This window comes from Zhaonella formicivorans (genome assembly GCF_004353525.1).
GTDB lineage: Bacteria > Bacillota > DUOV01 > DUOV01 > Zhaonellaceae > Zhaonella > Zhaonella formicivorans.
Genome location: NZ_CP085524.1, coordinates 1,668,090 through 1,725,760, shown reverse-complemented (window position 1 = coordinate 1,725,760; position 57,671 = coordinate 1,668,090). Strand labels below are relative to the sequence as shown.

The window sequence follows — 57,671 nt, the reverse complement described above, 5'->3', positions numbered from 1 at the left end:
TGGGAATTGATGCGTATCGTACGGGTACCCGGCAAGCTGATTTTTTGGTCAAAGCCTTAAATAGACAAAAACCTGCCAAAATTATGATTTTAAAAGGCATGGGAAATTCTGCTGAAGAAGAAGTGACCAAAGGAAACGTAGACGGCTTGCAAGCTGTCACAGGGTTTGAGCCCATTATCCAGGAAGTGCTGCCGGGCGAAAGCGCTGCTGCTGTAGTGGCGAGATCACCTGCTTTAAACCAAATCAAAGGATTGATCACTCATAAATCCGCCTGGACCGAAGAAATTGTTACCCTCTTGCAGGACATGGAACTGGATAAGAAGATTGTTACGGTGGGTCTCGGCGCCGGAAAAAACAACGCCAGGGCTATTGAAAATGGAACACATGAAGCTGAAGTTGATATAAATCCCGAACTGCTAGGCAAATTTGCATATACCGGGGCTAAGGAGCTGGCGCAGCAAGGCCAATGGCAGTTTGAAAAGCGGGTTACCAGCGGCGCCTATGACATACCTGTAAAATACACTCCGGCTAATGTAATCAATAAAGACAATATTTATATTTTACAAACGCGTTATAAAGATTTAAATAAACCACAACAGTCACAAGGAGAAAAAGGTCCTGCCGGTGAAGGGCAGGAAGGGCAAAATAAGTCCTCTTCCGGATCGGGCGGCTCCGGTGGTTCCGGCGGGGGAGAGAAACAACAAGGCCAGGAAAAGAAAAAATCGGTTGTGAAGATCCAGACCAAAGAAGGTAAGACAATGGAAATCGAGGTGGAAGGAGAAGTTCAAAAGGTAGAAATTCAAGGGAAGCAAGGGGGGCAGTCAGCCCAGGGTGAAACGGGCGGCGGTGCCCAGGGTGGAGGCGGACAGGCGGGAGGAAGTCAATAAAAATAGCCCTCCAATGTGAGAGGGCTATTTTAAGATGTCAAAAAGTTGTGGTTCCAAAATGAAGTTCTCGTAAAGGGTTTTCTCTTTATTCAAGTTCACCGGCTGGGGCAGGTTTGGCGCTGCCATGATTTTCAATCCTACGGAATTATGGTAGTTTTGGTTTTTCACAAAATCTCCCCGGCCATTATCTGTTTCCACGTAATAATAAGCAGCCCCTTTTTTCGCAGCAAAGGGCTCATAGAGCGATTTAAAAGTGCTTTCGATTAGGTTTGCCATCACTAAGGGCATTTCACCGGGGTTGATGGTGACGTGACCGTAGCCGGAGGGGATAAAAACCTTATCACCTTTTTTGGCTTCAACGGCCATAATCTCTTCCACTTCGCCGCTGCGGGAATTTTTCTGTAAAACGTAAAGTGCCTCGCCGTGCAGGACTTCGTAATATTCGGGGTATGTCTCCGAGCTGTTTGGTTTTGCGGGATGAAAATGGCCAATTGTTTTGTTGTACTCCCGGTCGATTTTTCCCGGCAGGATGACCGTCAAATCGTGACGGATTCCGTTATCAGCAAAAAGCTGAGCGTCCCCTTCATAATGAACGCCCCGGTACATATAGTACAAAGGCTTATCGCCGGGTTCCGCTGTTTTTTTCATAAAGACATTGCGGGCATCTTCTAACAAACGTATTTCGGGCTCTGGATGAACTACATGATCGGCAAATTTCAACAAACCGCTTGGTTCTAGTTCAAAATCCTTGCCTGCTAACATCCATGAACCTCCTTTATAAATTTTAGGAAATCAAATATATTTCAAACCCAGAAAATAGACCAGCTTCCCGCAGGGAAGCTGGCTAAGGGCTTAAATTTGAACCATGGGTTGATTGCAACAACTGCCGGAAGCAGCTTGGCTCCTACCGCAGGATTTACAGACAAAGCTGCCTTTGCTGACCATGGAGCGACCGCAGCAAAAGTCCGGCAGTTTTGCAGTTTTTCCGCAGTCGGGGCAAATATAAGCCAACGCCTTCACCTCCCCAAACTTAACATTCGCTCCGGGATGTCAGGTATTATTAGTATTTATATACTTGCCAAAAATACCTGGTTTAAACCGGCTGGGGAGGAAAATATTTAATTTTAATTTTACTTTACTTATTTTATTGTACTGGAATGGTTTAATTCCCGTCAAGTTCATCCCCGTCCAATTTTTCCTGCCTTTTTTACATGTACCGCGCAGCAGCCCACATCGTTTCATTTTCAGAACAATGTTAACAAAGCCGGATATAACGTTAAAATTATTGCATTATCTTAATAAATAAATTTATGGAACAGCAGGAATTTATCGCCCCATGTGTAATATTTTTATAATAGTAGGCTAAACGAAAAAAACATTTAGTATATACTAATTTGTGCAGCCGAGTGCAAAGCTGGCTGGATTTCGTTGTAGAAAGACTTATAAAAGCAGGTCCATGGAAAGGAGGGATATGTTGGCGGTAAAAAGGTCATTTGGTTTTAACTAAGTGAAAAATTTAGCTAGGAGGTGCAATTTTGTTTTGCAAAAAGAAGGGTTGTTGAAATTTGCAGTAGCGCTGTTTTGTGTATTGGTATTGTCTCTGTTTTTTTACCCTGAAGATGCCCGGGCCGCTTGTGGCGCTTCACTGTCATCATGTAAAAGCTGTCATGAAGTAAAGGGTGCAAATTCCGTAGCAAATTCGGGCGATTGGCATATCAACCACGCCTTTGGCGACTTTTGTGAATTTTGCCATGGCGGAGTTGTCAGCTCTATGGATAAGACCAAGGCCCACCAGGGACTTAAAGAGCCTTTTGCTGATATCCAGGGTAGCTGTGGCAGCTGTCATGTAACCGACCTTGAGGAAAAAGCTAAGGTCTATGGCGCCACTTTGACTGCCGCTAGCAGTGGGGGAGGTGCCTCAGGTGGAGGTAATAGCGGCCAGGCGGCCAAACTGGAGCTGGTTCCCGCTGAAAAAGTGCCGGAAAAAGACTTGATAGATTATGAAAGAGAACTGCTAAAGTTCCAGGGGCTGGAAAGGAATAAAGGCAATATCATCCTTATCATTTTAAACGCTGGTATTTTGCTTGTGCTGCTGTATCTCGTCTGGAAATATGACCTGCAGCGGATTGTCTTTGCTTCCAGGGAGTTGACAGCTGCCAGAGAAGAAGCCGGGGGGACAATTGGCTTTACCAAGTTAGGTCTCTCTTATGATGAGCTTGATGTCATCGACAGCATCCTGGCCCGGCCAGGAGGAGAGCGGATTTTATCCAAGTTGGTTGCAAGTCCTGACAAGGGGGATGAAAAACAGTGAACTGGTTAATTGAGCAGCTGAAAAAACCCAGGTGGTCGCCTTACAGCGCCGGAGTTTTGCTGGGACTGGTCTATGTGTTGGGGCTTTTATTTGCTGACCAATTGCTTGGCGCCTCCGGCTCGTTCGAGAATTTGGCAGGTTTAATCGCGGGGGCTTTCAGCAGCAAAGTTGCTGAAAGCATGTATTTTAAATATATCATGCCGGCTGCAATTACTTGGCAAGTGATCCTGATGATAGGCGTATTTTTGGGAGCCATGGTGGCAGCCGCTTCTTCAGGGCAACTTAAGTGGAAATCCATACCGGACCACTGGAAAGAAAATCATGGCAGCAGCGTATGGAAACGTTGGGTATTAGCTTTTCTGGGAGGTATTATCCTGGAATACGGGGCTGGGATTGCAGGCGGATGTACCAGCGGTTTGGCCATTGCCGGTTCCTTGCAGCTGGCGCCGGCCGGATTCCTCTTTATAGCCGGGTTGTTTGCTTCAGGAATTCTGACTAGCTTAATCATGTTCCGCGGGAGGTGGCGTTGATGGAAGGCATCCTTTGGGCGCTGATCTTAGGTTTTGGGTTTGGCTGGGCCCTGCAAAAAGGCGGTTTAACCCAGTATGCAACTATTAGCAATGTGTTCCGGTTTAAAGATCTGACTGTTTTGAAATTCATGATGACCGGTTTATGCGTAGGCATGGTAGGAGTTTACGGCCTGAACTGGCTGGGTGTGCTGGAAATGACCAAAGTAAATGAAACTTATTTGGCAGGAAACCTGATCGGCGGTATTATCTTCGGTGTAGGTATGGCTGTTGCCGGCTTCTGACCGGGTACCTGTGTCGCCGGTGGCGGCAGCGGACAGATTGACTACCTTGTTCCCGGTTTGCTGGGTTTCCTGACGGGGGCCTTGATTTTCGGACTTACCTACGAACAAGTATTTATACCTATTAATAAACTGGCTAATTGGGGCAGTGTAACTTTTGGCGATGTCTTAAATGTGAATTCCGGGCTTCTAGTGTCGTTGTGGGTCCTGATGTGCCTGACTTTTTTCTATGTCCTGGAAAAGAACAACTTATAAGGGGGTGCACCAGTGGCCAAGGATAAGCATATTGCTGATTTACCTTCCATAGGAGAGTCTTTTTTCTGGAGAAAAGAGTTCAGCCGCAGGCAGTTTCTGATCGGCAGCGGCGCTGTTTTCTCCTGGGCCATGCTGCAAAAAATGAGTTTTGCCGGGGGAAAGGCGGAAGAAACGACAGCAACAGCAGCTAAAAAAGGAGTGAATAAGGTCCCCAGCGTGTGTGAAATGTGCGTGTGGCGCTGTGGGATAATTGCTACCGTGGAAGACGGCATGGTGAAAAAACTGGAAGGAAACCCGGAAAATATCAATTCCCGCGGCAAACTTTGTCCCCGCGGCAACGCGGGAATTAAGCTGTTATATGACCCCGACCGGTTGAAATTTCCCATGATCCGGGTTGGGGAGCGGGGGAGCGGAAAGTTTCGCCGGGTATCCTGGAAGGAAGCATTGGACTTTACCGCCGAGCAGATGCAGCGCATTAAAGAGCAGTACGGGCCTGAGGCCATGATTATGAGTTCCACCCATAATTTAACTCAGCCGTATTTTGAAAATTTGCTGAAGGCTTACGGGACGCCTAACTACGGTACACAACGCAGCCTCTGTTTCAATGCCATGACTATAGCTTTTCTGTTTACTTACGGCGTAGCTCAACCGGTAGTGGACTATGAAAACTGCAAATATATTATTTACGCCGGGCGGAACCTGGCTGAAGCTATTTCCAACTCCGAAACCCAGCGCATGATGGATTTTGCCGCCAGGGGAGGAAAGATTGTGATGCTGGACCCCAGGTTTACAATTACCGCCTCCAAAGCAGCGGAATGGCTGCCCATCCGGCCCGGAACCGATTTGGCTTTCTTTCTGGCCATGGGCCATGTCATCATCAAGGAGAAACTGTATAATCAGGAGTTTATTCAACAACATACAGTCGGGTTTGAGGAATTTGCCAAAGCTGTTGAACCTTATTCACCGGAATGGGCTGCCCAGAGGTGTGACATCCCGGCAGAAACCATCAGGAGGATAGCCAGGGAATTTGCGGCGGCAGCTCCGGCAGCAGTAGTACACCCAAACTGGCGGACTTCAAACTTCGTCAATTCTTTCCAGACTGAACGCACCGTTGCCATTCTCAATGCCCTGGTGGGCAACTGGGCTGCGCCGGGAGGGCTTCAGCCTGTGCCGGAAGAAGGCAGCGCTTTGGGTTCCCTTCCACAGCCGCCTTACCCCACAGTTACCGCGCCGAGGCTGGACGGAGTGCCCTGGAAGCATCCCCTTGTCCCATTGAAATACGGTGTCATTCAGGATATCAGGGACGCGCTGCTTACGGGTGAGCCATATCAAGGCAAAGGCTGGCTGGTCTACCGGCAAAACCCCCTGATGTCCATTCCGGAGAGGAGAAAGACATTGACAGCTTTGAAAAACCTGGATTTCCTGGCTGTCATCGATGTGATTCCCAACGACACCGCTTATTATGCTGATGTTATTTTGCCTGAGTCCACTTACCTGGAGCGGTGGGACCCGCTGTCTGTGGCGGGCAACAGGGTATTTTTGCGCCGTCCAGCGGTGGAGCCTTTATATGATACCAAGAGCGGGCTGATGATCCTGAAAGAATTAGGCGAACGGCTGGGCCTCGGGGACTATTTCCCATATCAGGACGAGCGGGATGTCATCAAAGCACAGTTGGCGCCTGTAGGGATTAGTTTTGAAGAACTGCTGGAAAAGGGCTGGGCTGAATTGCAGGAGGAGCACCACGATCCTTATTACTTACAGACGGCCAGCAACAAAATCGAGATCAGTTCTTCGACTTTGGCGAACTCCGGAGAAAATCCGGTCCCTGCTTGGCAGGAGCCCCCTGCGCCACCTGTGGGGAAATTCTACTTGCTAAGCGGCAAGGTAGCCCAGCATACTCAGTTCAGCACCCAAAACAATCTCTGGCTGTCGCTATTAACTCCCGACAACCCGGTATGGATTAATGCGGAAGCAGCTAAGCAGCTGGGGATTAAAGACGGGCAGCCTGTGATCGTTGAAAGCCCTGTGGGCAAGGTGATAAATAAGGCATATGTGACTGAAGGTATCAGGCCGGACTGCGTATTTATGGCGGCAGGTTTCGGGCACCTCAGCAAGGCTTTGAAGACCACTTATGGCAAAGGGGCCAGCAACTCAAGTTTGCATGAAACTCACACCGACCCTGTTACCGGGTGTCAGGCGCTGAGTGAAACTTTCGTTACAGTCAGGCCTTACCTTGGGGGTGAGAGCGCATGAGCAAGCGGTACGGTTTTGTAATGCTGGTCTACAGATGTATTGACTGCAAAGCCTGCCAAGTGGGCTGCTGGGCGGAAAATGAAGTTCCTCTCGGCAAAAGCAGAAACTGGATAACCAAGGACGGGCCCAAGGGCAAATTCCCGGATCTGATAACCGACTTCCTGCCTGGCAACTGTATGCACTGCGGTAACGCGCCCTGCGTCAATGTGTGCCCTACCGGGGCTTCTTATCAGACTGAGGAGGGAATAGTGCTGGTCAACAAGAAAAAATGCATTGGCTGCAAATACTGTATGGTGGCTTGTCCCTACAACGCCCGTTACTATCACCCCGAAGAAAAGACGGCGGATAAATGTACCATGTGTGTGCACCGGCTGAAAGAAGGACTGCAGCCCGCCTGCGTCAGCACCTGTGTGGGCGGAGCAAGGGTGTTCGGTGACTTAAATGACCCGGACAGCCAAGTTTCCAGGCTGCTTAGGAAGCACCGGGCAGTGGTACAGCTGCCCCAAGCCAATACGCAGCCAAATGTCTACTATGTTTATGACAGTCCTGTAGACAAAGGGGGCATTGCGCCATGAGCATTAATCTGGTGTCTGACAAAAGGTTAGATAATATAGGCGCTGTAGAAAAATTCAGGGCATTAATGGTACTGGCAGGCTGGTTAATCCCTGCACTGCTCACCGCTATTGGACTTGCAGGGGCGGTTGACCTCCTTGTCCGGGGGGAAGAGGCCTTTGGAACAACCGATGCGGTCCCCTGGGGGATCTTAATCGCCGGCTACGTGCTCCTGGCTGTAACCTGCAGCGGCCTTTGCCTGGTATCTTCGCTGGGACACGTCTTTGGAATTGAGAGATTTGAAATTATCGGGCAGCGGGCCATTTATCTGGCGGTAGTGGTGCTAATTTCTGCTTTTGCGGTGCTGGCAGTTGAGCTTGGCCACCCCTTCAGGCTGATATATGTGCTGCTTTCGCCTAATTTCCACTCGGGAATTTGGTGGATGGGCACTATTTACGGGATCTACCTTGTGGGCTTAATGCTGGAATTGTACTTTATGCTCAGGCATAAAGAACATCCAGCCAGGCTTATGGGAACTATCACATTCATTTTAGCCATTGCTGCCACTACCAACCTTGGTTCAGTTTTCGGCTTTGTCAATGCCAAGCCTTTCTGGTACGGTCCCTACTGGCCGGTCTACATTATTGTTACGGCCATTATGTCCGGTACTGCAGTCCTTATTATCCTTGCATGGTTTTTACAACGTCGAATTGCAAGTAAGCGTCAGCAAGGTTTTTGCCAAAACGGGAGCATGTTCAAGCACAGGCTGAAGAAGCTATCGGGCACCTTAAGCATTCTTTTGGCTGCAGAAGTCGGGACTGTTTTAGTGCTGACTTTCTGGAAAGTTGTTACCTCCCTGTACGGAGGGGTGCCCGGTCAACAGCAGGCGGCAATGGCGCTTTTGACAGGACCCTTGGCCCCCACATATTGGGTCTTTGAGGTGGGAATTGGACTGCTGCTTCCTTTAGCGCTCCTTTTAATCAGCAGGGGGAAAGGGGAAAAATTCAACCTGGCGGCAGCTCTTTCCGTCATCTTGGGCATGGTATTTATGCGTCTGCATATGGTAAGTTCCGGTCAGATCTTATATATAGACAAAACTACAGGAATGGCAAGCTACGCAGCCTATATACCAAGCCTGGGCGAAACTGCGGTTATTGTTGGTGCTGTGGGTTTTATCCTCCTTGCTTATAAAATTGGCGAACGCTATCTGCCTTTTAAACCCTAAAATTGCGAGTGAAAGTAATGGACAACAAGTTTTCGCGCAGAAAATTTATTTCGCTATGTTTTTCAATATTAGGTTTCTTCCTTTTTAAAGATGCACTGTCCTTTCTGACCAGCAAGACAGGCGATGAACAGGAAGGCATGATCTCTTTCGGCAGGCCTGAAGACTACCCTGCACCCGGTGTGTACAAGGGAAATGGCGCTTGGCTGGTGCGCGATGCGAGGGGATTCTTTGCCCTAAATAGCAGGTGCAGTCACCTGGGATGCTCAGTTGTGGAATGGGACGAGGGTAGGGGCATCTTCATTTGCCCGTGTCATAACAGCAAATACGGCCTTGACGGCAGCGTACTGGAAGGACCTGCTGCAGCCCCCCTGAAACCGGTACAGGTTACAGTCGATGGCAAAGGCAATATTGTGGTAGATTTAAAGCAGCAAGTGCCCAAGGACAGCCGTTTGGCGGTTTGAAACTTTCGGAAAGGAAGGCAAAATGAAAACAGACAAGCATAAAACCCGCAAAAGAGGATTCTTTAGTTTTCTAGCCCACCTCCATCCCCGCAAGATTAAAGCGGGGACAATCGGCTTCAGTCCGACTTTTTGCCTGGGAGGACTGTCTGCTTTCATGTTCCTGGTCTTGGTTGCCAGCGGAACTTTACTATTGTTTTATTATACGCCCGGCGAAGCAGCTCTCCAGTATGGTTCCATAATTACCATCGACCAGGTAATTGCTTATGGCTGGTTAATCAGGGGCATCCATAAATGGGCGGGACAGCTGATGGTTGTATTGGTTTTTGGCCATATGCTCCGTGTCTTTATGCACGGAGCATACCGTCCTCCCCGGGAAGGCAACTGGGTTATTGGCGTAGCCCTCTTAATCCTCACGGTGCTTCTTGACTTCACGGGGTATCTCCTCCTGGGAGATCAAACGGCTGTCTTAGCCCAAAATGTCGTTGGCGGAATTTTAAACCGGTTTCCCCTGGCAGGAGATATGCTTAATGCCATTGTTTTCGGTGGTGAACCCGGCGGCAGTACGGCCGGGATCAGGATTTATATTTGGCACTGCATAGTTTTGCCGGCAGTGTTGCTCCTGCTCATGCTCTGGCATTTTTACCGCGTCCGCAAAGACGGGGGCGTGAGTCAGGGGACGGTTCTCTGACTCATTTTTCCCTTTATTACTTAGGTCCAATTGTTGGCAGGTACCATTTTTAATGTGGAGGATCAGCTCGTGGAAAACTTACAAAAATCCGGTGAAGCTGCTGTTCGGCACGAACCTAACGCGCCCCGTAAAGAGCTGATATCAAGAGAAATTATAGCCGCCCTAATTTCCTTTGATCTCATTCTGGGCATGGCGGTGCTGCTCAAAACCGGTTTAGGACCGGCAGCAGGCCTTGGGGCACAAGGGCAGATTATCCATGCTCCCTGGATTTTTTCCGGCATCCAGTTGCTGCTGTTTTATCTGCCTGTACCTGTGGCGGGGATATTTCTCCCTGCGCTTTTTGTCGCTTTCTTATTTTGGGTGCCTTATCTGGAAAGACGTTTTAAGCCTGTGACTGTAAAACTGTTTTTTTATATGTTAATGCTCGGTGCTGTACTCTTTACTCTTGTAGGCAATTATTTATAAATTTTGCATTGTTGTCGCCGGAGGATTGACATCATGGATAACAAAAAGCTGATTATTGTTGTGGCCGGATTTGTGGTCGCCTTCTTGCTTTTGGTGGCGGCGGAATTAAAGGAAGCCGGTCAAGAGTGGAAACAGTATTCCGCAGAGCCTGTAAATTTGACTCTTCCTACAGGCAAAGTTGAACGCTGCCTGACCTGCCATCAGGGTATTGAAGAGATTAGCCCGTCCCACCCCATAGAAGCCGTAGGCTGTGTGTCCTGCCATGGCGGAAACGGGCTTGCTCTTGATAAAGATACGGCCCATACCGGCCTTTACGGTAAAAGAAACCCTTCGGAACTGCAGTATGTGCAAGTGACGTGCGGCGGGGAAAATAACCAGTGTCATACCGGCAGGGGTACGGATTATAAAAGCCCGGCAGACACTGTTCCGCTCCTTCTCATGGCCACCAAAGCAGGGGAGATAACGGAGGTAGGTAAAACGTTGGGTTGGTTTCAAGATAAGATGAGCCGTTTTGCTGTTCAGGCGGTAACTGAAAGCCCGGAAAAGCTGCCTCCCGATTTGGTGGAAGAGAGAGGGCTGGGCGGTCAGACTCCGGCGCTGAAACAGTTTTCAGCAGATAAGACAAAGGCCAATAGTATTAAGTTTGCCGGGAGTTGCTTGAGCAGCTGCCACTTGAATACCACCCAAGGAGATTCCTCGGCGAGCAGAGTAAATAGGCCACCGGAAGAACAAAAATATTTGGGCGGTTGTGCAGCCTGCCATGTCCAATATCAACCCGGCAGTACTTATCAGGGCGGAGATCCGACTATTGACAAAGCAGAACCGGGGCATGCTCCCAAGCATCAGCTGACTACTGCCATAGCCTACTACCAGTGCAACGCCTGCCACAACCAGGGTGTGCATTCCATTGCCAAAATGGAGTTTTACCCCAGGGATGATGTGCCGCCCAGCGCTGTAACCAGCCCTGTTGCGGACAGGTACCAGGTGTATTATATTGCCCAGGAGCGTTATGCCAAATGTGAGGTCGAACTGGACTGTATCGACTGCCATACTCGCAATGAGGTTATGGGCGACGGCCATCTGTACGGCAGCAAAAGTAAGGCCCAGGTTATCCGCTGTTACAACTGCCACGGCACAACCCAGGAGCCTCCCAAATGGTCCCGCATAACCTCAGGGGATGACCCTGCTATTTGGGCCTCCGGTTATTTCCACAAAGACTTTCCTGAACTAAAAGTCGGGGATATCGTGGCCTTGACTCTCAGGGGAGAGCCCATGCTGAACGTCCGCCTGGAAAACGGTAGGGCAGTGTTATACAGCAAAATCGACGGCCGCAAAGTACCCATACCCCTGGTTCAAGGCAGCGCCTGCCAGCAAAAGCCAGACGAGCAGAAAGGGGAAGATTGTCACACGTGCCATAGTGTGGCGAAGTGAAGAAAGCATAGCCCGCAGGCTAGTTTGAAATGATGATATTTTTATAGAGTATGACGAGAAGGAAAATACCGTTAAGATGATCTCCAGCGATAAAGAAGCTTCCGTGTTCGTTGATAATTATTTAAGCAGCGTTGGTCAAACAATTCAATCGCTCAAAATAAGGGCAAATGTTGGACTAAGAAATAAGCTTATACTGGAACTAAAGGCACGATCAAACCTTTCAATCAGGCAAATTGCAGAGCTACTAGGAATAGATAGAAATATTGTTCAGAGAGTAAAATGAGTCAGAGAACCGTCCCCTGACTCATTGAAAATTTTCCCTTGATTTTTCTTTTTGTTAGAGTTATCATTTGAAGTAGAAAAATAAAGCAAAGATGTAAATAGGTGCCTTCTTATTGAAGGATAATAGGGAATCGGGTGCAAGTCCCGAACGGTCCCGCCACTGTAACCGTGGAGTACCTTGCAAGAACCACTGTTCCTCATTTCAGCAGCTGAATAAGGGGGATGGGAAGGAGCAAGGAAAGCTATGATGCGGAAGTCAGGAAACCTGCCTGTTTACTGCGCGTTCTCTCGCAGGAAGAGATCGTAGCCTGAGGATGATGGTAAAGTCCTTGGCCATAACTTATTATGGCTAAGGACTTTTTAGTTTACCTATGCTCTGACTTTAAACATGACGGTTATGCCAATGTTCTTACTTAGGTTATTTTAAAAATCATATCTAAGCCGTTAACAGGTGCCCTATAACTAGGGATAATAGGGAAGACCGAAACAGGATCTAAAGAAGTGATTCTGGAAACGGCGCGGTCCCGCCACTGTAGTCGGGGAGTTTCCTCAAAGTTAGCCACTGGGCAGTTCCCGGGAAGGCAGAGAGAAACAGTGACCCGTGAGCCAGGAGACCTGCCTGTTAGCAATATGTTTGTGGATGATGGTAAAGTCCTCAACCTTTTGGTTGAGGACTTTTTTTATAAATAAAACAGGAGGGAGAAAACAATGTCATTGTTAAGAAGTGCCTTAGAGGGTGTTGTAACCCCGGAAATGGAAAAGGCAGCAGAGCAGGAGGGAGTCAGACCGGAATTTATCAGACAGGGGGTTGCTGAGGGGAAAATCGTTCTACTCTGCAATTCTAACCATCATAATGTTGTACCGGTAGCCATTGGTGAGGGCTTACGGACCAAGGTCAGCGCAAGCGTGGGCTTATACGGCAAAAATGCCAGAATTAGCGAGGAAGTAACCAAAATAAGGGCCGCCGTCGAGGCAGGCACTGATGCCATCATGGACTTAAGTGTCAGCGGCCCTATTGATGCCATGCGTAGAGAGGCACTGGCTGTTACCTCTAAACCGTTGGGAACACTTCCCTTGTATCAAGCGCTGGCAGAGGCAAGCGAAAAATACGGTTCATCTCTAAAGATGCAAGAGGAAGAACTTTTTGAAGTTATTGAACGGCAGGCCGCTGACGGGGTTGACTTTTTGGCGCTGCACTGCGGCACTACCATGGATGTCATAGAACGGGCCAAGAGAGAAGGCAGAGTCGACCCGCTGGTTAGTTACGGTGGATCGCACCTGATCGGGTGGATGGTACATAACCAAAAGGAAAATCCCCTCTATGAAAATTTTGATCGAGTTCTTGAGATTGCCGCCAAATATGATGTAACCCTTAGTTTCGCAGATGGCATGCGACCGGGTTGCCTTGCCGATTCTTTAGACGGCGCCCAAGTACACGAGCTGGTGATTTTGGGAGAACTGGTACAGCGGGCGAGAGCAGCAGGTGTTCAGGTAATGGTGAAAGGTCCTGGCCATGTTCCCCTTGATCAGCTCAAGGCCACAATAACACTGCAAAAGAGCCTATGTAAAGGAGCTCCGTATTTTGTATTCGGCCCCTTAGTCACCGATACTGCTGCCGGTTACGACCATATTAGCGCTGCCATCGGAGGTGCAATAAGTTCATGGGCAGGAGCGGAGTTTATCTGTTACGTGACACCTGCCGAACACATTGGCCTACCGGATTTAGAACAGGTACGGCAAGGTGTAATTGCCGCTCGGATTGCGGCCCATTGTGGAGACCTGGCGAAAGGATTGCCGCAAGCGGTAAAATGGGACCTGGAAATGTCAGTGGCCAGGAAAAATCTTGACTGGGAAAAACAGATTGCCCTGGCTATTGATCCTGCTACAACTAGGAGAGTGTGGAAAGAGAGAAGCGGTGATTTTTCATCCAAATGTTCAATGTGTGGGCCATACTGTGCTATGGAAATAGTTTCCAAGTACCTGGGTAATAAAAAACACGCTTGTTAACTTGTTAAAAGGAAGGGGATAATCATGACTCAAGTTTTAGCTGCCCGTGCCGGGAAAATCACTGAGGAGATGGAAATAGTAGCTGCCCAGGAGAATGTGGATGTGGAATTGATCAGGCAGGGAGTTGCCGAAGGGACCATTGTTATTCCAAAGAACAAAAACCGGAATCGTTCTAAGCTTTGCGGTATCGGAAAAGGTTTGGACATTAAAGTCAATGCTTTAATTGGCACTTCCAGTGACCGTGATCAAATGGAGATGGAGGCCAGAAAGTTAAAAATTGCGGAAGAGGCAGGATGTCACTCCTTCATGGATTTAAGTACAGGAGGAGATATTGACGGCATGAGAAAGCAAACGCTGTCTTTGGCATCGGTTGCGGTGGGTAGTGTACCTCTTTACCAGGCCGGTGTGGAAGCCATTCAGAAAAAAGGCAGCATCGTGGCGATGACACCTGATGATCTGTTTGAAACTATCGAAAAGCAGGCGGCCGATGGCCTTGATTTTATGGCTATTCACAGCGCTTTGAATTTTGAAGTGCTGAATGCGCTGCAAAAGACGGGCCGAGTTACCGATATCGTCAGCCGGGGCGGTTCTTTTATGACAGGCTGGATGCTGCATAACCAGAAAGAGAACCCACTCTATGAACAATTTGACCGTTTACTGGCCATTATGAAGGAATATGATGTGGTCCTGAGCGTAGGCGATGCTATTCGTCCCGGTTCCACTGCCGACTCCCTGGATGAGCCGCAGCTTAAAGGGTTAATGGTTGCAGGTCAACTGGTAAAAAGGGCGTTGGAAGCAGGAGTGCAGGTTATGGTGGAAGGTCCCGGCCATGTCCCGTTAAATCATATTGAGGCTACCATGCTGTTGCAAAAACGGTTATGTCACAACGTACCTTACTACATTTTGGGCTTTTTAGCCACCGACGTAGCGCCGGGTTATGACCACATTACCGCCGCCATTGGCGGAGCTTATGCCGGCATGTGCGGTGCCGACTTTTTGTGTTATCTAACGCCCGCGGAACATTTAGGACTGCCAACTGAAGAGGATGTTAGAACAGGTGTTATAGCGGCAAGGATTGCCGCCCATGCTGCCAATATTGCCCGGCGCAGAAAAAATGCCTGGAATAGGGATTTGGAAATGGCCAAAGCCCGGGTTGCCCTCGATCTGGACAGGCAGGTTGAGCTTGCTCTCTATCCCGATAAATTGCTGGCAAGCAGGGAAACCGACAATGGTCACCAGTGTGCCGTTTGCGGGGAGACTTGCGCTGCTCAAGTTGCCGCTGAATATTTTGGCATTGCTTAAAACAGGAGTTGCGAGACTTTGGAATTTTTATTAGCATTACAATTTTTAACTAGGGTACCTGTGACTATTGGTCAAAATGTGGAGGAAAGGAATCTGGGCCGGGCCATGGCATACTTTCCAGCTATTGGCTTACTCCTGGGAATTTTTCTGGCAGCAGCCCATGCCATCTTTTCCCTGGTGTTTGCATCTTCAGCAGCCGATTTAGGCACCATCATACTTTTGACCATGGTGACCGGCAATATGCACCTGGACGGCTTAATGGATACTGCCGATGGCTTTTTTAGCGGCAAACCACGGGAAGCTGTCTTGGAAATTATGAAGGACAGCCGCGTGGGTGCCCATGGAGTAACTGCCGGTTGCCTGGTACTGTTATCCAAATTGGTGCTTCTAGGACAAATACCTCAGGAGTTTAAAGGTTTCGCACTGGTCTTGTTCCCGGTTTTAGGGCGTTGGGCCCAAGTTTATGCAGCTGCTTTTTACCCTTATGTCAGGACGGGCCCTGGGAAAACTTCTTTTACTAAGTACGTGGGGAAACGGGAAATAGTTTTGGCTTCGGCAGTTACCCTGGGTATAATTATATTTCTGCTGAGGTTCAGGGGCGTTTTTCTGGCAGGTGCGGCTTTCGCGGGTACAGTCCTGTTTGGATCGTATGTATGTAAAAGGATTGGCGGTATTACCGGAGACACTCTGGGTGCCATGAACGAATGGGTCGAAGTGTTGAGCCTGATTACATTGCAATTCTTATTCTGAAATTTCCGGGAGGCGGTTACATGTGGCGTGGATTTATAGACGATAAACCCCGTGAAGAATGCGGAGTATTCGGCATCTATGCCCCCGGTCAGGATGTGGCTCAACTTACCTATTACGGGCTTTATGCGTTGCAACACCGGGGGCAGGAGAGCGCCGGCATCGCGGTATCAGACGGTGCTGAAATTCAACTCCACAAAAACATGGGCTTAGTTGCGGAGGTTTTTAATGAAACTAACCTGGGGCTGTTAAAGGGCAATCTGGCGATTGGCCACGTACGCTACTCTACTACAGGTGCTAGTTCACTGGCAAATGCGCAGCCTATGGTTTCCCGGTCATCCCATGGCAGCTTTTGCCTGGCCCACAACGGGAACCTGACCAATGTAGCTGAGCTGCGACAAACCTTGGGGAGAAGCGGAGCCATTTTTCGTTCAACCAGTGACAGCGAGCTCATTTTAAACTTCATTACCTGTTTTAGACAGAATTCACTCCCGGAAACAATAAAGCAATGTATGGGCTATCTCAAAGGGGCCTACTCTCTGGTAGTGATGACTAAAAATCAGCTAATCGGTGTAAGGGACCCCAGAGGAATACGGCCTCTCTGTTTAGGCAAGCTGGGTAAGGGCTATGTACTGGCTTCCGAATCCTGTGCTTTGGATGCTATCGGTGCCCGGCTGGTCAGGGATATCAAGCCCGGCGAGATAGTGGTCATAGACGAATCCGGTTTGAAGTCCGTTCAGGTTCCACCTGCCCGGCACCGCAGCCTGTGTATTTTTGAATATATCTACCTGGCCCGTCAGGACAGCATAATTGACGGTGAAACTGTAAACATGGTGCGCCAGGCCTTCGGCAGGCAGTTAGCCCGGGAGTGCCGTGTAGACGCTGACATGGTTATACCCGTTCCGGATTCCGGAAGAGTTGCTGCATTAGGCTATTCAGAAACAGCGGGACTTCCTTTTAAAGAAGGGTTGACGAAAAACCGTTATGTAGGAAGGACGTTTATTCAGCCCGTTCAGAACTTGCGGGAGCTGGGGGTGAGGCTCAAATTCAACCCTATCAAGGATATTTTTAAAGGGCAGCGGGTGGTAATGGTAGACGATTCCATCGTGCGCGGTACCACCTGCCGCCAAATTGTCAAGATGCTGCGTGAAGCAGGGGCCCGGGAAGTACATTTCATGGTTGCTTCTCCCCCTGTACTTTACCCTTGTTATTACGGTATAGATACTGCCTCACCGGGTCAGCTATTGGCAGCCCGGTGCAGTCAAGAAGAAATACAAAAATATCTGGGTGTAGATAGCCTCTATTATTTGAGCCTCAGAGGTTTATTGGCCGCCTTCAAGGCTCCTGCTCAAGAATTTTGTACAGCCTGTTTCGACGGCCAATATCCTATTGCAGTCTCAGCATTCACAGCCCTGGATAATCAACAGGGACCCGATGTATGTATCATGCCGGAGTTCGGGATTATTTAAAACATTGAAAGGAGTGGAAAAATGGGATTGACACTGGAAACAGTAACAAAAGGCATTGAACCGGTAAGTCAGGAATGGCGGATGAAAGCGGGCAACTATTTAAAAAACCTGGCAATTCCCCAGGGAAGCCTGGGGGAACTGCTGAAGTTGGCAGAACAGCTGGCGGCTATTAAGGAGACTTTAAAGCCTTCGGTTAAAAAGAAAATAGTAGTTACCATGGCCGGAGATCACGGGGTAGTTGAAGAGGGTGTCAGTGCATTTCCCCAGGAAGTTACCCGCCAGATGGTAGCCAATTTTGTTGCCGGGGGAGCGGCCATCAATGTACTTTCAGAGGTGGTCGGTGCCCGGGTGGTAGTCGTGGATATGGGAGTTGCCGCTGATTTAAGCGAATTGGTTGAGAAGGGGCATATCCTTTCATATAAAATAGATTATGGAACGAAAAATATGACAAAAGGCCCTGCCATGACCAGGGAACAGGCACAAGAAGCAATTGAAGCGGGGATAGAAATTGCCGGCAAGCTGGTGGAAGAAGAAGGAGTGGAGCTCTTTGCCACCGGGGATATGGGCATTGGAAATACCACCCCCAGCAGTGCCATTCTGGCTGCAATGACTGGTTTCTCCGTCCGTGAAGTCACCGGAAGGGGAACAGGCATAGATGACGAAGGCTTGGAAAATAAGATACGGGTTATTCAAAAGGCGCTGGAGGTCAACAAGCCCGATGCAAAGGATGCCCTGGATGTGCTGGCTAAGGTAGGAGGGTTTGAAATCGGTGGAATTGCCGGACTTATTCTGGGAGCAGCTTACCATAAGGTACCTGTAGTGGTAGACGGATTCATCTCAACTGCCGGAGCGCTGATTGCCAAAGGTTTGGCACCTGACTCTGTAGATTATATGATTGCTTCTCACAAATCGGTAGAAGGTGGACATCAATTCATGTGGGAGGTACTGGGCTTGAGGCCTCTCCTTGACTTGAATTTCCGCTTGGGAGAGGGGACGGGAGCGGCTGTGGCGATGCATATTGTGGAATCTGCTGTCCAGGTGATCAATAAAATGCTTACTTTCGAGGATGCCGGGGTATCCAGGAATGTTTAAATATGACCCCCAACAGGCGGGTCCCCAATACTTGGAGGACCTGGCTACCGGCTACTGGTTTTCGGAGGCGCTCTTTACAGCAGTTGAAATGGAGATTTTTACACTTCTTGAACCTGCCGGAAAGAAAATTGACGAGATCGCCAGGGAAGTAAAATGTGATCTTCAGGCGCTGAAACGTTACTTACATACGCTTTGTGCCTTGGGGCTCTTGACCTGTCATGATGATTTTTTTAGCAACACAAAAATCTCTGCCGATTATCTGGTCAAGGGGAGAGCAGACTACCAGGGGGATTCCATTCTTTGGCGCAAATACCTGACTTCATACTGGCGGGACCTGAAGGCCTGCCTTAAAGCCGGTGGAAGGGTGAATTTTGCTCCGGTTGAGGAAAATGCCGAAAGTTTAGCAGCTCGTATTCGAAAGTATATTAATGCAATGGACTGTGTGGCACACACCAAGGTGAAGGAAATTACCCCCATCTTTTCCGGCCTTGCGCTGGAAGGAAATGTTCTGGATGTAGGGGCAGGTTCCGGCGCTATTGCAGCAGGGTTTTTAGAAAATTTCCCCGGGATGAGAGCCACCCTGATGGATATTCCCGAAGTTCTGGATTATACCCGGCAGCTGGTGCAGAAACGGGGATTTGGGGATAGGGTATCCTATTGTCCGGCTAATATCTTGGAATCATGGCCTGTTAGCAAGGGAGAGTTTGATCTAATAATACTTTCCAATATTGTCCATGCCTATTCGGAGATAGAGGCCTCCCATATTTTAAAAAACGCTATACAAAGTCTTAAGCCGGAAGGTTTTTTGCTTGTCCATGATTTCTTTGTGGAACATTTTCCGGAAAAAGCTGCCCTTTATGATCTGAATATGTTGATCAATACCTACAATGGCAAAATTTTTGCGAAGGAGTGGCTGAGGAAACAAATCAATAGTTTTAACCTTTATGTTTCTGAGCTTATTCCTTTGGAGACGGATACGGCTGTACTTATAGCTGCCAAAAATGCCGAGAGATTGGAGAACCTTGCTCTGGATTGTAAATCCCGACTGGTTTCCAGGATTAAAGCTCTTGGATTTCAAAGGGTATTACCTATTCCCGTTGAGCAAATTCATGTTGCTGATTGGACCGTTTTGCGCTGCCGCTTCGGGTGTGCATACTTCGGGAAGCCCCACTGTCCGCCCAACAGTCCTTCGCCTGAAAAAACAAGAAAAATGCTGCAGGATTATAACCAAGCGCTGCTCTTGGAAGGGGAACCTCCCACCAGGAGTTTTCAAAATCGTGTGTTGCAGGCGGAAAAAGAAGCTTTTAAGGCAGGTTTTTATAAAGCTTTTGCTTATTGGGCAGGTCCCTGTGCCCTCTGCGATTCCTGTTCCCCGGAAGGAGTTTGCCGCAGGACCAGGGAAGGCAGACCTTCCCTGGAGGGGGCAGGTATTGATGTATTTGCAACGGTCAGGCGTGCGGGCATAAACTTGCGGACATTGGCCAGTAAGGGTGATTATATTAAATATTTTGGCCTGCTGCTATTGGAGTGATTATGATGCGTGTTCTGTTAGTGCAAGCGCTTTCAATGGACGAAGCATCTTCCGAGAGGGTATATCCTATCGGAATTGTCTCTCTGGCCACCCATATCCAGGGTAGAGGCTACGAGGTAGAGCTTTTGGACATGAATCTTAACGCGGATCCCTTTGGAGCACTGAAGGAGAAGCTTTTAAGTTTCCGGCCGGAGGTAGTGGGCATATCCCTGCGCAATATTGACCCTCTGGCCAACAAGACCAGTTCTCTTATTCCGCCATTTTTTGTTGCGGTGCGAATGATTGCTAAACTTTTACCCCAAACCCGGATTATTGCAGGAGGTACTGGTTTTTCCCTGTTCCCGGAGCGGCTAATGCTTGCTCTGCCGGAAATCGACTATGGAATTGTGGGGGAGGCCGAAATATCTTTCCCGGCCCTCCTCTCCTCACTGGATAATCCCCCTGCTTTAAAAGGTCTTTGCCTGCGGGACGGTGATAGGGTAAAAGTTATGCCGCCCTCCCAAGAATTTGACCTGAGTACCAATTACCTCCCTCCTGCCAGAAATTTGCTGGACCCATCCTCTTACCTGGGGATTAACAGCTATGTTGCTGCAATAGGGATTGAGACAAAACGGGGATGTCCTTTTCAGTGTTCCTATTGTGTCTATCCCAACCTCCAGGGAAAGAGGTTGCGCTGCCGTCAACCCGCGGGGGTTGTGGACGAGATGGAGTTTTTACATAAGGAGTATGGTATTGAGAGATTTCACTTTAATGACCCGGTAGTGAACATTCCTGACGGATATCTGGAAGATATTTGCCAGGAAATACTGCGCAGGAGGTTAAAAGTGAAGTGGGGTGGCTTTTTCCGCGAAGACCACTTAAATGAAGATAACGTAACGCTCTTCGCAAAGGCAGGCTGCGAGTGTTTCTCTTTCTCTCCCGACGGTCTCTGTCAGGAATCCCTGGACATACTGGGTAAAAATCTTACGGAAGAGGATATTTTAAAAGCTGCAAGAATTGCTGCCAAGAGCGATGTAATCAGTATCTACCATTTTATGGTCAATGTGCCCGGTGAGAACGAAAAGACCATCGAGAAAGGAATCAGGCTCCTGGAACGGATTTATGACCTGCACAGCAGGAAGAGAAACCTGGGAACAGTTATCCTGAACAATATCCGGATTTTGCCTGGTACACCTATAGAAGCTATTGCCAGGGAAAAAGGGGTAATAAGTGCGGAGACTGACCTGTTGTATCCGACCTATTATAATCCAAAACCGTTTGAGACTTTGAGATACCATTTGGAAACTTTGCATCTGTGCAAAAACGTGTTTATGTGGCAGGGGGTGAAGTAAATGCAGGTGCTTTTGCTGGAGCATCCGCGGAGCATAAGCGCTGAAAGGTGTAACGACATAGCTAATGCTCCCCTTTCAGCATGCCTGTTGACCGGTTATGCTGCAGGTATGCTGAAGAGTAAAGGACACCAAGTGGAAATTGTAGAAGGCTATTTGGAAAAGCTTTCCTACGAAGAAATTCTGGAACGGGTCAGGGCACTGCAGCCTGATATTCTGGGAGTTCACCTGGTCTATCACTGGAAGCACGACCTTAAACTTTACAGTTTTCTGGAAAAGGTTAAAAATGAAGGACTTGCTTCCTATATAATAAGCTATGGTTTTTACCCTACCTTCGCCTATGAAGAAATCTTAGAATCATGCCCGGCAATTGATGCCGTTATCCTGGGAGAGCCGGAACTGACTTTTGCTGAACTGGTCCAAGCTCTTTGCTGCCAGGTTTCCATAGAGCATGTTACGGGAATTGCATACAGGGAGGGGCAGGGCAGAATAGTCTTTAGCCGGAGGGAACTTATTGAAGATCTGGACAGCCTTCCTTTTCCTGTCCGAACAAAAGCTTCACTGGGTATTGGCGAGGTAAATATTCTGGGCAGCCGGGGCTGCTACGGAGCATGTACCTTTTGCTATATAAATGCGTTTTATGGCCGGGGTTCCAAATGGCGGGCGCGCAGTCCGGAGAATATTGTGGCGGAGATAGATGAGATTATGGCAGAGCATAAGATGAGGTATTTTTACTTTACCGATCCCAACTTTTTTGGTCCCGGCCAAAGGGGACAGGAGAGGGCAAAAAGATTAGCTGCGCTCCTAAAATCGCGCAACATTCGCTTTGGCATCGAGGCCAGGGTGAATGATATCCACGATGAAACTATCGCTGCACTCGCTGATGCAGGACTTAGCCATATCCTGCTCGGCCTCGAGAGCGGAAAGGACGAATCCCTTAAGCGTCTTAATAAAATGACTACAGTGGCGCAGAATGAAATGGCTTTAAAGGTCCTGCGTAAATATAGCATAGAACCCAATATAGGGTTTATTATGTTTGAACCGGACTCTACCTTGGAGGATATTCGGATAAACTTTGAGTTTCTTAAAAGAAACAACCTGCTAAAAAATCTTGAGACCACAGCTAATGTGCTCTACCACCATCAGATCATCCTGCAGGGGACCGGCGCTTATCAAAGGCTGCAAAAAGAGGGACGTTTGCAAATCTCGCCCTATTCAAGCTATGAGGCAAGTACCTCTTATTCCAATCCGCAGGTGGCAGTTTTTGCCTCTATCATGAGGGAGATTACCAACTTTATTTTCTCCCGTATGGAGCAAATTTGGAGCGGTAAGGTGGCAGAACCGGCAGATGCTCCCCAAAAATATGCAGAGATGAACCGGCTGCTGGTGGATTGGTTTGAATACATTTTAGGTACACTGGAAGTTGTGAAGGACTTTCCGGAAAAAGATGCTTTTTTGGTTGAAGCTAAAAAAAGAACAGCTGAAGTGCTAAATTTTTAAGTCATAAAGTAAAGAACAACCGGGGCCCTTTAGTTAGGGCCCCGGTTGCTATTCAGGGTATTCTGACTCAAAGCTTTATTTTAAGCTGTTTAATCTTTCTTTTGCCGCTTTGAGCAAATCCATGGCTAACTCATAGTTGTGTGCGCCGGTGCTGCCGTCTTGCAGCACGATATCATAGTTGAATTTAGCTTCTTTGTAAGCCTGGTTATCTTTAAAGGAAGCTTTTGCTTCGATTAGAGCCCCAACTGCCTCAAGCTCGGCTTTAACGTCAGACTGCCACTTATCCAAGCGGGCTTGGATATATTCCGGTTTAGCTCCCGGATGGCAACCCATACAGGAATCATTGGGCATGCCGTATTCTTGGGCCACTTTAGGTGTTACTATATGCATGTTATGGCTTGGGTCGGGTCCTGTAGTTTTGGGCATATGGCAATCAATACAGTTGACGCCGGCTTCTGCCATAACGCTTGGCTTCAGCTCTACTCCGACACCGATGAGCCCCTCATTTAATTCTTTTTGCGGGTGATGGACTGCAGAGCCTACAGTGGCGCCTTCCGCGTTATGGCAGCTGCCGCACAACTCTTCCTTGGCAGTTCTGAATTGGGTCGGGTTATGGGAGTCATGGCAAGCCTGACAGGACAGGCCCTCTTGTGCTGTTTGCAAAGTAGGCTTATTGCCTTCTTTTGCGGTGATATAATCAGCCGAGTGACATCCCAAGCATTCATCGGTGGCATGGTCGTTAGTTTTTAAGTCTTCCAACGCTTTGCTATGATCTGTAGCCAGCCACTCCGGATATTGAACATGGTGGGAGTTCCTGGCATGGCCTGTTGGCCAGAAGGATTTTACATCATCCAGGCTTACATGGGTATAAAATTCTGCCAGGTCCATACCTGCTTCATAGTTGCCTTTTTCTTCACTATATGGGTAGCCATAAGTTTTACCATCCGGCCTTTTAGCTGCTGAAGCACCTCTTGTATGGCACTGGCCGCAGTTAGCCGCATTTGAACTTACAATGATATTGTCTTTAGTCGGGTTGGAAGCATGTTCTTTTCCGGGGCCATGGCAGTTTTCACAAGCGATTCCCAGTTCGAAGAATCCTTTGGGAGTATCCGGCTTGCCTGCAGTGGGCACCTGGATGTTGGTCACATGGCAACCGGCACAGGTGGATAACCACGGAGTGCCTTCACCCCAAGCCTCTACCTCGGTTTCCCATTCTTTATCTTTCATATTCCAAGTAGACCACATTACCGGATAGTCATCAGCCGGAACGCCAAATGTTCCCCTCTTGCCGACTAATTCCTGTCCGTGTAATAACCCGTCTTCTTGGGTGTTTAAGGCATATTGAATGTCATTTTTGCCAAAACCGATGGCTTTGGGGTAGTTACCTTCAAAGTTGCCTTTCAGGGCAGAAGGATCTTTAGAAACATCTTTGGCGAAGTTGCCGTGATTGTTATTCCATTCTTTGTAAGCATCGGGGTGGCAGGTGCCACAAGTTTCTGATCCCACGTAATTGTTGGAGATTAACGCCTCCTGAGGAGTGGGGATGGGTTTATACACCTTTATGCTGTTGTTGGCAAAGTCCACCTTAAGTCCTAATTTTTCAGCAATAAAGCGCAACGGTGCGTAGGATACGCCGGCAGTTTCACGGGCTGCGGCCTCAAGCTTTATTTCTTGCCCGTTGACAACCGCTGTATCTTTGCCTACTGTCAGAACAATGGTAGTAGATGCTGACTTAATGGTAATAGTTTTCTTTGTTCCATCCCAGACAGGAGAAACTTTAGCTATTTCTGAGATCTTGGCCACAGGAACCAGGGTAGTTCCGTTAACCATCAAAACTTTTTCAGCTTTGTCGTTAATTTTTAAAGTGGCTGTTTTGGCGGCTGGCAGTTGGGCAGCAGCAGGCTTAGTAGCTGAGGGTTTTGCAGGAGCACTGCTTTTTGCCGGTGTGCTGCTTTTTGCCGGCGCCGCAGGTTGCGCTGGTTTGGCTGCTTGCACAGAATCTTTAGTTGGTGCAACTCCTGCCTTATGACAGCCGGAAGCAAAACAGTTGCCACCAAAGCTGGCTTTTGCATCAGCTTCGTATACATTTACCAACGCTAAGGCACAGACAGCGGCAAATAATAAACATGCTGTCAAGATTATGGATTTTCTTGTCATTGTTTTTTCCTCCTTTTTGGTATTGAGATGCTTGCCTTTTATCTTCATATTTTTTACACCTCCTTTCGGTTTAAAATAGCAAGCAAAGCTGTCATAAATCAGGTTAATTTGGATAAACATTGTGATATTTGTCACAAATCCTGATAAAAAATATAGCCTTATAGCCTACACACTTCTTCGCTATCATCTAAAAATTTCCTTCTGGCAGTATAAAAATTTTGCAATAATTTTCTATACCGGGAGAAAGAGCAGAGCATAAACTCATAGCGTTTGGGGGAGACCGCAAAAGTGCTTTTCAGGTCTTAGATCCTAAATTCTGAATCCCTTGCAGAATACATATACATAATACTGGACTTTATACTGGGCTTTGCGGCAAGCAACTGCCTTTGGGAGGGATGGCCGATGGATATACTCAAACGTTTGGAGGAGTATAGACGCCAGGAAAAGGAACTGGCTTGGGAAGGTACCTTTTTAGATTATTTACAGCTGGTGGAAGAGAATCCCAAGATAGCCCGGCTTTCCCACGCCAGGATTTACGATATGATTAAAGCGGCCGGTATCTGTGAGGAGAATGGGGTTAAAAAATATAATTTTTTTGCCGGTGAACTTTTTGGCTTGGATAAAACCCTGGAAACCCTGGTGGAGGAATATTTTCATTCTGCAGCCAGGCGTTTGGATGTGCGCAAAAGGATTTTGCTTTTAATGGGCCCGGTGAGCGGGGGAAAGTCCACCATTGTGTCTTTATTGAAGAGGGGTCTGGAGGCATACTCCAGGACAGCAGAAGGTGCAATTTACGCCATCAAAGATTGCCCCATGCATGAGGAACCGCTGCACCTTATCCCGAAAGCGCTGCGGCCTGAATTGGAAAAAGAACTGGGGGTTTATATAGAAGGAAACCTTTGTCCTTCTTGTCAGCTGATGCTGCAGGAAAGGTATGGCGGGCGGATTGAGGAGGTGATGGTGGAACGGGTTATCATTTCCGAAGAAAAACGGGTGGGAATAGGCACTTTCAGTCCGTCGGACCCCAAGTCCCAGGATATATCGGAACTGACAGGCAGCATCGATTTTGCCACCATCGGCGAATACGGCTCTGAATCTGACCCCAGGGCTTACCGTTTTGACGGGGAGTTGAACAAAGCTAACCGCGGTATTATGGAATTCCAGGAAATGCTAAAGTGCGATGAGAAATTTCTCTATCATTTATTGAGCCTGTCTCAGGAAGGCAATTTCAAGGCAGGCCGTTTTGCCCTGATTTCCGCTGATGAGGTAGTGGTGGCCCATACCAACGAAAGTGAATTTCGCTCCTTTATAGCTAACCCGAAAAATGAAGCATTGCGCTCGCGGATTATGGTTGTGCCTGTGCCATACAACTTGCAGGTGAGCGCCGAAGTTAAAATCTATGAAAAGTTAATCAAGCAAAGTGAGCTGGATACGCATCTTGCACCCTATAGTTTATGGGTTGCGGGCGTTTTTTCTGTCTTATCGAGGCTTAAAGAGTCTAAAAAGCAGGGCATGGATTTGGTTAAGAAAATGAAACTCTATAATGGGGAACACGTGGAAGGTTTTACGGATAAAGATGTGGTTGAACTGCAGCAGGAAGTGTTGGGTGAAGGCATGAGCGGCATTGACCCCAGGTTTATCATGAACAGAATTTCCAGTGTCCTCATCAGCAAGGGAAAAAAATGTATTAACGCCCTGGATATTTTGCGGGGCATCAGGGAAGGTTTGGAAAAGCATCCTGCCCTTAATAAAGAAGAGAAGAATACATTGTTCAATTTGCTGTCTGTAGCTAAGAAAGAATATGATGAGGTACTCAAAAAGGAGATGCAAAAAGCCTTGCTCACGTCCTATGAAAAAGCAGCGCAAAACCTTTTCGACAGTTATTTAGACAATGTTGAGGCTTACTGCAACGGAGTAAAAGTGGTTGACCCGGTAAGCGGGGAAGAATACGGACCTGATGAAAACCTGCTCCGAAGTATTGAGGAGCAGATTGGCGTCAGCGAAAATGCTAAAAAAAGCTTTCGGGAGGAAATTTTAATCAGGCTTTCCACACTGGCAAGGCAGGGTAAGAAATTCGGCTATGATTCCCACGGGAAACTCAAAGAGGCTGTAGAAAAGAAACTGTTTGCCGATTTAAAAAATACCATCAGGTTTAATTTATTAAGCCAGAACCCTGATGCACAGCAGTTGAGCAGGATAGAGGACGTATTGGACCGGCTGGTGAAAAATTATGGTTACTGTAAAGTGTGTGCCTTTGAGGCCTTGAAGTATGCCGGCAGCCTGCTAGCCAAGTAAAACAGGGTGTAAATTACCCGGATGGGGTGAGACAATTGCCGGAATTTTTTGTTTCCCGCCAGGACTGGTCCCTCTGCCGCCAGGCTTATCTGGACCAAAAGAGACATCTGGAAAGAATCAAGGAAGTGATTAGAAAAAACTTACCCGAAATTATCAGTGAAGAAAACATAATCATGGCGGAGGGCAACAAGATCATCAAAGTTCCGGTCAGGTCCCTGGAAGAATATCGCATTCGCTTCAGCCTGGAAAAGAATAAGCATGTGGGCCAGGGGAAAGGACAAACGCAAGAGGGGGATGTGTTGGGCAGCAGTTTAGGTACGAAAGAAGGCAAAGGGGCCGGTGACGAGCCGGGTGATGATTACTATGAAGCGGAAGTGACTCTGGATGAACTGGAAGAAATGATTTTCGAGGATTTGCATTTGCCCAACCTGAAGGAAACAAAAAAGCAGCTTTTACTTGCCGAGTCGAGCCAATATAAAGATGTGCGCAAAACAGGGCTCATGGCTAACGTAGATAAGAAAAGAACCGTGCTGCAGTGTTTGAAGCGGCGCTCTTTAAGGGGTGACAAGGAGCACAATAAAATCACTCCCGAGGATGTGATGTTTAAAACCTGGGACGCAGATGTAAAAGAGCAGACCAGCGCCGTAGTGTTAGCAATGATGGATACTTCCGGCTCCATGGGTGTGTTTGAAAAATACATAGCCCGCAGCTTTTTTTTCTGGATGGTGCGTTTCTTGCGCACCAAGTATGAAAATGTGCAGATTATATTTTTGGCTCACCACACCAGAGCAAAAGAAGTGAGTGAGGAGGAATTTTTCACCAAGGGAGAGAGCGGCGGCACCAGGTGTTCTTCGGTTTACCAGCTGGCACTGGAAATTATCAATGAACGTTTTAACCCCAGGGAATATAATTTGTACCCTTTTCATTTCTCTGACGGCGACAATTTGCCTTCGGATAATGAGAAATGCCTGGAACTGATTCAAAAGATCCTGCCTCTCTGCAATCTCTTTGGCTATGGAGAAATTATCAATCCTTATTATCGCACCAGCACCTTGATGGCGGCGCTGAAGAAGATCGATGACCCAAATTTTGTAACAGTTACCATCAAGGATAAAAATGAGGTGTACCCGGCATTGTGTAAATTCCTGCGGCCATAACCACGAAAAAATATAAAAAAATAAAACGGGAACATAACGGTCTACCTTGCACTACTGCAGATGGCTTATTACCAAGCTATGATCTTGCGACCATAACCAAGCAGTTCACCACCTGCAATAATGGTTCGTTCGACCGTACAGGATACCTGTACAGCCGTATGCAACCTCTCGGCTGCATACGACCGTTAATTAGTTAAAACCTGCGGCACCCTGTACGATCTTCGCTCGACCCTATACGATAGGTTGGGACCCTACTGCAATCATAACAGTTTTAAGATACGACTGCAGCAGAGCCTTTCCCTACCGTATAGAATCTGCCCTCCGACTGCATACAGGCCCTGCGACCTGTATGCAATCTTTGGCAGACCCATATACGACCCGGACCGGATCATACATGGATCTTGGCTCAACCGTTATGTTCCTGTTTATATTGTAACCTGAAATCAACAGTATATTCCCAAAAATATTGGTATATTATTCCATTATTATTAAAACAATATTAGAATGTTTTGCCGTCTTTCGTTATTGACATGGGAACTGATATAATTTACGTACAGAGTTGCTTAAATAAGTTTAAGCGACCTCTAAGCTTGAAAAAAGCAGTATGGGGAGAAATCAGCTTTCTGACGGCGACAACTTGCCTTCGGATAATGATAAATGCCTGGAACTGGTTCAAAAGATCTTGCCCCTCTGCAATCTTTTTTGCTATGGAGAAATTGTCAATCCCTATTATCGCACCAAAACCTTGATGGCGGCTCTGAAGAAAAACAGTGATTCTAATTGTGTTACAGTTACAATCAAGAATAAGCATGAGGTCTATCCTGCGTTGCGCAAATTTCTGCTGCCGAAAAATTTGCTGTAGACAGCCTGCAGTGGTAAAAAAGCGCAAATTACAATGTTAAATATCGATAAACGCCCATTTTTTTGTTAAGATTTAAACAATAAAATTTTCGATTGCCCTTTCAGCAGTTTACCTGATCAGTTTAAGAATTTTCGAATCAATATCCAGCAAAAAGCCGGAGGTGTCTGTTGTGAGAAAAGTTTTCCGTAACCTTTGCCCGCGTAATTGTTTTTGTACCTGCAGTATTTTAAGTTACGTGGAAAACGGAAAACTGGTGCGGGTCAGTGGCGACCCCGCCCACGGATTTACCCGGGGGAATCTTTGTGCAAAGGGTTATGCTTACGTGGAAAGGGTCTATAGCTCACAGCGGGTCCTTCATCCGTTACGGCAGTTTCCCAGGGGCTCCGGGAACTGGCGCCGGATCAGCTGGGACGAGGCCATGGAAGTCATTGCCTGTAAAATATTGGAATTAAAGGGCCGCTACAATAGTTTTTTCCCGATTTGTTTATGTAAACAGTACGGAAACATGGGGCTGCTGCATTATGCCGCAAATGCCCTATTTGACGGGCTGGGTGCTATTACAGTGACAGAGGGCAACTCCTGCTGGTCTGCTGGGTTGGATGCTTACCTGTACAGTACAGGTGCAATGGAGAAATCCGATCCCGAGGATATGGCAAACAGCAAAGTTATTATTCTTTGGGGGGTCAATCCTGCCTGGACCGCAGTGCATCAAATGTATTTTATCGACCAGGCCAGAACTAGGGGCGCGCAGGTTGTTGTGATCGATCCTATTTTTACGGCAACCGCCGCGCAGGCTGATATTTATCTTCAGCCTAAGGCTGGCAGTGACGGGGCCTTAGCCCTGGGGATTGCCAAGTGCATTGTAGAACATGGGTGGCACGATCAGAAATTCCTGGCGCAGCATGTTCATGGCTATGAACCATTTTTTGATTATTTGGCAAGTATCGGCTATGATTGGATTGAACAAGAAACCGCATTGCCCCGAGAGGCCGTTTGGGCAGTGTCCGAATTGTATGCTCTCGGTTCACCGTCCGTCATTTGGACCGGATTGGGGTTACAACGCCACACTAACGGAGGGCAGAATGTCAGGGCCATAGCGACATTGGCGGCACTGACCGGAAATTTGGGCAAATCCGGAGCGGGCCTGTACTTTCCTTCCATGGCACCCTGGGAATTGTTTTCTTTTTATACCAGGGATTATATTACCTCCAGAAATCCTGTTTTTCACAGGAAAATCAATGTCAATGTCCTGGGAAAAGAGCTGAAAAAAACTGATAATCCGCCTGTAAAAATGCTCTGGCTGGCTCAGAGAGACCTGTTTCAAGATGCTGACACCGGAAGTTTAATAGAAGCTCTGGAACAATTAGATTTAATAGTGCAAGTGGACCATTTTTTGAACCGGAGTTCCCGCTATGTAGATATCTTTTTGCCGACCACCACTCAGTTTGAAGAATGGGATGTGGTGCCAAGCTATTGGCATCACTGGATAGGTATCAATGAACCTGCCATCCCTCCCCTTGGAGAGTGCAAATCAGACCTGCAAGTGGCTTGGGAATTGTCCCGCAAACTTAACGAATTATCACCCGGCATTTGTAGTTTCCCCACTGACGGCAATGAAGAGGAGTGGGTTGCCGGGGAGTTCAACCAGGAGCTATACTCCCGTCTGGGGATTGAGGACTACAGAGAATTATTGCAAGGCCCCCGCAAACTTAAATGGCCTCAGGTAGCTTGGGAGGGGATGAAGTTTAAAACCCCGTCGGAAAAATTTGAAATAGCTTCTGCAACAGCTGCTGGTGAAGGACTGCCATTATTGCCTGTTTACACTGAACCGGCTGCTTTTCCGAAAGCATTTCCGTTCAGGTTGATTACACCCCACAGTCAGTCTGGCAACAACTCCCAGTTTCTAAATTTACCATGGCTTACCTGGGGAATAGGGGAGCCCTGTCTATGGATCAATTCGCTTACAGCACAAAGGTTTGGCTTAAACAACGGTGACCTTGTGAGGGTTTATAACCAGCAGGGCGAAATATTGCTCCCGGTTAAGCTAACTAAAACGATTAGCGAAGATACGTTAGTGTGTTTTCAAGGTTGGTATGGCGGCGGTGGACATGATTTGGGCGACTTGGTAAACGGCACTTACACGGACATGGGAAGCAAAGGGACAGGACGTCCGGCTATTGCTATCCATGATACATTTGTTAACCTTTGTCCCGTTTAAAGGAGGCGCGAGATGCGGCAAGTAGGCTTTCTGGTGGATGTTAGCAGGTGTCTGGGTTGCAGGGCGTGCGAGGTGGCGTGCAAAAATTACTTTGGACTGGGGGAAACACAACGGTATCGCCGGGTGGAAGCGGTGGAGTGGCAGAATAAAGATGGAATAGGTTTGTTTTATCTTTCCCTCGCTTGTAATCACTGCGAAAGTCCCGAGTGTTTTCGGGTTTGTCCTAATCGTACCTACAAGAAGCGGCGGGACGGAATCGTGGTCCATGATGCCGGACGCTGTGATGGATGTTGTTTATGTGTTAAGGCTTGTCCCTATGGCGCTCCACAATATGACGCCGCGACGGGAAAGGTGGATAAATGTGACCTTTGCGTGAGTCGCCTCGAAGGAGGACTAAGGCCGGTCTGTGAAGATGCCTGCAACAATGGCGCCTTAAAAGTGGCCTTCCTTGACCGGATTGATGAGGAAGGATGGGTGAAGTCGGTGCCTTCGTTGCCGAATATTAAATTAACGCGCCCGTCGGTACAGTTTAAACCTCCTGTAATCCGAAAGCAGTGGTTAAGGCGGACCGAATTGTAGCATCTTACAGCTGGATAAACTGCTGTTTGTTGAAATCTACGAAGGGAGGTGCCAATCGTGGAATCAAGTAAGTTGCAAACCATGCTGCTGGAGGCCATAGCCTGTGGCGGGGGAGTGCCTTCCTTAGCCAAAAAAATGGTAGATTTCTTAGGCAATCAAGTGATCGTTACCGATCCATTTTTCAGGATAGTTGCATATCAGGCAAAGCCAGGAGAAGATTTTTGCTGGGGTGACTTTTTACCTGTATCCACGCCGCGTCGTGAATTTCAGGGAGGAGAGTCCAAAATTGAACGGGGAATGCTGGTAACTCCGGAGGGTAAAGCGGTCCCTTACGCCTCATTACCTCTGATGCAGTCAGAACTGGAGGGGTATATTTTTCTTCTGCTCACGGAGACCCGCTACTCAAATGCAATTGCCCAGGCACTGGAACAAAGCGCGCTTATCTTCTTAGTGGCCTTGAAGCAGGAAAGGGAAATCAAGCGAATCCAACTGAAATTTAGAGATGAGTTTATTCACGATTTGTTATACAATAACTTTGAAAACAGGGAAAGCTTGATCTACCGCGGCAAAACTTTTGGCTTGGACTTTTCCCGCCCTCACGCTTTGGCAGTGGTAGGGCTTGATGATGAGGAGTCCTGGGATGCGGAAAAAAATATTGAGCAGATAAAATCCATGTTGCATTCTGCTCTAAAAATGCACTGGGATAACCCTGTGGTGGCCCGGCGAGGAATGTACCTGATAGTTTTGTTGCCTATCGGGAAAAAAGTGACTTTTCCGGAACTGAAGCGAGAGATTGATTCTTTGTTCCGCAAAGCCAAAAAATATATTTACAACAAACTGGAAATATCTTTTTCTGTCGGTGTAGGACACTTATATACCGCGGCAGATGAGCTGTTCCGCAGCTACCAGGAGGCCAAGACAGCCCTGGAACTGGGAAGATTTTTCGATAAGGCAGATGAGCTGACCTATTTTGATGAATTGGGGATTCTTAGTTTAATTTACAAAATGGGGGAACAGGAACTGAAAGAGTTCTGTTACAGTATACTGGGCCCCATTTTGGATTACGACAGAAAACATGAGGGGCAATTTTTGGAGACCTTAAAAACTTATTTCCGGTGCAATGCCGATATCAATGCTACTGCGGAAAAACTGTTTGTCCATGTGAATACTTTGCGTTACAGGTTAAAAAAAGCAGAGGAATTCTTGGGAATTGACCTGAACAATCTGGAAGTACAGCTGAATCTGTTTACTGCATTGAGGATTTTTAGCCAAAAAGGTTGGGGTTAACTGTTCGGTACTTTTGTATAAAACAACAAAGTACCGATTTTTTATTTTATAAAGTGCTACAAAGGCCAATTTTCATGGATAACGAATTGAATAACCAATTAAATTATTAAGCATGGCTAGCGTGAAAGAGGAGGTGAAATTAGTCACAAGCAACGTTAACAATGTCAACAATTAAGTGATTTTACAAGTGAGGAGGTCAGACGATGCAAAATGAAAAGAAAAGTAAAGGCTTTACTATTTCCCGCCGCAATTTTCTAAAGGGCACTGCTGCGGTTGGCGCGGCAGGGCTTATAGGGATTTCGGCAAACAACAGCCTGAAATGGCTGCAACCCGCCCAGGCAAAACCGGAGGTCAAAGAAAATATAGTTAGAAGCATCTGTTCACCTAATTGCTGGCAGACATGCAACCACCTGGTCACAGTTCGTGCCGGCAAGGTGGTGAAATCCGCCCCGGCACCGATGCCGGAGCAGGACTATAATCGCATCTGCCTGCGGGGGCTGACTCATCTCCAACGCCTCCATCACCCGGAAAGAATTAAATATCCCATGAAAAGAGCGGGAGAACGGGGTGAAGGGAAATGGGAGAAGATCAGTTGGGAAGAAGCTTTTAGCACTATCGCCGAAAAATTTTCTCAGCTTCAAGAAAAATACGGCAAGCAATCGATAGCTGTTGTGGGGCAATCAGGGAACTACGGGGTATTAAACGGCGGATACGGGGGACAGTACCGCTTTTCCGGCGTTTTAGAGGCGGTTCATGCTTCGGGTAGTGTTGACAGTTCTATACCCGCCGGATTTGCTCCAACCATTGGAACGGGAATCTTTGACGCCTTTTCCAATGAGAGTTCAGACTGGGTCAACGCCAGGACTATTATTTTATGGGGCAGTTCCTGCGCCGAATCCCAAATTAACGAGTGGCACTTTATCCAGGAAGCAAAAGAAAAGGGAGCGCGGTTAATCGTGATCGATCCCATTTTTACGGCTACCGCGCAGAAGGCGGACATCTGGGTGAACCTGCGTCCCGCCAGTGACACGGCTTTTGCCTTGGGCCTGTTGCGGGAAATCATGGTGCAAGGGCTGGTGGACAAAGATTTTGTATTGCACCGTACATGTGCGCCGTTTCTGGTAAGGAGCGACAACAAACAGTTTGCCAGGGCAGGGAAAAAACCCCTGGTTTGGGATTCATTTTCACAAAGTGCCAAAGCCCATGATTCCCTTGGAATTTCCCCTGCACTGGAAGGGACATACCAAGTGGACGGTGTGGTTTGCACCACTGCCTATTCGTTGTTGTGGGAAAAGGTCAAGGATTATACCCCTGACAAAGTGGCAGAACTAACCGAGGTCCCGGCCAGCATGGTTGTGGAAGTTGCGCATCTGTTGGCCGCCAATAAGCCGGGCGGGATTAAGTATGGTTTTGGCGCGGACCGCTATCACCATGCCAACCTGTTAGGCCAGTCTATGGCTACATTGCTGGCCTTGACAGGCAATATAGGTAAGTCCGGCAATATAGTGGGGATGTCTTTTTACGGTTTTGATCCCATGGTGTATAACACTAGCTGGTTGTTCCCTGCAGGAACCTTTCCCGCGGTGCTGCCACTGATCCAATTGCAGGAAACTATTATCAAACAGGACCCCTACCCGGTTAAAGCCATTTACATTACCTGTTCCAATCTCCTGGTGCAGACCACCGATCGCAACAAGTGGTTAAAAGAAGTATGGCCAAAGCTGGAATTCGTGGTTGCCGTAGATCAGTTTATGAATAATACTATGGACTATGCTGATATTGTCCTGCCTGCGGCCCACTATTACGAAACCGAAGAACCTGTACTTGCCGGAGATATACCTTACGTACTCTACAGGCACAGGGCCGTGGAGCCTTTGTTGGAAGCAAAGCCGGACTGGGAAATCTACCAGGGCATAGCCGGGAAAATGGGATTGGGCAAGTACTTCCCGGAAGGGCTGCAGGCCAGCAAGGAGTGGTTTGATATGCCAATTCTGAAGCAGCAAGGGATCACTTTTGATAAGATCCGCCAGGAACAGGCGGTGCGCTTTCTGCCGAAGCCATATATTCCCTGGCAGGACGGCAAATTCAAAACGGAGAGCGGCAAAGTCGAATTTTATCTGGAAAAAATGGCTCCCCAGGGAGAAGAATTACCGACCTTTAAATGGCCCCTAGAGGCCGGGCCGGATAGTAAGCTGGCAGAAAAGTATCCTTTTGTCCTGTTGACCAGACATGAGAAATTCAGAATCCATTCCCAGTATGAAAATCAACCGTGGTTGAGAGAGCTAAACCCGGAACCTGTTGCCGACCTCAATCCCAAAGATGCTGTTGCAAATGGTATTGCTGACGGGGACATGGTAGAGGTTTACAACGACAGGGGCCACGTAGTTTTGAAATGTCGTTATAATGAATCCATTCGTCCTGGAGTAGTCCATATCCAACAGGGCTGGTGGCGCTACCCCGCAGGACACCATCAGGAATTAACTCACTCGCAGTATAAGGACGGTATTTTCAATTATTCGTTTTTCGATGTACGTGTAGGTTTACGGAAGTTTACTGGGGGTGAATTAAGTTGACCAAGAAATATTGTATGGTCATAGATTTAAAAAGATGTATCGGTTGCCACACCTGTGAAATTGCCTGCAAATTGGAGAATGATGTGCCGATGGGCATGTATTGGAACAGAATCCTTACCGAAGGTGGAAAATATATGGATACTCCCAAGGGGGAATATCCTAATGTACAAAGGGGGTACCTCCCGCTAGCCTGTCAGCACTGTGAGAATGCACCCTGCGTCAAAGTGTGCCCGGTCGCGGCGACCTATAAGTCCGAAGACGGAAGGGTGTTGATTGACTATGAACGCTGCATTGGATGCCGTTACTGTATGGCGGCTTGCCCTTACAGCGTCCGGGTCTTTAACTGGCAAGAACCCGTCCGCATCCCTGATTTTGACTATGGTTCGGCGGATACTCCGAAACGCAGGCGTGGGGTTGTGGAAAAATGTTCTTTCTGCGAACAGCGGGTGAATAAAGGGGAACAGCCTTTTTGCGTGGAGGTTTGTCCAGCACGCGCCAGGCATTTCGGCGATCTGAACGATTCGACCAGCGAGGTTGCGCAGCTCGTGCGCACCAGAAAAGGCGAGCAGTTATTGGAAAATAAAGGAACAAAACCGCAGGTATATTATGTGCGCTAGAAAGGAGGCAGATTTGCCGTGCTGAACAAAAGATATGTGAACACCTGGACGATAATTCTGACGATGCTCACCCTGGTTGGCCTTGGAGCGTGGGTTTATCAGCTTGCCAACGGGTTAAGCGCTACCGGGATGCGCAATATTGTTTCCTGGGGACTTTATATCACGCTTTTTATGTTTTTTGTAGGGCTCTCGGCTGGAGGGCTGATTGTCTCTTCTTCGGCGACAGTCTTTGACCTCAAACAGTTCAAACCGGTGGCTAAACCCGCAGTGTTGCTTTCCAGCACCTGTATTATTGTGGCGACCCTGTTGATCCTTGTGGACCTCGGGCGTCCCGAGCGGTTTTTGAACCTGTTTTTTCATCCCCAATTCAATTCGCCGCTTATTTGGGACGTGATCGTAATTGGCATTTATTTAGTAACTTCTCTGGTATATCTTTATAGCATGACTAGAGCAGAGCCCAGCCCAGGAAACCTCAGGGTGTTGTCAGCTATCGCTTTGCCTGTCGCTATTTTGGTGCACTCGGTTACTGCCTGGATCTTTGGGCTGCAGATTGCAAGGCCCACTTGGCACAGCGCCTTGATGGCCCCTATCTTTGTAGCTTCAGCCCTGGATTCCGGACTGGCCCTACTGCTGATCGTACTGATAGGACTGAATAAGTTCACTTCATTCAAGGTGGAAAAGAAACTGCTCTCCACCCTGGGCGGGTTATTGGCGGTATTCATCGCTGTAGACGTTTACTTTGTTTTCTCAGAGATCTTGACGGGTCTGTATCCTGGCGAGGAACACCTAATGGGGTATTTGCAGCTGATACTCTCCGGGAATCTGGCGCCTTTCTTCTGGGGTGAAATTATCCTGGGGGCAGTCGTCCCTTTCTTGATCCTGGTTTGGCCCAAGAACAGGTTGAAGAGCAGCCTGATGGTACTGGCTTCAGCTCTCGTGGTGGTTGGCGTTTTATTTAAACGCGTTTGGCTGCTGTTCTCCTCGTTCCTATTGCCCTTGATCGGATTTGCTCCTGGGGTAACCCTCGGATCATATCAGATCCCGGAGACATTTGGTCAAGCGGCGACACCTGGCATCTGGGCCACCGTGGGGAGCTATGCGCCGACCTGGGTGGAATTAGCTATTGTGATGGGTATTTGTGCTTTCGGCGCGCTCATCTTTACTGTGGGGACCTATTTTTTCTTGACACCGGCGCAGACTGCAGAAACTTTGCCCGCGCGGGGAGGTACGGTCAATGCAACCTAAACTGACCGATACGGTTTTGAACGGGTTGAAGGAAATGGCTCTTAACCGTAGGGCTACGTATTCCGTGTTGTCAAGAATGTGGGATGAACCGGACCGGGAGCTGCTGGAGGATTTCTTCGGTGCCGGTGGTGCCTTGACACAATTACAGTTTAGCCTTGACAGGATGAATCCGCGTTTAACCGAATTCCAAGAAGGATTACGGCTTATGTCCGGCTTTCTCGACCTGGTGTTAATGGAGTTAAATGAGGAGAGGGAAAAGTCCTTGACAGATTGGCGGGTGGAGTATGCCCGCTTGTTTATCGGGCCCGGCTGGTTCCCTTGTCCACCCTATGAGTCTGCTTACCGGGAAAAACAGGAAGATGGGAGTTTCGGCAATTTGATGGGGGAAAGTACGCTAGAGGTGCGGAAACTATATCAAAAAGCAGGATTAGATGTCGGCACAAAACAGTTGCCAGACTATCATTGTGTAGAACTGGAGTTTATGAGTTACCTCATCGGTCAGGAGGCAGAACAGTATCTCGCAAAAGATAGGGAAGGAGCCAGGAACTGGCAGGATTTACAGGAGATGTTCTTAAAAGAGCATATTGAATTATGGCTGCCTGAATTTTGTAAAGATGTAGAGCGGGAGACCAACCTGAGCTACTATAAAGGGTTGTCAAAAATAACGGCGGCATATATTAATCTGGAAGCTGATCGTATTAATGGACTAAAAAAACTGCTTTAGCCATTTCGGCGGAAGATAGTTCTTTTTTTGCCACATGAGCAATAGTACAGCAATTCTTTACCGTCTTTTGTTTCCGGCACGGAAACTGATATAATTTGTGTAGAGAGTTCCAGGGAAAATACAAAAACTCTGGAACGAACTGCGGAGCTTGAAAAAAGCAGTAGGGGAGAAATCGACATGTGGCAGTCTTTATTTCAGAAAACTTTGCATAAATTTTCCTTACAGGTGGAACAGGCCTATTGCCTGCGGGAGCGTTACAAGCATCATGATTGCCGGCTCTGCAGCGATGCCTGCCCGGCTAAGGCGCTTAAAACAGAAGCTCACTCTCTTCAGTGGGACAAGTCCAAGTGTACGGAGTGCGGGCTGTGCTGCTATCTTTGTCCGACCCAGGTTTTTCGCCTGGAAGCGGAACAACTGCAGAAGGTTGAACAGGCGCTGCTTGGCAAGGAAACAGCTTGTTTCAGCTGCCAAAAGCAGGCTGCCCCGGAGAGCGATGTGATAGTCCCCTGCCTGGAGGCCCTTTCACCGGAAATTTTAATGCCGGCATTTTTGCGGAATATACCGGTGCAAATCTATTGGCAGCCTGAGTGTTGTCAGTCCTGCAATTTCTCATTCCATCAGGAAAAATTGCGCGGCTGGGTTGCCCAGTGGAACTGTTTTAGCGGGAACAGGTTTCAAGTGGAGATTATTCACCGCCCTGAGCTGAAAAAAAACAAGCCCAGAGATTTTTCGCGCAGGGATTTTTTTGCTTTTACCAAAAAGCAATTAACTGTAAAAGTCCGCTCCCTGCTTTCCGATTCAGACTCAAGCAGTGAAATTTCCTTACAAAACAAAGTGCCCCTTTCCCCGAAAAGGGTCTATCTCAAAAATTTGCTGCAAAAAAATCCTGAATTGCGCGCGCAAAATTTATCCCCACAGTTGGCTCGCTTGCTGCGTTTATGTACAATAAATGTCAAAGAGGACTGCAACTTCTGCGACAGGTGCACCGCCCTTTGCCCCACGGGTGCATTGCGAATTGCTGCTGCGGAAAGTTCTTTGCAACTCTTTTTCGAACCCGTAAAGTGTATTGACTGTGGAATCTGCACCGCTGTTTGTCCCCACCTTGAACGTGAGGAGTTGCAGACTCTTGAGCAATGGGATTGCACCTCATTGCTCAAGGAAAGTAAGCTCTTGCCCTGCCCCGCATGCGGTGAACCGGTGCCTGAAGGTGCTGCTTTGTGCCAAAAATGCCAAGCGCAACAAGAACAGGAAAAACTGTTTACGAGCTTGAATAACGACTTGTGGCTGTAGGGAGGTTAACCACTATCTCGGACTGGGGTGAGGATGTGTTAAACTGCAGTGCTATCATTCTTTCCGGGGGCCGCAGTTCCCGTATGAAAAAAAACAAGGCTTTTCTAACTGTGGAAAATTTAACTTTAATTGAAACCCTGGTGCAGAAAATGCACCAGGTGTTTCCGGAAGTGATCATTGTCACCAATGACCCTGAGGCTTACGCTTTTCTGGAAGCCAGTGTTGTCACGGATCTAATTCCCCGCAACGGGCCCTTGTCAGGCATCCATGCCGGGCTGAAAGCCGCAAGCTTTGACTATAGCTTTATCGTTGCCTGCGACATGCCTTTCGTAGACTTAAAGCTGGCCCGATTTTTGGTAGGGCTGGCTCAAGGGCACGATGTGGTTGTCCCCAAGGTGGGACAGCACTACGAGCCCCTTTATGCAGTTTACGGTAAAAGCTGCATTCCTTATATCGAAAAATGTCTGGAACAGCAAATTTACAAGATTATAGAATTCTACCCGGAAGTTAATGTCCGTGTGGTGGACGAACTAACCTTGGCCCGGTATGCCGATTTAAAGAAAGTGTTTCTAAATGTCAATACCCCAGAGGACCTGGAAGCTGCCAAAAGAATGGTATAACTGACGGCACCCATTAGCCGAAATATCTAGGGAGGTTTTTTTATGCAATGCAATGTATCGCTCGGTGAAGCTCAGGAAATCCTGCTTTCCCGCATTTCGCCTCTTGTGGCGGAGGAGGTTTGTCTGCTAGAGGCTATAGGGCGGGTCTTGGCCCAGGATGTATATGCCCGGGACAACATTCCTCCGTTTGCCCGTTCACCTCTTGACGGTTTTGCCCTTCGGGCCGAAGATACCTTCCAAGCTTCCCGGCTCAAACCTGCAAACCTGAAAGTTATTGCCGAGGTCCCTGCAGGTTTCGTTTTGCCCGCTCCCCTTGCACCGGGTACGGCAGTGAAGATTATGACCGGGGCCCCCATACCTGACGGCGCCAATGCGGTGGTGAAAAAAGAGGATACGGATGAAGGCGGGGAATATGTCCGGATCTACCAGCCCATTGCTCCGGACAGCAATATTGCCCGGGCCGGAGAGGATGTCCGGGCCGGGGAAAGGGTGTTGACAAGAGGCATGGTCCTGCACTCCGGAGCGGTAGGCATGCTGGCTGCCCTTGGGGTTTCCCGCGTGCCGGTCTCCAGGAAGCCTCGGGTGGCTGTACTTTGTACCGGCGAAGAATTGATGGATGTGGAAAAGAGTCTCCTCCCGGGGAAAATCTATAACAGCAACCTGTACAGCCTTAGCGCTTCCATAATTGCTGCCGGCGGCGAGCCGGTGCTCTTGGGAACAGTGCCCGACAGGCTGGAAAAAATTGCTGCAGGGTTAAGGAGTGGGCTTGAGGAGGCCGATCTGGTCATTTCTACAGGAGGTGCCTCAGTTGGTGACTACGACTTGATGTACGCTGCTTTTTGCAGTATGGAAGCGGAAGTGTTATTCAGGCGAATTGCCATTAAGCCCGGTACACCGGCGCTGGCCGCACAAAAAAACGGGAAGCTGCTTGTGGGTTTGTCCGGTAATCCAGCAGCCGCCTCCATTACTTTTGAGCTTTTGGTACGACCGCTGATCTTAAAGCTTCAGGGCAGGGAAAAATGGCAGCGTCCCCAAGTGACAGGCATTATGGTTGACGATTTCAGCAAGGGGGGAGGCCCCAGGCGGTTTTTAAGGGCAGCAGCGTCCTACGAGGAAGGTCTCTATAAGGTGCGGCTGGCCGGCAAGCAAACGCCAGGGGTATTGAAGTCTATTGTGTACTGCAATGCACTGGTGGATGTGCCTGCCGACAGTCCGCCTTTAAAGGCCGGCCAAGAGGTTCAAGTTATTTTGCTGACGGATGAGGTGAATTGATTTGATTCCCATTATCTCTGTAGTAGGAAAATCGGATGTGGGTAAAACCACTCTCTTGGAAAAACTGCTGCCTGAACTGAAACGGCGCGGTTACCGGGTGGCTACCATTAAACATGACGCCCATAATTTTGAGATTGACCACCCGGGTAAGGATACATGGCGCCATGCTCAGGCCGGGTCTGATGTAGTTGTAATTTCCTCGGCCAGCAAATTTGCCATTATTACCAAAACAGAAGGGGAGAAATCGCTGGATGAGCTGGCGGAAATGCTGCCGGGCGTTGACATTATCTTGACCGAGGGCTACAAAAGAGCCGACAAAGCAAAAATCGAGGTGTTTCGTTCCGGCAGCGGCAAGCAGGGCCTGCTCTGCACACCGGAAGAACTGCTGGCTATTGCCAGCGATGTGCCCTTTGACCTGGAGGTACCCTGTTATGATTTGAATGACGCAGTGGGAATTGTGGACCTGATTGAGGAGAAATATCTTAAAAAAGGCGCATAAGTCTATGCCACAATTATTAGGCAAGTTGAAGCGGCGGTCTGGGTAAGACCGCTTCTTTTTTCTGCCTCCCTTTTACAGGAAATGGACAAAAGCTGTCGAATATCTTATTTAGTAATCGGAGTGTTTGTCATTATCAGAATGTGAAAATATACACAAGTTGGTGGAAGCCTGTGTTTAAACAGAACCTGAACTACCGCTTCATGTTTGCTACTACTGTTGCTATTGTGCTGATCATGACGGTAAATTTTACCTGGGATTATTATGAACAAAAACGACAGTCTTATCAAGAATTGCGGGAAAAGGCACAGGTAATTACAAAACAGCTCTTGGCCACCAGGGAATTTATTGCGCAAAAGCAAGACCGGATCAACTTTGATTCCCAAGGGCACTTTGAATTTAAAGGCTTGAATCCGGCGGCTGTGGGACGAGGTTTGGGGGATATTTTTGCCTCGTGGACCGAATATGGCATTAAACAAACCAGATTAGAGGTGCGAAACCCCAAAAATGCCCCGGATGAATACGAAAAACAGGCCTTATATAAATTTCAGGCGGACCCTGCGCTGCAAGAGGTATGGGGTGAGGATACCCTGAACGGCAGAAAGGTATTCCGCTATATCGTCCCGCTCAGAGTTAACGAATCATGCCTGCCCTGCCACGGGGAACCGGCAGGTAGTACCGATATCGCCGGCTATCCCAAAGAAGGTTATAAATACGGAGGGCTGGCGGGGGCCATCAGCATTACCGTGCCGATGGACATTTTTATTTCCAACCTCCGCTCCGATATGCTCAGGCATTTTGGCTTTATTTTTGTGTTATTGGGAGTTACCCTGGCTGCCATTTATGTTTTACTGAACCGTTTGGTGGCCAGCCCTTTAAGTCAGCTTAAAAAGGCTGCGGCAGAAATGGGCTCCGGCAACCTTAATGTGGACCTTACAAACGTTAAAGCAGTAGGCGAAATAAAAGAACTGGCCATGCAGTTTCAGGATATGGCCCTCCAGTTGAGCAATCTCTACGGCAACATGGAGCAACAGGTGGAAACAAGAACAAGAGAGCTGCAGCTGGCAAACGAAGTTTTAAAAGCAAAACAGCAGGAATTGGAGAAAGCCAACCTGCAACTGGCCCAGGCCAATGAGCATAAGTCCCGCTTTTTGGCCACAATGAGTCATGAACTGCGTACCCCCCTGACCTCAATCATCGCTTTTACCGAGCTTTTATTGGAAAATATGGATCCGGAAGACGGACTATCCCGCCAAAACCTGCAGGAGATCAAGGTCAACGGTGAAAACTTGCTGAACCTCATCAACAACCTGCTGGACCTGGCCAAAATCGAGGCGGGGCGTTATCAACTCAACCTGGAAACTGTAGATATGGTGGACGTGATCGGCTCTGTGGAAAGGGTCATTGCCCCGCTGGCCATGAAAAAGGGTATAGATTTTAAAACGAGATTTATGGAAGAAATTCCTTTATTGAAAGCCGATCCGGAAAAAATACACCGGGTAGTGGAAAACCTGGCCGGCAACGCGGTCAAGTTTACGCCCCAGGGCGGCAAGGTAGAAATTAAAGTTGATTTCGACCGGGAAACCCAAACCGTTTTGGTTGAAGTAAACGATACAGGCATAGGCATTAAGGAAGAAGATCAAGAGCGCATTTTTGAACGTTTTGTTCAGGTGGACAATTCAAATTCCCGGCGCTACCGGGGAACGGGGTTGGGTCTCGCCCTGGCTAAAGAATTGGTGGAAATGCATGGGGGCTGGATCAGAGTCAGCAGCCGACCGGAAGAGGGAAGCGCTTTTACGGTAGGCCTCCCTGTGGCTGCCAGCCTTGAGGAGGGTAAAGATGGTTGAACCAATACGGATTTTACTGGTGGATGATGAGGAAAGCATCCGGAGGGTGGTGGAGCAGGCCCTAAGCAAAGAAGGGTTTCAAGTATTATGCGCCGCTGACGGAGAAGAAGGCTGGGCAATATTTCAAAAGGAGCAGCCGGAACTGGTGATTTTAGATGTGATGCTGCCCGAAAAAGATGGCTTTGAATTATGCCGCTTAATTCGCGACGATTTTAGTACCCCCATCATCTTCTTATCGGCCAAAAGCGATATCGTAGATAAGAGTGTGGGTTTTAACCTGGGCGCCGACGACTACCTTACCAAACCTTTTAGTCCGGTAGAGTTGACTTTACGGGTTAAGGCCCTGATCCGGCGCAGCAGAAAGCCGGAAAAACCTGGGTCCTCCAGGGAATGTTCCTTCCGCAGCAAAGATTTAATTATCGACTGTAAAACCAGGGAAGTTATTGTGCGGGGGGTTAAAGTTGACCTGACTGCCAAAGAATTCGATCTGCTTTGTTTTCTTGCCAATCACCCCGGCCAGGTATTCACCAGGGAACAGTTGTTTAAAAACCTGTGGGATGAAGATTATGTGGCAGATCCCGGGACTATTACCGTTTTTATCCGTAAAATCAGGGCCAAGATTGAGGAAGATCCGGCCAAACCCCGCTATCTTCGTACAGTATGGGGTGTAGGCTATAAGTTTATGCAGGATTAGAGACAGGGCGCTGTTAATAAATTGTTAAGAAAATAAATAGATCCGTTAAGAATTTAATAAAAGGTGATTAAGAAATGCTTGCTACTATAGTAACAAGCATTTTTTTTATGGAAAACGGGCTTGCATGAATCTTTACCAAATTTAAATGCCTATTTGCCGGGTATGGCGACTATTGAATTAACTGAGACGGCCAGGCAACAAATTAAAGGCTTTTAGCCACTGACACAAGTACTCGTGTGCACTAATTCAATTACTTCTGATATTAGGTTAGGCAAGGGTTTAACAAGAACAAGTTGAAAGGGGGGAAGCCATGAAGACCGGCACTGTAGAAAAAATGGAGCCCCGGTTTAAAAGGCCGCTTTTGCTCGCGGTTTTGGCCGGCCTGTTTTTGGTGGCGTTGATTGGTGTCGACAGTGTGCACAGCATTACCAAAGATGCAAGTTTTTGCGTTTCATGTCACGTAATGCAGCCCGCCTATGGCACCTGGAGCCATTCTTCCCACCGGGAAATAGTGGATTGCAACGGCTGCCATACGGACCAGCGCAATTACTTGACAAAGACTTATTCCAAAGTAACTTCCGGTGTCAAACACTTAGTCAACAACACTTTCGGGGATATTCCGCCCCGGATCCGCATCGCCACTGCAGATGAAGCAATAGTCCAACAAAACTGCATTCGGTGCCATGGGGAGGTAACCAGGAACGTGCGGATGGACCCCACACGCAGCTGTTCCGATTGTCACCGCTATACACCGCACAGCAACTTCAGATAGTAGAAAGGAAGTGTTATATTAAATGAAAAAATATAAGTTACTGCTGGGTTTGGCTGCCCTGCTGCTGGTGCTGGTGGCAGCGGGCTGCGGCGCTAACAATGAACAGGCTGTCTCTTTCCGCGCCGATATCCCCGAGGGGACACTGTCGGCGGAGGAATTCGGTAAATACTATCCAAAACAGTTCGACAGCTATAAAAAGAACAGCGAGATGTCCAACCAAGGGACGAAGTACGGAGGTTCCGAGGAATACGACAAACTGACCCAGTGGCCTTTTTTGAAGGAACTGTTTGCCGGTTACGGTTTTTCCAAAGAATACAATGAGGACAGGGGCCACGTCTATACTCTGACCGATGTCAAAAAGATTAAGCGGATCAACGAAAAGAGCATTGCTTCCTGTTGGACTTGTAAAAGCGCCAACGTCCCCGGACTGGTTAAGGAGATGGGAGACAGCTATTACGCAACCAATTTCCATGAGTTAACGTCCAAGATGCAAGAACCTATTACCTGTGCCAACTGCCATGATCCTAAGACCATGAACCTGGTTATCACCCAGCCGCCCTTGCGGAATACCCTTACCAGGCTCGGCAAGGACCCGGATAAGCTCAGCCACCAGGAAATGCGCACATATGTCTGCGCCCAGTGCCATGTGGAATATTACTTTGCCGGGGACAAAAAAGTGGTGACTTTCCCCTGGGATAAAGGTTTTACGCCGGATGATATTCTCGCCTATTACGAAGAACAGAACTTTGTAGACTGGGAGCACCCGAAAGCGGGGACGGGAGAGATTAAAGTACAGCACCCCGAGTTTGAGACATTCCAGGGCAGCGTGCACCAGGCCGCAGGGCTCGCCTGTGCTGACTGCCATATGCCTTATAAAATGGAAGGCGGTGAGAAGATCTCTTCCCACTGGTGGACCAGCCCCTTGAAGCATATTGAGGAAAGCTGCATGACTTGTCACCGGGAAGATCCGGAGTGGCTTAAGCAGCGCGTTTTCTATACTCAGGATAAGACAGCCAATATGATGGCTAAAGTAGGCAACATTAACGTGGAAGCAATTCATGCCATCGAGGCAGCCGCCAAGGCTGGCGCGAACCCTGCTGCGCTGGAAGAGGCCAGGAAATTGCAGCGCAAAGCACAGTTTTACATTGACTGGGTCGGCGCTGAAAACTCCATGGGCTTCCATAATCCCCAATTGACCATGGAGAGTTTAAATAAATCCCTGGACCTGGCTACCCAGGCTAAGCTTAAGGCCATCGAAGCTCAGACCGGCGTAGCAGCTCCCAGCTGGCAGACCCCGGCGCCCATGACCGCGGAAAATGCTGTTAAGGCTAAACAAGAAGCTGCCGGCACAGAAACCGGAGCCGAGAAAAAAGAATAAAAGCAGTGGCCCCGCCGTACGTGGCGGGGCTTATCTCTTTTTTCTTCCAATTTTAGGTATTGACTTTTAACGCTTTAATTAGTTAAACTGTTAGAGTAATGTATAACCAGATCTGTTGGGGGAGGAAAAGAAAATGTTGAACAAGAAATACTTATGGCTTACAGTGCTGGTATTGGGATTAGCGCTGTTAGCAGCAGGCTGCGGCGGCGAAAAGCCGGCGGACAAGCCCGAAGCAAACCAGCAGGCGGAAAAAACAACCTGGGAGCAAATCCAGGAGAAAGGCGAAATAGTTGCCGGTTTGGATGATACCTTTGCGCCCATGGGGTATCGTGAAGAAGGGACCAATAAGTTAGTTGGTTTTGATATTGATATGGGCGAAGAACTGGCTAAACGCCTGGGCGTAAAAATCAAGTGGCAGCCTACCGAGTGGGAAGGCGTTTTGGGCTCCCTGAACTCCAAGAAGTTTGACGTTATCATTTCCGGGATGAGCGTGACTGAAGAGCGTAAAAAGGAAATTGATTTCTCTAAAGTCTACGTCAATGCCGGGATAGGAATGGTAGTTAAGAAAGACAACACTACCATCAAAACCGCTGAAGACCTGAAAGGCAAAAAGGTAGCCACCCAGACCGGCAGTTCCGGTTACGAAGCTACCCAAAAACTGGGTCTGAAAGACGTGGTGCTGTACGACCAGTATCCCCAGGCATTTCAAGACCTGGCCATCGGCCGTGTGGACGTTATAGTTGTGGATTTAACTACAGCTGCCCATTTTGTAAGTAAAAAGCCCGATGTTTATAAAGTGCTTCCGGGGCGTCTGGTTGATGATACTTACGCCATCGGAATCCGCAAGGAAGATACGGATTTAAAAGAAGCTATTGACAAAGCTTTGACTGAAATGCAGAAAGACGGCACTTTAAGCAGCATTTCCATGAAATGGTTTGGCGCGGATATCACGCCACCGGCTGAATAAGATTGATTTATGGGGTGAAACAATGCGGTTTGGTCCGATTGACATTGCTTTTGAATTGCAAATCTTGCCCCTTTTGCTCAAAGGGGTGGTTATGACTGTGGAACTGACTGTCTTGGCAATTTTTTTCGGGACTATTATCGGATTGTTTGTAGCCCTGGCCAAAATATCACGTTTTAAAATTTTAGTGATATTAGGGGGGATTTACACCTGGGTTATCCGGGGAGTCCCCCTTCTTGTGCAATTATATGTCCTTTACTACGGGTTAGCCCAGGCAGGCATATTGCAGTTGGATGCTTTTACCGCCGCGGTGGCGGGCTTGAGCATCTGCGGCGGGGCTTACATTGCGGAAATTATCAGGGCAGGCATCCAATCTATAGATAAAGGGCAAATGGAAGCCGCCCTTTCCCTGGGCATGTCTTATACCCAGGCCATGCGGAGAGTGATATTGCCGCAGGCTTACCGCAGACTGTTGCCTCCCATGGGTAACGAATTCATTGCCTTAATGAAAGATACTTCTTTAGTGTCTGTTATTACCATGGTTGAATTGATGCGGACCGGCTCGCTCTTGGATACCACCTACTTCCGCTCCATGGAAATTTATCTTACAGTGGCACTGTTGTATCTGCTCTTGACAACATTTTTCATCTACATCATCGGTCTGTTGGAAAAACGGCTGGCAGTGGCTGACGGGCAGTAGGAAAAGGTGGCAGCAAGATGATAGTGGCAGAGAACATCTACAAAAGTTTTGGCAAATTACAGGTATTAAAGGGCGTCAGTCTCACCGTAAAGCAAGGTGAGGTAGTGGTGATCATCGGTCCCAGCGGTTCAGGAAAGAGCACCTTTTTGCGCTGTTTAAACTACCTGGAAACCATTGACTCGGGATATATTACCATTGACGGCCAGCCGGTGGGTAAAAGAAAGCTCCCCGATGGACGCCTGGTGGATGACAGCAGAAAAAATATCTACCGTTTGCGCAGCCAGGTGGGCATGGTGTTTCAGCGTTTCAACCTCTTTCCCCACCAAACGGCACTGCAAAATGTGATGGAAGGGCCTTTGACTGTTTTCAAGGTGCCGGCGGCGGAAGCCAGGGAAAGGGCCAAGCGGCTTTTGGCCAAAGTGGGGCTGGAAGATAAAGCTCATGCCTATCCTACTCAATTGTCAGGCGGGCAGCAGCAGCGGGTGGCAATTGCCCGAGCACTGGCCATGCAGCCCAAGGTGATGTTGTTTGATGAACCCACCAGCGCCCTGGACCCCGAACTGGTGGGCGAAGTGCTGGCGGTAATCAAGGATTTGGCCGGGGAAGGCATGACCATGGTGGTAGTTACCCATGAAATGGGTTTCGCCCGGGAGGTTGCCGACCGGGTGATTTTCATGGACGACGGGCAGATCCTGGAAGAAGGGACCCCGCAAAAAATTTTTACCAATCCCGAACACCCCAGGACCAGGGAGTTTTTAAGCAAGATACTGTAAAAACCATAACCTGCTCAATTCTTTAGGAGCAGATTTCAGACCGTCGACAAACTCTTATTAGCCCGCATGTATTATGGAGCGGGACTTGTTTCGCCCAGCCGTCGGCAGCTATGCTGCCGGTAACGGCGTGCGAGCGTGTCCAGAGCGAAATAATACATGCGGGCTTTGTCTGCAAACCATAACCTGCTCAAACTTAGGAGCGGGTTTTTTGTTTGTTGATATTTCTTATTAGTTAATAGAAGGCAAGTATTTTTTCAAAATAGGCAGGATATTAGTAAAATATGTCAAAGAATATTATGGGCTCTATGCCAAATAAAGTTAAAGTTGCAAAATATAGTATTATCCAGCCGTGATTTTAAACGGAAGGGCTAAATTGCAGGAACAGGCATCCCTAAGATATGACTGCTTCCAAAATATCAGGAGGTTAGCAACTTGCAGATTACCCTAGTAATTAATGCACAGCAGAAGTTAGTATTGCCGGTACAGTATAACCATATTTTGCAAGGTTTTATCTACAACGCTATTTCGCCTGAACTGGCAGCTTTTCTCCATGAAAAAGGCTATGAATATGGAAATCGTAGATTTAAGCTGTTTGCTTTTTCCAGGTTGATTGGCAACTATCAACTGGAACCGGAAAAAGACCGAATTATTTTCAGTGATTTAGTGAAGTTAGTAATTTCTTCCCCTGTGGATGAATTTTGCCAATCCCTGGCCAATGGGATCTTATTTGGGAAGTACCTCCGGCTGGGTGATAACCGGGTGGAAATAGAGAGGATTGAGGTAGAAAGGCAGCAGGTGGAGTCTCAAAAGATAACGGTAAAAACCCTGTCTCCCGTTGTGGTGTACAGTACGATGTTCAGACCCGACGGCAGAAAGTATACTTGTTACTTTCAACCCGGTGAACCTGACTATGCGAAACTGGTAGAACACAACCTGCGCAAAAAATACCTGGCTTTTGCCGGTCAGGAAGCCCCGCCGGGGGAGGTGTGTGTCCGGAGTATGGGGCAAACAAAGCTGCATGTCTTAAGATACAAGGATACCGTAATCAAGGGTTACTCCGGGAAATTGGAACTGACCGGGCCCAAAGAGCTGCTGCAAATGGCGGTGGATGCAGGCATTGGGAGTAAAAACAGCCAGGGATTTGGGTGTGTGGTAATTACAAAAAACACGAAGTCCTCATAGGTAGACTAAATAGATAAAGTATAGACATAAATTTCAATCCCACGTAGGTAGTACTATTGTAACAACTATTTTATCAAAAATAGATCATATGTCCAGGAGATTGTTTTAAAACATTTTCAAAATGTTCTTGGTTGCCAAATTTGATGAGAATGTCTGTAATTGTAATTGTACATCCTATGTTTCTCGATAGTTATTTTTTTAAAACTGTTTGGAATAAAAATTAAGAAAAAATACCCAAGTAAAATATTGACAAATTTGTTATATTATTTTACACTTTAAATAAATTATAGTCATAATAAAGGCGGGATTTTAAATGAACTTGCCAGAGATAACTGCTTTGATAGGCAGTACGGTACAAGCAGGCGACACTAGTTTATCATCTTTAATAAGAAAACCAAAACGGCAATTCAAAGAAAACGATAATCCCTATATAGTTTTTCTAGTATTTGATTTGTTTCTAAATAACATTACCTTTGAAGACCTAATTCCCTATAACTCTGAAATGCCTGTCGAATATAATTACTTCGGAAACAATCCTGCAGCTGCTTTACAATATTATTTAACAAGGGAAGTAGAATCTTTACATTATCTTCTTGGGAGTGTCTGGAATGATTTGCATTTAAACTTGCAAAAATTAGGAATGGGAGACAGCCAGTTAGCAGTTGTTTTGAGAAAAATGGCAGAAGCTGGTTTAGTCACGCTTGGTGCACAAAAAGGAGCAGGAAGTGTAGCGCTTGATAAATTTGTACAATTTGCTAACCAGGATATAAAAACTATTGTTTTAGATAGTAAAAAAGGGTTAAAAGTTAATGGTGGGACAATCGGGTTTGAAGATTTCATCAGGCGCACCTTTCAAAGCGAAAACAAATCAAATAAATTTGTGCTGGTAATCCCTGCAGTAAAGCTGGAGGATGGTAGCCGGATAATTTTACCTCAACATGAAGATTATCTTGCTCTTGTTAGAAAAGCTAACAAATTGGAAGCAGAGGAGCAGGACTTAACAAAGAGTAAGCATACCAATAATTTGAAAAACTCAGGTATATGTTACATTTGCCATCAGGTAAAACCAGACGTATCCAGTGAATATACTGTAATTTTTAGTCGTACGGGAATTAATAAAATATTTACGACTACTACGATTAATTCAGCACGAAATATTAATAAGAATGGCTATAACGATAATTATGCAATGTGCAACAATTGTTATCAAAAGTTATTAGCCGGTGAAAAAATAATTAATGAAAAATTTATCGGCAAGATTGCCGGAGAAAGTGCTTTTATCTTGGCTGAGGGCATATTAAAACCTTTTGACTATATGAATCTTGAAAAATTTAAGAATTCAATAGACTTTGCTTTTCAAAGCAAAGATGCAGAAGAATGGCTGAAAAGCGTAGAACTGGAATCTTATTTTACTTATTTTATTAGCGACCAGTATAGTCTCAACTTTTTGGTCTACCGGACCGATGGAAACTCGGTCACAATATTGCAAGTTATTGAGGATGTTCCGACTTTATATTTTACTAAAGTGGTCAGGACAATTGGCGAACAACATCAAATTTTAAAAGAACATTTGAGGTATATGTCTTTAGGTACTGTTTATAACCTGATTCCTGTTAAAACTAATAAGAAAAAAGAACAGATTGACGTAGGCAGAGTTTTGTCTCTATACAAAGCCATGTTAAATAAGCAAAAAATTTTAGCAAATGTCCTTTTTTTCTATGCAACGGAGGCTTTGGAAAAGGGCTTGAAGCAGCTGGAAAAAACAGAAATCGATAATTATTTGAATTTAAGATTATATAACTTTTTTCCTAACAAACAAGATTTTTTTATTAAAAATATCATTATGGGATATTTGGTGTTAATGAGGACATGCCAAAAATTAAATTTGCTTGATAAAAAAGTATTTATAATATCTAAAGGAGGGGATGAGGTGTTAAGGGCAGAAAAAACAGCTGGTTCACCTATACTTGAATCAATAAATGATATGGAGAAATTCTTGACTCAACAAGGATTTCAAAAAGAAGCAAGAGCTCTTTTTTACTTAGGCTGTCTTTTGCACAGGGTTGCAGTAGCTCAATATCAGAAAGAACATAAAACCAAACCTATTCTAAAGAAAATAAATTTCCAGGGTATGAATATAAACGAGATATTACGACTATATGAAGATATCATCGAGAAACTGCGCCAGTATAATAAATTCACTCTTTTTAGCGAAAATTTAATGCAGAAATTTCATTGTAACTTTGGAAATCTGGAACAAGCATGGCCTTATAATGATCACGCTAATGTATTTTATTTAATGTCCGGCTATGCCTACATGGTAGGTAACAGGGCTCCTGATTTAACTGACGAAGAAAAAGAGGTTTTGGAACAAGAACTTAATGCTGATGATAACGTGGAAAATACAAAATAGTAAGGAGAGAGTTTATTATGATAATCCAACAAAATAGTGATTTTTTGTTCGGTTTTGAAGCAATACTGACTAATCCGAATGGCGATCCCGATCAAGAAAACAAGCCAAGAATGGATTATGAAACTTCCACTGTTTTAGTAAGTGATGCCAGGCGTAAGAGAGACGTTAGAGAAATACTTAAACATAAGGGGTACCCCATTTTTGTTGATACGTTAGGAGAAAGAAAAGTGCCCATGGACGAGATGTTTAACTATATTATTGAAAAATCTTTAAGAGATACTACAAAGATTAATAAAATTTTATCGGAAAATAAAATTTTACAAGAGAACTGGATTTTAGGGAATAACGAAAATAAATATTACGAAAAGTATTTAGAGCTCAAAGAGAAAAAAGATAAAAATATTAAATCGCAACTAACAGTTCTTAATAATTTATTGTTAACGGAATTGATAAAAAGGGAATTGATCGATATACGCCTTTTTGGTAGTGCTATGGCTGTAGAAGGAGTTTCCAAAACATTTACGGGGCCGGTCCAAATAAGTTGGGGTTATTCCTTGCATCCTGCAGAACTCGTTAAATCGAACACTATTACTTCCATCATGAATGATGACAACTCTACTTTTGGGAAGAAATATAAAATTTATTATGGTTTAATAGCCCATTGCGGTACCATAAACAAATATAGCGCAGAATTGACAGGTATGACCTTCGTAGATAGGGAAATTTTTAGAAAAGCACTGGTTCAGGGAATGATGAGTAACCAGACTGACAGCAAACAAGGGCAAACGCCGCTTTTTTACCTGGAAATACTTTATAAACCGGAGTTTGACGGTTACCTAGGTGATTTAAGAAGGTTTTTGCAGGTTTCTTATGATGCCAATAAAGCTATAAGAAAGCTGGAAGACTTGAAAGTAGATTTTAGCAATATGACAGCCACTATTAATAAGATGAAGCGTGATGGTTATATAGAACGTGTGGTTGGCTGGGTTCATCCTTTTGCTTCCAAAGATAATCTAATGAACATGCCCTCTTATGAGCTCGTAGATTTATGGGCAGATTTTACTAATTAAAAACAGGTGCATTAAAATGGAAATTTTAGCTTTCCACCTTAAAGGGAAGATGGCTCATTTCAGACGGTATTATTCTAATTCCTCAGCCCTAAGTTACACTATACCGCCAAGAACTACTATTATCGGCATTTTAGCCGGTCTACTCGGTTATAAGAGAGACAGTTACTATGACCTTTTTTCTTTGCAGAAATGTTATATTGCTGTAGCTTTATGCTCACCTATTAAGAAAACAGTTCAAAAACTAAATTTGTTAATGGTTAAGTCGCCAAATGATTTAAACGGCTCTAAAGAACATCACAGTCAAACAGCAACAGAACTAATAATACCCCAGGATATTGTTAACGGTTACTTGGATTATAAAGTATGGTTTTGTCATCGTGAACCAGACATTTTTGAAGAATTAAAACAGTTGCTGACTGGTACAAGCTATGGATATTTGAGTAAAGGAATTTCCTTAGGCTTAGGTATTGCTCAAAATTTGGGCTGGTTGGAATTTGAAAACAGCTTTGAAGGTACAGAAATAACCACAGAAGGTATATATCCAATTTATTCTATCATACCTGCAGCTAAAATTAAGGAACTCGTTCTGGATAATTCTACCGAATTATCCTTAATAAAAGAAGAATTGCCTCTGGAGTTTGACTTAAATCGAAAGCTAACTCCACAAGGGAAAGGACATATGATTATAAACCTGAATATGAATCCGATAAATGCAAGGATTACAAACTGTATTCAATTAAACAACGGAGAATGTATAGTTTGGATGGAATAAGATTTCGGGCATTGGGTAGTGTCAGGAATGTAGTGCTCAATGCCTTTTCTTTAAAAATGGGGGGATTAATACGAAATATTATGCCCACTACGATATAAAACAAAATATTAAACAATTACTTCGTGACCATTTGACGTCGGTAAGTCAGGAAAGTATGCTAAGCGTTTCTCCGGCCATTGGTTTTTCAAAAGTAACTACAAAAGAAATTAATATGCTTACAGAATTGATTGGTTTTTATCATGATGTCGGGAAATATATGGATTTCTTTCAAGAATATTTGTTACAAAAGAACAACTCTGTTCTGAAAAATCATGCTCATATTTCTGCCTGCTTTTTATTTAACTTGCTGAAACAAAAAATTTCAGGAAATACTGAAGAAATTGACACCATGTGTTTAAATTTTTTGGCTTACCTCGTAGTCAGGTTGCATCATGGGAATCTTAGTTTATACGGTTTATTTAAGGAAGGCTCGGAAAATTGGGGCCAACTTAAACGGCAGGCTGAAAATATGATCAATAATGCCGATAAAATATTAGTAGATTTTCCAGAAAAGATGCGTATGACTTCAAACGACTTTATTGCTTGCCTTGATATTGAAGCTTTACAGAAAGATCGGTTATTTAGCTTAATGCCTCAGTTTTTAAAAACCAGGGCTAAAAGCGAAGAATGGTTTTTTATTTTAGTCTATCTTTTTTCTGTTCTAATAGATGCAGATAAGTTGAATTCTGCAGGAATTAAAAAAAAGAAAAGCAATATTGTAAGCCATGAAAAGGTTGTGGAATACATAAAAAAGAAACAAAACAATAATTTTGTAATTAATAATAAAAGAGAGCAAGCCCGAAAAACCATAATTGATACTATTGTAAGTATGAGTGATAAGGAAATCATCAATACCAAAATATTTACACTAACGGCTCCAACAGGTATAGGAAAAACTTTGGCAGCTTTGGAGAGCGCGCTTTTGCTGCGGGAACGGTTAGCTGTTTTAGCAAATTACAAACCAAGGATTATCGCGGCTATTCCTTTTATTAATATCATTGAACAGACAAAAGATGATTACATCAATATTTTAGGGAACGAGTTAAAAGTTTTGATTAATCACCAACTTGCGGATATTGCTGGACAGTGTACCCGAGAATTCGAAGATGAAGGTTCTTTGGAAAAAATTCTTTTAGAATTGGAATCGTGGGAAGCTGACGTAATTTTAACAACTTTTGTACAGCTTTTTCATTCTATTTTCAGTGCCAGCAACAGGGCATTAAAAAAGCTTAACAAAATTGCTGGAAGTATAATCATTTTGGATGAAATACAGTCCTTGCCTGAAAAATACTTACCCTTAATCGGGGCTACTATCCAAAAGCTGGCAGAATACTATGGGACTAAATTTATTTTAATGACTGCTACCCAACCTAAAATAATTGAGTTTGGGGATCTATTGTTGCAAGGGCAAAAGCGCGAATCAAAAGTGGTTGAATTATTAAGTGACAACGAAAGATATTTTCGTGACCTGAGAAGAACAAAATTCATTCCTATACTGGACAAAAAAATGACTACGGATGAATTTATAGCTCTACTTAAAGAAAAATGGGATCGTAAGAGTTCAGTTTTAGTTGTCGTTAACACGATTAAAAGAAGTATTGAGATTTATAACAAAATTGCGGAAGAAGTCTGCTTTCAATGTCCTGTTTTATATTTGTCAACGAATATTATTCCCTTAAAAAGAAGAGAGGTTATTTCAGAAGCTAAAAATTTGTTGGCTATGAAAGTTCCGTTTCTCATGGTATCGACACAAACCATTGAAGCGGGAGTGGATTTGGACTTCGATATGGCTTTTAGGGATTTGGCTCCCCTGGAATCTGTGGTTCAGACTGCGGGAAGGGTAAACCGTGAAGGCAAAAAAGGTGACTACTTGCCGGTTTATATAGTAGAGATTGCGTCCGATAACAGTTATGTATACGGCTTGCACAATTTAACAAAAACCAGAGAGTATTTTAAGGGGAAAAATGAAATTCCGGAAACTGCTTACCGCGAGCTAATCAATACTTATTATCTTCAGGCTTTGGAAAACGGTGTTGCTGAAGAGTCTAGAACCATTTGGGAAGAAGGGATACTCAAACTGGATTTCAGTCGTATAATGGAATTTAAACTTATTGAAAACACGGGAGAAATTGCTGACGTTTTTGTTGAATGGGATAATTGCGCTACTGGGCTGGCAGATGCTTATGAAAAGTTAGTGAAATCTTTCTATGAAAATGATGAAAATATTTTTGTAAAAAAAGCCCAGTTAAAAAGCATTCTGGCTAAAATGAGCATGTATATGATACAGGTAAGGATTTCTAGGATAAAAAAGAATTTACCGGTACCTTTTTCAGCAAGAAATGGAGTGAATGCTACATTCTACTGGATACCCCCCGGACAAATTAAAGATTATTACGATGAGTACACAGGATTTAGAGATGAAGCCGGTTTGGCTTTTTTGTAGTTAAGTGAGGAGTTTTAAAGGAAAATGAATGATAAGGACCTTCATGTTACCGGCACCCTTATCTGGTATTACTATATTTGCCACCGCGAGGTATGGTTGATGGCCCGGCATATCGTTCCTGAGCAGGATAACCCTAACGTGGATGTGGGACGGTTTATTCATGAACAAGCATACCAAAGGGAAAAGAAAGAAATAAGCTTGGGTAATATTAAACTCGATATTATAAAAAGAGGGCAAGACGGGTTAGTAATTGCTGAAGTAAAGAAAACTTCCAGGTTTGAAAAAAGCTCCAGGATGCAATTGGCTTATTATTTAATGGAAGTAGAAAAGCTAGGTCTAAATGCAAAGGGTGAATTGCGTTTCCCCGAAGAGAGAAGAGTGGAGACAGTGGAATTGACCGATGCTTTAAGAAGAGAATTGGAAGCGGCAGTTAAAGATATATTGCGCATAGCATATCTGGAGCAGCCTCCTGAGCCGGTTAAAATAAAGTTCTGCAAAAACTGTGCTTATGCTGAATTTTGCTGGTCGTAGGGGAGATAACCATGAAAAAAGTTATTTACATCTTTTCGGACGGCGAACTGAAAAGACAGGACAATACACTTAAATTTCATTGCGAAGAAACTAACAGGTTCTTGCCC

At 46.4% G+C, this 57,671-nt stretch carries 49 protein-coding genes and 2 riboswitches (2 of these 51 cut by a window edge); of the genes, 47 read left to right on the top strand and 2 right to left on the bottom strand.

Going from position 1 to position 57,671, the window contains the following annotated elements; all coding sequences use genetic code 11:
* Positions 1-887: the 3' portion of a sugar ABC transporter substrate-binding protein gene (locus EYS13_RS08535; protein WP_227761787.1), read on the top strand. 388 nt of this gene lie to the left of the window's left edge; 887 of the gene's 1,275 nt are visible here — the last part of the coding sequence; the start codon falls outside the window, past its left edge; its stop codon occupies positions 885-887.
* A gap of 24 nt (positions 888-911) precedes the next feature.
* Here EYS13_RS08535 and EYS13_RS08530 read toward each other — a convergent pair whose 3' ends face one another.
* Complete coding sequence (locus EYS13_RS08530; protein WP_227761786.1) at positions 912-1,649, bottom strand: glucose-6-phosphate isomerase family protein; 738 nt, start codon at positions 1,647-1,649, stop codon at positions 912-914.
* A 778-nt stretch (positions 1,650-2,427) separates the two neighbouring features.
* On the opposite strand from EYS13_RS08530, the gene EYS13_RS08525 reads away from it, so the two are divergent.
* From EYS13_RS08525 to EYS13_RS08440, 18 genes are all read left to right on the top strand, one after another.
* Positions 2,428-3,198 (top strand): hypothetical protein, encoded by a 771-nt coding sequence (locus tag EYS13_RS08525; protein WP_227761785.1) that lies wholly within the window; start codon positions 2,428-2,430, stop codon positions 3,196-3,198.
* Positions 3,195-3,728: a YeeE/YedE thiosulfate transporter family protein gene (locus tag EYS13_RS08520; RefSeq protein ID WP_227761784.1), complete on the top strand. Its 534-nt coding sequence runs from the start codon at positions 3,195-3,197 to the stop codon at positions 3,726-3,728. The genes EYS13_RS08525 and EYS13_RS08520 overlap by 4 nt, the downstream gene beginning before the upstream one ends.
* Entirely contained in the window at positions 3,728-4,009 is a 282-nt protein-coding gene (locus EYS13_RS08515) for a YeeE/YedE thiosulfate transporter family protein (RefSeq protein WP_227761783.1), read from the top strand. The genes EYS13_RS08520 and EYS13_RS08515 overlap by 1 nt, the downstream gene beginning before the upstream one ends.
* Positions 4,010-4,273: 264 nt before the next feature.
* On the top strand, positions 4,274-6,514 hold the full coding sequence (locus EYS13_RS08510; RefSeq protein WP_227761781.1) for a molybdopterin-containing oxidoreductase family protein: 2,241 nt from the start codon (positions 4,274-4,276) through the stop codon (positions 6,512-6,514).
* Positions 6,511-7,089 (top strand): 4Fe-4S dicluster domain-containing protein, encoded by a 579-nt coding sequence (locus tag EYS13_RS08505; protein WP_227761779.1) that lies wholly within the window; start codon positions 6,511-6,513, stop codon positions 7,087-7,089. Before EYS13_RS08510 ends, EYS13_RS08505 begins: the two co-directional genes overlap by 4 nt.
* Entirely contained in the window at positions 7,086-8,291 is a 1,206-nt protein-coding gene (nrfD, locus tag EYS13_RS08500) for an NrfD/PsrC family molybdoenzyme membrane anchor subunit (protein WP_227761777.1), read from the top strand. Before EYS13_RS08505 ends, nrfD (EYS13_RS08500) begins: the two co-directional genes overlap by 4 nt.
* A 17-nt stretch (positions 8,292-8,308) precedes the next feature.
* Complete coding sequence (locus tag EYS13_RS08495; protein WP_227761776.1) at positions 8,309-8,752, top strand: QcrA and Rieske domain-containing protein; 444 nt, start codon at positions 8,309-8,311, stop codon at positions 8,750-8,752.
* A 22-nt stretch (positions 8,753-8,774) separates the two neighbouring features.
* On the top strand, positions 8,775-9,440 hold the full coding sequence (locus EYS13_RS08490) for a cytochrome b N-terminal domain-containing protein (protein ID WP_227761774.1): 666 nt from the start codon (positions 8,775-8,777) through the stop codon (positions 9,438-9,440).
* Positions 9,441-9,509: 69 nt separating this feature from the next.
* Complete coding sequence (locus tag EYS13_RS08485) at positions 9,510-9,905, top strand: hypothetical protein (protein WP_227761773.1); 396 nt, start codon at positions 9,510-9,512, stop codon at positions 9,903-9,905.
* Positions 9,906-9,938: 33 nt separating this feature from the next.
* Complete coding sequence (locus tag EYS13_RS08480) at positions 9,939-11,336, top strand: hypothetical protein (RefSeq protein WP_227761772.1); 1,398 nt, start codon at positions 9,939-9,941, stop codon at positions 11,334-11,336.
* A 365-nt stretch (positions 11,337-11,701) separates the two neighbouring features.
* Positions 11,702-11,905, top strand: a riboswitch (cobalamin riboswitch).
* A 145-nt stretch (positions 11,906-12,050) separates the two neighbouring features.
* A riboswitch (cobalamin riboswitch) is annotated at positions 12,051-12,255 on the top strand.
* A gap of 71 nt (positions 12,256-12,326) precedes the next feature.
* Positions 12,327-13,625, top strand: coding sequence for a phosphomethylpyrimidine synthase ThiC (thiC, locus tag EYS13_RS08475; RefSeq protein ID WP_227761771.1), 1,299 nt, complete (start codon positions 12,327-12,329; stop codon positions 13,623-13,625).
* Positions 13,626-13,649: 24 nt separating this feature from the next.
* Complete coding sequence (bzaB, locus tag EYS13_RS08470) at positions 13,650-14,927, top strand: B12 lower ligand biosynthesis ThiC-like protein BzaB (protein WP_227761770.1); 1,278 nt, start codon at positions 13,650-13,652, stop codon at positions 14,925-14,927.
* Positions 14,928-14,945: 18 nt separating this feature from the next.
* Positions 14,946-15,677: an adenosylcobinamide-GDP ribazoletransferase gene (gene cobS, locus EYS13_RS08465; RefSeq protein WP_227761769.1), complete on the top strand. Its 732-nt coding sequence runs from the start codon at positions 14,946-14,948 to the stop codon at positions 15,675-15,677.
* 20 nt (positions 15,678-15,697) lie between these two features.
* A complete protein-coding gene (gene purF, locus EYS13_RS08460) occupies positions 15,698-17,143 on the top strand; it encodes an amidophosphoribosyltransferase (RefSeq protein ID WP_227761768.1) in 1,446 nt (481 codons plus the stop codon).
* Between the two features lie 21 nt (positions 17,144-17,164).
* Positions 17,165-18,235, top strand: coding sequence for a nicotinate-nucleotide--dimethylbenzimidazole phosphoribosyltransferase (gene cobT / locus EYS13_RS08455; protein WP_227761765.1), 1,071 nt, complete (start codon positions 17,165-17,167; stop codon positions 18,233-18,235).
* A complete protein-coding gene (locus EYS13_RS08450; protein WP_227761763.1) occupies positions 18,228-19,766 on the top strand; it encodes a DUF2284 domain-containing protein in 1,539 nt (512 codons plus the stop codon). Before cobT ends, EYS13_RS08450 begins: the two co-directional genes overlap by 8 nt.
* A gap of 5 nt (positions 19,767-19,771) precedes the next feature.
* Positions 19,772-21,097, top strand: a complete 1,326-nt coding sequence (gene bzaD / locus EYS13_RS08445; RefSeq protein WP_423055334.1) for a B12 lower ligand biosynthesis radical SAM protein BzaD — start codon at positions 19,772-19,774, stop codon at positions 21,095-21,097.
* A complete protein-coding gene (locus tag EYS13_RS08440) occupies positions 21,098-22,594 on the top strand; it encodes a B12-binding domain-containing radical SAM protein (RefSeq protein ID WP_227761761.1) in 1,497 nt (498 codons plus the stop codon).
* Between the two features lie 75 nt (positions 22,595-22,669).
* On the opposite strand, the gene EYS13_RS08435 is transcribed toward EYS13_RS08440, so the two are convergent.
* On the bottom strand, positions 22,670-24,799 hold the full coding sequence (locus tag EYS13_RS08435) for a stalk domain-containing protein (protein WP_227761760.1): 2,130 nt from the start codon (positions 24,797-24,799) through the stop codon (positions 22,670-22,672).
* A 354-nt stretch (positions 24,800-25,153) separates the two neighbouring features.
* On the opposite strand from EYS13_RS08435, the gene EYS13_RS08430 reads away from it, so the two are divergent.
* From EYS13_RS08430 to cas1b, 28 genes are all read left to right on the top strand, one after another.
* On the top strand, positions 25,154-27,046 hold the full coding sequence (locus EYS13_RS08430) for a PrkA family serine protein kinase (RefSeq protein WP_227761759.1): 1,893 nt from the start codon (positions 25,154-25,156) through the stop codon (positions 27,044-27,046).
* 35 nt (positions 27,047-27,081) lie between these two features.
* Complete coding sequence (gene yhbH / locus EYS13_RS08425; RefSeq protein WP_227761758.1) at positions 27,082-28,203, top strand: sporulation protein YhbH; 1,122 nt, start codon at positions 27,082-27,084, stop codon at positions 28,201-28,203.
* A gap of 604 nt (positions 28,204-28,807) precedes the next feature.
* Positions 28,808-29,065: a DUF444 family protein gene (locus tag EYS13_RS08420; RefSeq protein WP_227761757.1), complete on the top strand. Its 258-nt coding sequence runs from the start codon at positions 28,808-28,810 to the stop codon at positions 29,063-29,065.
* Positions 29,066-29,234: 169 nt separating this feature from the next.
* A complete protein-coding gene (locus EYS13_RS08415; protein WP_227761756.1) occupies positions 29,235-31,283 on the top strand; it encodes a molybdopterin-dependent oxidoreductase in 2,049 nt (682 codons plus the stop codon).
* Between the two features lie 12 nt (positions 31,284-31,295).
* Positions 31,296-31,862 carry a 4Fe-4S dicluster domain-containing protein gene (locus EYS13_RS08410; protein WP_227761755.1) on the top strand — a complete coding sequence of 189 codons (567 nt, stop codon included), beginning with the start codon at positions 31,296-31,298 and terminating at the stop codon, positions 31,860-31,862.
* Positions 31,863-31,919: 57 nt separating this feature from the next.
* Entirely contained in the window at positions 31,920-33,149 is a 1,230-nt protein-coding gene (locus EYS13_RS08405) for a PucR family transcriptional regulator (RefSeq protein WP_227761753.1), read from the top strand.
* Between the two features lie 203 nt (positions 33,150-33,352).
* Complete coding sequence (locus EYS13_RS08400; protein ID WP_227761751.1) at positions 33,353-35,722, top strand: molybdopterin-dependent oxidoreductase; 2,370 nt, start codon at positions 33,353-33,355, stop codon at positions 35,720-35,722.
* Entirely contained in the window at positions 35,719-36,339 is a 621-nt protein-coding gene (dsrO, locus tag EYS13_RS08395; RefSeq protein ID WP_227761748.1) for a sulfate reduction electron transfer complex DsrMKJOP subunit DsrO, read from the top strand. The genes EYS13_RS08400 and dsrO overlap by 4 nt, the downstream gene beginning before the upstream one ends.
* A gap of 18 nt (positions 36,340-36,357) precedes the next feature.
* Positions 36,358-37,584: an NrfD/PsrC family molybdoenzyme membrane anchor subunit gene (gene nrfD / locus EYS13_RS08390; protein ID WP_227761747.1), complete on the top strand. Its 1,227-nt coding sequence runs from the start codon at positions 36,358-36,360 to the stop codon at positions 37,582-37,584.
* Positions 37,574-38,308 (top strand): TorD/DmsD family molecular chaperone, encoded by a 735-nt coding sequence (locus EYS13_RS08385; RefSeq protein WP_227761746.1) that lies wholly within the window; start codon positions 37,574-37,576, stop codon positions 38,306-38,308. The genes nrfD (EYS13_RS08390) and EYS13_RS08385 overlap by 11 nt, the downstream gene beginning before the upstream one ends.
* Positions 38,309-38,485: 177 nt before the next feature.
* Positions 38,486-39,598, top strand: coding sequence for a 4Fe-4S dicluster domain-containing protein (locus EYS13_RS08380; protein WP_227761745.1), 1,113 nt, complete (start codon positions 38,486-38,488; stop codon positions 39,596-39,598).
* Positions 39,589-40,218: a molybdenum cofactor guanylyltransferase gene (gene mobA / locus EYS13_RS08375; protein ID WP_423055270.1), complete on the top strand. Its 630-nt coding sequence runs from the start codon at positions 39,589-39,591 to the stop codon at positions 40,216-40,218. Before EYS13_RS08380 ends, mobA begins: the two co-directional genes overlap by 10 nt.
* 42 nt (positions 40,219-40,260) lie before the next feature.
* Positions 40,261-41,490 (top strand): molybdopterin molybdotransferase MoeA, encoded by a 1,230-nt coding sequence (locus EYS13_RS08370; protein WP_227761743.1) that lies wholly within the window; start codon positions 40,261-40,263, stop codon positions 41,488-41,490.
* A 1-nt stretch (position 41,491) separates the two neighbouring features.
* The gene (gene mobB, locus EYS13_RS08365; protein WP_227761742.1) at positions 41,492-41,989 is read left to right on the top strand and encodes a molybdopterin-guanine dinucleotide biosynthesis protein B; all 498 of its coding nucleotides are present in this window, start codon (positions 41,492-41,494) and stop codon (positions 41,987-41,989) included.
* A 170-nt stretch (positions 41,990-42,159) separates the two neighbouring features.
* On the top strand, positions 42,160-43,833 hold the full coding sequence (locus EYS13_RS08360) for an ATP-binding protein (protein WP_227761741.1): 1,674 nt from the start codon (positions 42,160-42,162) through the stop codon (positions 43,831-43,833).
* Positions 43,826-44,527, top strand: coding sequence for a response regulator transcription factor (locus EYS13_RS08355; protein WP_227761740.1), 702 nt, complete (start codon positions 43,826-43,828; stop codon positions 44,525-44,527). Before EYS13_RS08360 ends, EYS13_RS08355 begins: the two co-directional genes overlap by 8 nt.
* A gap of 310 nt (positions 44,528-44,837) precedes the next feature.
* The gene (locus tag EYS13_RS08350) at positions 44,838-45,299 is read left to right on the top strand and encodes a NapC/NirT family cytochrome c (protein ID WP_227761738.1); all 462 of its coding nucleotides are present in this window, start codon (positions 44,838-44,840) and stop codon (positions 45,297-45,299) included.
* A gap of 22 nt (positions 45,300-45,321) precedes the next feature.
* A complete protein-coding gene (locus EYS13_RS08345; protein WP_227761737.1) occupies positions 45,322-46,677 on the top strand; it encodes an ammonia-forming cytochrome c nitrite reductase subunit c552 in 1,356 nt (451 codons plus the stop codon).
* A 133-nt stretch (positions 46,678-46,810) separates the two neighbouring features.
* A complete protein-coding gene (locus EYS13_RS08340; protein WP_227761736.1) occupies positions 46,811-47,644 on the top strand; it encodes an amino acid ABC transporter substrate-binding protein in 834 nt (277 codons plus the stop codon).
* 22 nt (positions 47,645-47,666) lie between these two features.
* Complete coding sequence (locus tag EYS13_RS08335; protein WP_227761734.1) at positions 47,667-48,341, top strand: amino acid ABC transporter permease; 675 nt, start codon at positions 47,667-47,669, stop codon at positions 48,339-48,341.
* A gap of 17 nt (positions 48,342-48,358) precedes the next feature.
* Positions 48,359-49,114, top strand: a complete 756-nt coding sequence (gene ehuA, locus EYS13_RS08330; protein ID WP_227761733.1) for an ectoine/hydroxyectoine ABC transporter ATP-binding protein EhuA — start codon at positions 48,359-48,361, stop codon at positions 49,112-49,114.
* Between the two features lie 432 nt (positions 49,115-49,546).
* Positions 49,547-50,296, top strand: coding sequence for a CRISPR-associated endoribonuclease Cas6 (gene cas6, locus EYS13_RS08325; protein ID WP_227761731.1), 750 nt, complete (start codon positions 49,547-49,549; stop codon positions 50,294-50,296).
* 313 nt (positions 50,297-50,609) lie between these two features.
* Positions 50,610-52,709 (top strand): TM1802 family CRISPR-associated protein, encoded by a 2,100-nt coding sequence (locus tag EYS13_RS08320; protein ID WP_227761730.1) that lies wholly within the window; start codon positions 50,610-50,612, stop codon positions 52,707-52,709.
* A 17-nt stretch (positions 52,710-52,726) separates the two neighbouring features.
* Positions 52,727-53,779 (top strand): CRISPR-associated protein, encoded by a 1,053-nt coding sequence (locus EYS13_RS08315; protein WP_227761729.1) that lies wholly within the window; start codon positions 52,727-52,729, stop codon positions 53,777-53,779.
* 16 nt (positions 53,780-53,795) lie between these two features.
* Complete coding sequence (cas5, locus tag EYS13_RS08310; RefSeq protein WP_227761728.1) at positions 53,796-54,551, top strand: CRISPR-associated protein Cas5; 756 nt, start codon at positions 53,796-53,798, stop codon at positions 54,549-54,551.
* Between the two features lie 130 nt (positions 54,552-54,681).
* Positions 54,682-57,033, top strand: a complete 2,352-nt coding sequence (gene cas3 / locus EYS13_RS08305; RefSeq protein WP_227761727.1) for a CRISPR-associated helicase Cas3' — start codon at positions 54,682-54,684, stop codon at positions 57,031-57,033.
* Positions 57,034-57,057: 24 nt separating this feature from the next.
* A complete protein-coding gene (gene cas4 / locus EYS13_RS08300) occupies positions 57,058-57,564 on the top strand; it encodes a CRISPR-associated protein Cas4 (RefSeq protein ID WP_227761725.1) in 507 nt (168 codons plus the stop codon).
* A gap of 11 nt (positions 57,565-57,575) precedes the next feature.
* Positions 57,576-57,671, top strand: partial view of a type I-B CRISPR-associated endonuclease Cas1b gene (gene cas1b / locus EYS13_RS08295; protein WP_227761724.1) — the beginning only. 897 nt of this gene lie beyond the right edge of the window; only the first 96 of its 993 coding nucleotides appear in the window; the start codon lies at positions 57,576-57,578; its stop codon lies beyond the right edge, outside the window.

Coding starts and splice junctions, on each gene's coding strand:
- EYS13_RS08355 (WP_227761740.1), top strand. CDS start 43,826: ATGGTTGAACCAATACGGATTTTACTGGTGGATGATGAGGAAAGCATC.
- thiC (WP_227761771.1), top strand. CDS start 12,327: ATGTCATTGTTAAGAAGTGCCTTAGAGGGTGTTGTAACCCCGGAAATG.
- EYS13_RS08490 (WP_227761774.1), top strand. CDS start 8,775: ATGAAAACAGACAAGCATAAAACCCGCAAAAGAGGATTCTTTAGTTTT.
- EYS13_RS08340 (WP_227761736.1), top strand. CDS start 46,811: ATGTTGAACAAGAAATACTTATGGCTTACAGTGCTGGTATTGGGATTA.
- EYS13_RS08495 (WP_227761776.1), top strand. CDS start 8,309: ATGGACAACAAGTTTTCGCGCAGAAAATTTATTTCGCTATGTTTTTCA.
- EYS13_RS08380 (WP_227761745.1), top strand. CDS start 38,486: ATGTGGCAGTCTTTATTTCAGAAAACTTTGCATAAATTTTCCTTACAG.
- EYS13_RS08350 (WP_227761738.1), top strand. CDS start 44,838: ATGAAGACCGGCACTGTAGAAAAAATGGAGCCCCGGTTTAAAAGGCCG.
- bzaD (WP_423055334.1), top strand. CDS start 19,772: ATGCGTGTTCTGTTAGTGCAAGCGCTTTCAATGGACGAAGCATCTTCC.
- EYS13_RS08335 (WP_227761734.1), top strand. CDS start 47,667: ATGCGGTTTGGTCCGATTGACATTGCTTTTGAATTGCAAATCTTGCCC.
- cobT (WP_227761765.1), top strand. CDS start 17,165: ATGGGATTGACACTGGAAACAGTAACAAAAGGCATTGAACCGGTAAGT.
- EYS13_RS08505 (WP_227761779.1), top strand. CDS start 6,511: ATGAGCAAGCGGTACGGTTTTGTAATGCTGGTCTACAGATGTATTGAC.
- EYS13_RS08420 (WP_227761757.1), top strand. CDS start 28,808: ATGGGGAGAAATCAGCTTTCTGACGGCGACAACTTGCCTTCGGATAAT.
- EYS13_RS08345 (WP_227761737.1), top strand. CDS start 45,322: ATGAAAAAATATAAGTTACTGCTGGGTTTGGCTGCCCTGCTGCTGGTG.
- cas4 (WP_227761725.1), top strand. CDS start 57,058: ATGAATGATAAGGACCTTCATGTTACCGGCACCCTTATCTGGTATTAC.
- EYS13_RS08400 (WP_227761751.1), top strand. CDS start 33,353: ATGCAAAATGAAAAGAAAAGTAAAGGCTTTACTATTTCCCGCCGCAAT.
- EYS13_RS08385 (WP_227761746.1), top strand. CDS start 37,574: ATGCAACCTAAACTGACCGATACGGTTTTGAACGGGTTGAAGGAAATG.
- EYS13_RS08430 (WP_227761759.1), top strand. CDS start 25,154: ATGGATATACTCAAACGTTTGGAGGAGTATAGACGCCAGGAAAAGGAA.
- EYS13_RS08320 (WP_227761730.1), top strand. CDS start 50,610: ATGAACTTGCCAGAGATAACTGCTTTGATAGGCAGTACGGTACAAGCA.
- cas5 (WP_227761728.1), top strand. CDS start 53,796: ATGGAAATTTTAGCTTTCCACCTTAAAGGGAAGATGGCTCATTTCAGA.
- EYS13_RS08435 (WP_227761760.1), bottom strand. CDS start 24,799: ATGAAGATAAAAGGCAAGCATCTCAATACCAAAAAGGAGGAAAAAACA.
- bzaB (WP_227761770.1), top strand. CDS start 13,650: ATGACTCAAGTTTTAGCTGCCCGTGCCGGGAAAATCACTGAGGAGATG.
- ehuA (WP_227761733.1), top strand. CDS start 48,359: ATGATAGTGGCAGAGAACATCTACAAAAGTTTTGGCAAATTACAGGTA.
- purF (WP_227761768.1), top strand. CDS start 15,698: ATGTGGCGTGGATTTATAGACGATAAACCCCGTGAAGAATGCGGAGTA.
- EYS13_RS08480 (WP_227761772.1), top strand. CDS start 9,939: ATGGATAACAAAAAGCTGATTATTGTTGTGGCCGGATTTGTGGTCGCC.
- EYS13_RS08410 (WP_227761755.1), top strand. CDS start 31,296: ATGCGGCAAGTAGGCTTTCTGGTGGATGTTAGCAGGTGTCTGGGTTGC.
- EYS13_RS08515 (WP_227761783.1), top strand. CDS start 3,728: ATGGAAGGCATCCTTTGGGCGCTGATCTTAGGTTTTGGGTTTGGCTGG.
- EYS13_RS08450 (WP_227761763.1), top strand. CDS start 18,228: ATGTTTAAATATGACCCCCAACAGGCGGGTCCCCAATACTTGGAGGAC.
- EYS13_RS08315 (WP_227761729.1), top strand. CDS start 52,727: ATGATAATCCAACAAAATAGTGATTTTTTGTTCGGTTTTGAAGCAATA.
- EYS13_RS08370 (WP_227761743.1), top strand. CDS start 40,261: ATGCAATGCAATGTATCGCTCGGTGAAGCTCAGGAAATCCTGCTTTCC.
- EYS13_RS08440 (WP_227761761.1), top strand. CDS start 21,098: ATGCAGGTGCTTTTGCTGGAGCATCCGCGGAGCATAAGCGCTGAAAGG.
- EYS13_RS08530 (WP_227761786.1), bottom strand. CDS start 1,649: ATGTTAGCAGGCAAGGATTTTGAACTAGAACCAAGCGGTTTGTTGAAA.
- nrfD (WP_227761777.1), top strand. CDS start 7,086: ATGAGCATTAATCTGGTGTCTGACAAAAGGTTAGATAATATAGGCGCT.